This is a genomic window from Kribbella sp. NPDC049227, from assembly GCF_043197265.1.
In the GTDB taxonomy this organism is placed as follows: Bacteria; Actinomycetota; Actinomycetes; order Propionibacteriales; family Kribbellaceae; genus Kribbella.
Genome location: NZ_JBICST010000007.1, coordinates 300882 through 357519, shown reverse-complemented (window position 1 = coordinate 357519; position 56638 = coordinate 300882). Strand labels below are relative to the sequence as shown.

The 56638-nt window shown below is 68.2% G+C and carries 57 protein-coding genes and 2 tRNA genes (2 of these 59 only partly in view); 26 read left to right on the top strand and 33 right to left on the bottom strand.

Features of this window, described 5'->3' with window-relative positions:
* Positions 1–868: the 5' portion of a carbohydrate ABC transporter permease gene (locus tag ACGFH6_RS31240; protein ID WP_393391114.1), read on the bottom strand. The gene continues 14 nt to the left of window position 1, outside the view; only the first 868 of its 882 coding nucleotides appear in the window; it begins with the start codon at positions 866–868; its stop codon lies off the left edge, out of view.
* A 193-nt stretch (positions 869–1061) separates the two neighbouring features.
* Between ACGFH6_RS31240 and ACGFH6_RS31235 the strand changes: the two genes are divergently transcribed.
* Genes ACGFH6_RS31235 through ACGFH6_RS31205 form a run of 7 tightly spaced genes read left to right on the top strand, consistent with a single transcriptional unit; the run spans position 1062 to position 9923 of the window.
* On the top strand, positions 1062–2387 hold the full coding sequence (locus ACGFH6_RS31235) for an ABC transporter substrate-binding protein (protein WP_393391112.1): 1326 nt from the start codon (positions 1062–1064) through the stop codon (positions 2385–2387).
* Between the two features lie 57 nt (positions 2388–2444).
* Positions 2445–3500, top strand: coding sequence for a Gfo/Idh/MocA family protein (locus tag ACGFH6_RS31230; protein WP_393391110.1), 1056 nt, complete (start codon positions 2445–2447; stop codon positions 3498–3500).
* Entirely contained in the window at positions 3497–5680 is a 2184-nt protein-coding gene (locus ACGFH6_RS31225; RefSeq protein WP_393391108.1) for a heparinase II/III family protein, read from the top strand. Before ACGFH6_RS31230 ends, ACGFH6_RS31225 begins: the two co-directional genes overlap by 4 nt.
* Positions 5673–6434, top strand: coding sequence for an amidohydrolase family protein (locus ACGFH6_RS31220; RefSeq protein ID WP_393391106.1), 762 nt, complete (start codon positions 5673–5675; stop codon positions 6432–6434). Before ACGFH6_RS31225 ends, ACGFH6_RS31220 begins: the two co-directional genes overlap by 8 nt.
* Positions 6431–7234, top strand: coding sequence for an amidohydrolase family protein (locus tag ACGFH6_RS31215; RefSeq protein ID WP_393391104.1), 804 nt, complete (start codon positions 6431–6433; stop codon positions 7232–7234). The genes ACGFH6_RS31220 and ACGFH6_RS31215 overlap by 4 nt, the downstream gene beginning before the upstream one ends.
* Positions 7227–8594 carry a hypothetical protein gene (locus ACGFH6_RS31210; protein ID WP_393391102.1) on the top strand — a complete coding sequence of 456 codons (1368 nt, stop codon included), beginning with the start codon at positions 7227–7229 and terminating at the stop codon, positions 8592–8594. Before ACGFH6_RS31215 ends, ACGFH6_RS31210 begins: the two co-directional genes overlap by 8 nt.
* Before the next feature lie 21 nt (positions 8595–8615).
* Positions 8616–9923 (top strand): aspartate aminotransferase family protein, encoded by a 1308-nt coding sequence (locus tag ACGFH6_RS31205; RefSeq protein ID WP_393391100.1) that lies wholly within the window; start codon positions 8616–8618, stop codon positions 9921–9923.
* Positions 9924–9993: 70 nt separating this feature from the next.
* Here the strand turns inward: ACGFH6_RS31205 and clpX are convergent, their stop codons facing one another.
* The 5 genes from clpX to ACGFH6_RS31180 form a co-directional block, all read right to left on the bottom strand.
* Positions 9994–11289, bottom strand: coding sequence for an ATP-dependent Clp protease ATP-binding subunit ClpX (gene clpX, locus ACGFH6_RS31200; RefSeq protein ID WP_131349687.1), 1296 nt, complete (start codon positions 11287–11289; stop codon positions 9994–9996).
* 225 nt (positions 11290–11514) lie between these two features.
* Positions 11515–12126 carry an ATP-dependent Clp protease proteolytic subunit gene (locus tag ACGFH6_RS31195; protein ID WP_131349685.1) on the bottom strand — a complete coding sequence of 204 codons (612 nt, stop codon included), beginning with the start codon at positions 12124–12126 and terminating at the stop codon, positions 11515–11517.
* Between the two features lie 29 nt (positions 12127–12155).
* Positions 12156–12779 carry a ClpP family protease gene (locus tag ACGFH6_RS31190; RefSeq protein ID WP_131349683.1) on the bottom strand — a complete coding sequence of 208 codons (624 nt, stop codon included), beginning with the start codon at positions 12777–12779 and terminating at the stop codon, positions 12156–12158.
* A 414-nt stretch (positions 12780–13193) separates the two neighbouring features.
* Positions 13194–14597 carry a trigger factor gene (gene tig / locus ACGFH6_RS31185; RefSeq protein ID WP_393391097.1) on the bottom strand — a complete coding sequence of 468 codons (1404 nt, stop codon included), beginning with the start codon at positions 14595–14597 and terminating at the stop codon, positions 13194–13196.
* Positions 14598–14674: 77 nt separating this feature from the next.
* Positions 14675–14747 (bottom strand) — tRNA-Pro (locus ACGFH6_RS31180).
* Positions 14748–14877: 130 nt separating this feature from the next.
* On the opposite strand from ACGFH6_RS31180, the gene ACGFH6_RS31175 reads away from it, so the two are divergent.
* The 4 genes from ACGFH6_RS31175 (at position 14878) to ACGFH6_RS31160 (ending at position 18849) form a co-directional block, all read left to right on the top strand.
* Positions 14878–14951: transfer RNA gene (locus ACGFH6_RS31175), tRNA-Gly, on the top strand.
* Between the two features lie 276 nt (positions 14952–15227).
* Positions 15228–15593, top strand: coding sequence for a hypothetical protein (locus ACGFH6_RS31170; protein WP_393391095.1), 366 nt, complete (start codon positions 15228–15230; stop codon positions 15591–15593).
* A gap of 192 nt (positions 15594–15785) precedes the next feature.
* Positions 15786–17378, top strand: coding sequence for an alkaline phosphatase family protein (locus ACGFH6_RS31165; RefSeq protein WP_393391093.1), 1593 nt, complete (start codon positions 15786–15788; stop codon positions 17376–17378).
* Between the two features lie 1015 nt (positions 17379–18393).
* Positions 18394–18849 (top strand): hypothetical protein, encoded by a 456-nt coding sequence (locus tag ACGFH6_RS31160; RefSeq protein WP_393391091.1) that lies wholly within the window; start codon positions 18394–18396, stop codon positions 18847–18849.
* A gap of 67 nt (positions 18850–18916) precedes the next feature.
* Here ACGFH6_RS31160 and ACGFH6_RS31155 read toward each other — a convergent pair whose 3' ends face one another.
* Positions 18917–19264: a hypothetical protein gene (locus ACGFH6_RS31155; RefSeq protein ID WP_393391089.1), complete on the bottom strand. Its 348-nt coding sequence runs from the start codon at positions 19262–19264 to the stop codon at positions 18917–18919.
* A 64-nt stretch (positions 19265–19328) separates the two neighbouring features.
* Complete coding sequence (locus tag ACGFH6_RS31150) at positions 19329–19928, bottom strand: dihydrofolate reductase family protein (protein ID WP_393391087.1); 600 nt, start codon at positions 19926–19928, stop codon at positions 19329–19331.
* Between the two features lie 173 nt (positions 19929–20101).
* Here ACGFH6_RS31150 and ACGFH6_RS31145 point away from each other — a divergent pair, with 173 nt between their 5' ends.
* Positions 20102–20608 carry a DinB family protein gene (locus ACGFH6_RS31145; protein WP_393391085.1) on the top strand — a complete coding sequence of 169 codons (507 nt, stop codon included), beginning with the start codon at positions 20102–20104 and terminating at the stop codon, positions 20606–20608.
* Positions 20609–20662: 54 nt separating this feature from the next.
* Here ACGFH6_RS31145 and ACGFH6_RS31140 read toward each other — a convergent pair whose 3' ends face one another.
* The 3 genes from ACGFH6_RS31140 to ACGFH6_RS31130 form a co-directional block, all read right to left on the bottom strand.
* Positions 20663–21076 (bottom strand): cytidine deaminase family protein, encoded by a 414-nt coding sequence (locus ACGFH6_RS31140; protein ID WP_393391083.1) that lies wholly within the window; start codon positions 21074–21076, stop codon positions 20663–20665.
* Between the two features lie 82 nt (positions 21077–21158).
* Positions 21159–21515: a YciI family protein gene (locus ACGFH6_RS31135; RefSeq protein ID WP_393391081.1), complete on the bottom strand. Its 357-nt coding sequence runs from the start codon at positions 21513–21515 to the stop codon at positions 21159–21161.
* A 119-nt stretch (positions 21516–21634) separates the two neighbouring features.
* Positions 21635–22138 carry a GNAT family N-acetyltransferase gene (locus ACGFH6_RS31130; protein WP_393391732.1) on the bottom strand — a complete coding sequence of 168 codons (504 nt, stop codon included), beginning with the start codon at positions 22136–22138 and terminating at the stop codon, positions 21635–21637.
* Positions 22139–22238: 100 nt separating this feature from the next.
* Here ACGFH6_RS31130 and ACGFH6_RS31125 point away from each other — a divergent pair, with 100 nt between their 5' ends.
* Complete coding sequence (locus tag ACGFH6_RS31125; protein ID WP_393391079.1) at positions 22239–22787, top strand: kinase; 549 nt, start codon at positions 22239–22241, stop codon at positions 22785–22787.
* A 2-nt stretch (positions 22788–22789) separates the two neighbouring features.
* Here ACGFH6_RS31125 and ACGFH6_RS31120 read toward each other — a convergent pair whose 3' ends face one another.
* The 3 genes from ACGFH6_RS31120 to ACGFH6_RS31110 form a co-directional block, all read right to left on the bottom strand.
* The gene (locus tag ACGFH6_RS31120; protein WP_393391077.1) at positions 22790–23365 is read right to left on the bottom strand and encodes a nucleotidyltransferase domain-containing protein; all 576 of its coding nucleotides are present in this window, start codon (positions 23363–23365) and stop codon (positions 22790–22792) included.
* Positions 23366–23530: 165 nt separating this feature from the next.
* On the bottom strand, positions 23531–24067 hold the full coding sequence (locus ACGFH6_RS31115) for a DinB family protein (RefSeq protein ID WP_393391076.1): 537 nt from the start codon (positions 24065–24067) through the stop codon (positions 23531–23533).
* A gap of 105 nt (positions 24068–24172) precedes the next feature.
* Complete coding sequence (locus tag ACGFH6_RS31110; protein WP_393391075.1) at positions 24173–26050, bottom strand: hypothetical protein; 1878 nt, start codon at positions 26048–26050, stop codon at positions 24173–24175.
* A gap of 162 nt (positions 26051–26212) precedes the next feature.
* On the opposite strand from ACGFH6_RS31110, the gene ACGFH6_RS31105 reads away from it, so the two are divergent.
* From ACGFH6_RS31105 to ACGFH6_RS31075, 7 genes are all read left to right on the top strand, one after another.
* The gene (locus tag ACGFH6_RS31105; protein WP_393391073.1) at positions 26213–27274 is read left to right on the top strand and encodes an AAA family ATPase; all 1062 of its coding nucleotides are present in this window, start codon (positions 26213–26215) and stop codon (positions 27272–27274) included.
* Positions 27267–29042 carry a hypothetical protein gene (locus ACGFH6_RS31100; RefSeq protein ID WP_393391071.1) on the top strand — a complete coding sequence of 592 codons (1776 nt, stop codon included), beginning with the start codon at positions 27267–27269 and terminating at the stop codon, positions 29040–29042. The genes ACGFH6_RS31105 and ACGFH6_RS31100 overlap by 8 nt, the downstream gene beginning before the upstream one ends.
* Before the next feature lie 64 nt (positions 29043–29106).
* Positions 29107–30333 (top strand): MFS transporter, encoded by a 1227-nt coding sequence (locus ACGFH6_RS31095; protein ID WP_393391069.1) that lies wholly within the window; start codon positions 29107–29109, stop codon positions 30331–30333.
* 318 nt (positions 30334–30651) lie between these two features.
* A complete protein-coding gene (locus ACGFH6_RS31090; protein WP_393391067.1) occupies positions 30652–32316 on the top strand; it encodes an ABC transporter ATP-binding protein in 1665 nt (554 codons plus the stop codon).
* Positions 32313–34184 carry an ABC transporter ATP-binding protein gene (locus ACGFH6_RS31085; protein WP_393391065.1) on the top strand — a complete coding sequence of 624 codons (1872 nt, stop codon included), beginning with the start codon at positions 32313–32315 and terminating at the stop codon, positions 34182–34184. The genes ACGFH6_RS31090 and ACGFH6_RS31085 overlap by 4 nt, the downstream gene beginning before the upstream one ends.
* 100 nt (positions 34185–34284) lie before the next feature.
* Positions 34285–35217 (top strand): phosphotransferase family protein, encoded by a 933-nt coding sequence (locus ACGFH6_RS31080; protein WP_393391064.1) that lies wholly within the window; start codon positions 34285–34287, stop codon positions 35215–35217.
* A gap of 78 nt (positions 35218–35295) precedes the next feature.
* Entirely contained in the window at positions 35296–36444 is a 1149-nt protein-coding gene (locus tag ACGFH6_RS31075; RefSeq protein WP_393391063.1) for an AAA family ATPase, read from the top strand.
* On the opposite strand, the gene ACGFH6_RS31070 is transcribed toward ACGFH6_RS31075, so the two are convergent.
* The gene (locus ACGFH6_RS31070; RefSeq protein WP_393391061.1) at positions 36441–36875 is read right to left on the bottom strand and encodes a PaaI family thioesterase; all 435 of its coding nucleotides are present in this window, start codon (positions 36873–36875) and stop codon (positions 36441–36443) included. The two genes, ACGFH6_RS31075 and ACGFH6_RS31070, sit on opposite strands and share 4 nt — an antisense overlap.
* Positions 36876–36947: 72 nt before the next feature.
* Here ACGFH6_RS31070 and ACGFH6_RS31065 point away from each other — a divergent pair, with 72 nt between their 5' ends.
* Together ACGFH6_RS31065 and ACGFH6_RS31060 are read left to right on the top strand one after the other, a co-directional pair.
* Positions 36948–37562 carry a TetR/AcrR family transcriptional regulator gene (locus ACGFH6_RS31065; RefSeq protein ID WP_393391059.1) on the top strand — a complete coding sequence of 205 codons (615 nt, stop codon included), beginning with the start codon at positions 36948–36950 and terminating at the stop codon, positions 37560–37562.
* Positions 37563–37788: 226 nt separating this feature from the next.
* Complete coding sequence (locus tag ACGFH6_RS31060; RefSeq protein ID WP_393391057.1) at positions 37789–39000, top strand: MFS transporter; 1212 nt, start codon at positions 37789–37791, stop codon at positions 38998–39000.
* A gap of 15 nt (positions 39001–39015) precedes the next feature.
* Here the strand turns inward: ACGFH6_RS31060 and ACGFH6_RS31055 are convergent, their stop codons facing one another.
* The 9 genes from ACGFH6_RS31055 to ACGFH6_RS31015 form a co-directional block, all read right to left on the bottom strand.
* Positions 39016–40704, bottom strand: a complete 1689-nt coding sequence (locus ACGFH6_RS31055; RefSeq protein ID WP_393391055.1) for a SulP family inorganic anion transporter — start codon at positions 40702–40704, stop codon at positions 39016–39018.
* Between the two features lie 258 nt (positions 40705–40962).
* Positions 40963–41808: a hypothetical protein gene (locus ACGFH6_RS31050; protein ID WP_393391053.1), complete on the bottom strand. Its 846-nt coding sequence runs from the start codon at positions 41806–41808 to the stop codon at positions 40963–40965.
* On the bottom strand, positions 41809–42537 hold the full coding sequence (locus tag ACGFH6_RS31045) for a CDP-alcohol phosphatidyltransferase family protein (RefSeq protein WP_393391051.1): 729 nt from the start codon (positions 42535–42537) through the stop codon (positions 41809–41811).
* A gap of 207 nt (positions 42538–42744) precedes the next feature.
* Positions 42745–43188, bottom strand: a complete 444-nt coding sequence (locus tag ACGFH6_RS31040) for a nitroreductase family deazaflavin-dependent oxidoreductase (RefSeq protein WP_393391049.1) — start codon at positions 43186–43188, stop codon at positions 42745–42747.
* A 70-nt stretch (positions 43189–43258) separates the two neighbouring features.
* Entirely contained in the window at positions 43259–43699 is a 441-nt protein-coding gene (locus ACGFH6_RS31035) for a nitroreductase family deazaflavin-dependent oxidoreductase (protein ID WP_393391047.1), read from the bottom strand.
* A 70-nt stretch (positions 43700–43769) separates the two neighbouring features.
* Entirely contained in the window at positions 43770–44198 is a 429-nt protein-coding gene (locus ACGFH6_RS31030; RefSeq protein WP_393391045.1) for an SRPBCC domain-containing protein, read from the bottom strand.
* A gap of 48 nt (positions 44199–44246) precedes the next feature.
* Positions 44247–44696, bottom strand: a complete 450-nt coding sequence (locus ACGFH6_RS31025; RefSeq protein ID WP_393391043.1) for a hypothetical protein — start codon at positions 44694–44696, stop codon at positions 44247–44249.
* Positions 44697–44729: 33 nt separating this feature from the next.
* Positions 44730–45827 (bottom strand): PP2C family protein-serine/threonine phosphatase, encoded by a 1098-nt coding sequence (locus ACGFH6_RS31020; protein ID WP_393391041.1) that lies wholly within the window; start codon positions 45825–45827, stop codon positions 44730–44732.
* A gap of 66 nt (positions 45828–45893) precedes the next feature.
* Entirely contained in the window at positions 45894–46718 is an 825-nt protein-coding gene (locus ACGFH6_RS31015; RefSeq protein WP_393391040.1) for an Fpg/Nei family DNA glycosylase, read from the bottom strand.
* A 10-nt stretch (positions 46719–46728) separates the two neighbouring features.
* Here ACGFH6_RS31015 and ACGFH6_RS31010 point away from each other — a divergent pair, with 10 nt between their 5' ends.
* Complete coding sequence (locus ACGFH6_RS31010; protein WP_393391039.1) at positions 46729–46941, top strand: hypothetical protein; 213 nt, start codon at positions 46729–46731, stop codon at positions 46939–46941.
* On the opposite strand, the gene ACGFH6_RS31005 is transcribed toward ACGFH6_RS31010, so the two are convergent.
* From ACGFH6_RS31005 to ACGFH6_RS30995, 3 genes are all read right to left on the bottom strand, one after another.
* Entirely contained in the window at positions 46905–47372 is a 468-nt protein-coding gene (locus ACGFH6_RS31005; protein WP_393391037.1) for a ribose-5-phosphate isomerase, read from the bottom strand. The genes ACGFH6_RS31010 and ACGFH6_RS31005 overlap by 37 nt on opposite strands.
* A 16-nt stretch (positions 47373–47388) precedes the next feature.
* A complete protein-coding gene (locus ACGFH6_RS31000) occupies positions 47389–48198 on the bottom strand; it encodes a hypothetical protein (protein WP_393391036.1) in 810 nt (269 codons plus the stop codon).
* A gap of 75 nt (positions 48199–48273) precedes the next feature.
* Positions 48274–48888 carry a DsbA family protein gene (locus ACGFH6_RS30995; protein WP_393391034.1) on the bottom strand — a complete coding sequence of 205 codons (615 nt, stop codon included), beginning with the start codon at positions 48886–48888 and terminating at the stop codon, positions 48274–48276.
* 108 nt (positions 48889–48996) lie between these two features.
* Between ACGFH6_RS30995 and pepN the strand changes: the two genes are divergently transcribed.
* The 3 genes from pepN to ACGFH6_RS30980 all read left to right on the top strand — a co-directional run bounded on the left by pepN (position 48997) and on the right by ACGFH6_RS30980 (position 53097).
* The gene (gene pepN, locus ACGFH6_RS30990) at positions 48997–51567 is read left to right on the top strand and encodes an aminopeptidase N (protein ID WP_393391032.1); all 2571 of its coding nucleotides are present in this window, start codon (positions 48997–48999) and stop codon (positions 51565–51567) included.
* Between the two features lie 85 nt (positions 51568–51652).
* On the top strand, positions 51653–52183 hold the full coding sequence (locus ACGFH6_RS30985) for a hypothetical protein (RefSeq protein WP_393391030.1): 531 nt from the start codon (positions 51653–51655) through the stop codon (positions 52181–52183).
* 209 nt (positions 52184–52392) lie between these two features.
* Positions 52393–53097: a hypothetical protein gene (locus tag ACGFH6_RS30980; protein ID WP_393391028.1), complete on the top strand. Its 705-nt coding sequence runs from the start codon at positions 52393–52395 to the stop codon at positions 53095–53097.
* On the opposite strand, the gene ACGFH6_RS30975 is transcribed toward ACGFH6_RS30980, so the two are convergent.
* The 6 genes from ACGFH6_RS30975 to malQ all read right to left on the bottom strand — a co-directional run.
* Positions 53067–53663 carry a GNAT family N-acetyltransferase gene (locus ACGFH6_RS30975; RefSeq protein WP_393391026.1) on the bottom strand — a complete coding sequence of 199 codons (597 nt, stop codon included), beginning with the start codon at positions 53661–53663 and terminating at the stop codon, positions 53067–53069. The two genes, ACGFH6_RS30980 and ACGFH6_RS30975, sit on opposite strands and share 31 nt — an antisense overlap.
* Positions 53660–54058, bottom strand: coding sequence for a DUF5130 family protein (locus ACGFH6_RS30970; protein WP_393391024.1), 399 nt, complete (start codon positions 54056–54058; stop codon positions 53660–53662). The genes ACGFH6_RS30975 and ACGFH6_RS30970 overlap by 4 nt, the downstream gene beginning before the upstream one ends.
* Complete coding sequence (locus ACGFH6_RS30965; protein ID WP_393391022.1) at positions 54045–54326, bottom strand: hypothetical protein; 282 nt, start codon at positions 54324–54326, stop codon at positions 54045–54047. Before ACGFH6_RS30965 ends, ACGFH6_RS30970 begins: the two co-directional genes overlap by 14 nt.
* Positions 54327–54469: 143 nt before the next feature.
* Positions 54470–54973, bottom strand: coding sequence for a hypothetical protein (locus ACGFH6_RS30960; RefSeq protein WP_393391020.1), 504 nt, complete (start codon positions 54971–54973; stop codon positions 54470–54472).
* Between the two features lie 81 nt (positions 54974–55054).
* A complete protein-coding gene (locus ACGFH6_RS30955) occupies positions 55055–55651 on the bottom strand; it encodes a lytic polysaccharide monooxygenase (RefSeq protein WP_393391018.1) in 597 nt (198 codons plus the stop codon).
* 122 nt (positions 55652–55773) lie between these two features.
* Positions 55774–56638 carry the final stretch of a 4-alpha-glucanotransferase gene (malQ, locus tag ACGFH6_RS30950; protein WP_393391016.1) on the bottom strand. 1253 nt of this gene lie beyond the right edge of the window, so 865 of the gene's 2118 nt are visible here — the last part of the coding sequence; its start codon lies beyond the right edge, outside the window — the gene reads right to left on this strand; the stop codon is at positions 55774–55776.

Sequence of the window (56638 nt, the reverse complement as noted above, 5' to 3'; positions counted from 1 at the left end):
GCCGGGTCACTACCAGGTTGAAGCCGGCCAGGACGATCATGATCGCCCACAGCAGCAGGCCGACGGCGCTCGCATAGCCCATGTCGTAGTCCTCGAAGGCCTTCGACCAGATGTAGTAGCCGAGGGTGAGTGTGGAGTCGAGCGGACCGCCGCGGGTCAGCACGTAGACGGACTCGAAGGCGCGCATCGCCTCGAGCATGCTGAGGATCAGCGTGACCGCGAACGTCGGCCGCAGCGACGGGACGATGACGTGTCTGAGCCGCTGCCAGCTGTTGGCGCCGTCGATCCTGGCCGCCTCGACCTGGTCGGGCGGGACCGCCTGCAGTCCGGCCAGGTAGATCATCATGAACAGGCCCGCGTTCTTCCACGCCTCCAGCAGCACCACCGTCGGCAGTGCCCAGTGCCGATCGAGCAGGAAGTCGATCGGACCCGCCCCGACCAGGCTGAGCATCCAGTTGATGACGCCTTCGCGGTTGAAGACGTACCGCCAGGCGACCGCCACTGCGACCATCGAGGTGATCACCGGCAGGTAGTAGAGCATCCGGAACGCCTGGATCGCGCGCAGCTTCAGGTTCACCAGCATCGCCAGGAACAGCGGGGCGACCACGGTGAGCGGCAGGAACATCACCACGAACAGCAGTGAGTTGCGCAGCGCGATCCAGACCCGAGGGTCGTCCAGGAGCCGGGAGAAGTTGTCCAGCCCGGAGAACCGGACCGGGCTGACGATGTTGTAGTCGGAGAAGGCCAACTGGATCGCGATCACGGCCGGCCAGGCGAACATCGCGGCGTACATCAGCAGCCCGGGCAGCATGAACGCGTACGGCGTGTACCAGTGCTGACCGACCACGCGGCCCCTGAGACCCGGCATGCCTTCCGCCTCTCGTGTCTGAAACCTGGCTTTCAGATTCGCGGTTATGCGGAACCGTAGCTCACCATCCCCACAGCCGGAAGCGCTAATTGGCAAGATTTTTGGAAGTCATCGGTTGACGCTGATCGATCGATGGCAAACACTGTGGTGTCTGTAAGCACTGTTTAGGACACACATCACCGAGGAGCTCGCGATGGCGCGACGCACACGATCCCTGCTGAGGGGCCGCTTGGTCCCTACCGTCGCGATGGTTCTGGCCTTGCCGCTGGCCTTGGCCGGCTGCGTCTCCGGCAGCCCGGCCGGCGGGGACGAGCCGGAGCAGCAGTCCAGCGACGCCTACTCCGGTGACGTCGAGTGGTGGACCATCAACCTGCAGAAGAACTACGGGCCGGACATCCAGAAGTGGATCGACGCCTACCAGAAGGAACACCCGAAGGTGTCGATCAAGTGGGTCGACGTACCGGGCCAGGACATCACCACCAAACTGCTGGCGGCGATCGCCGGCGGCAAGGTGCCGGACGTCGTCAACTTCACGTCCGCCACCACCGGCCTGTTCGCCGGCTCGATGGCCGACCTGAACGGCCTGTTCAGCAAGGAAGACGTCGCCGAGTACCTGCCGAACCTGGCCGACCCGCTGGTTGCCGACAGCAAGCGGATCGCGATCCCCTGGTACAACGGCGGCACCTCGCTGGCGTTCTACAACAAGGATCTGCTGGCCAAGTCCGGCTTCGACCCGGCCAAGCCGCCGAAGACCTACGACGAGGCGCTCGCCCTGGCCAAGGCGTACCACGACGCGACCGGCAAGTCCGCGACCAACTTCATGGCCTACTCCAGCGTGGTCCAGGCCGACGGCGTCAAGCTGCTGTCCGAGGACGGCAAGACGGCGGCCTTCAACACGCCGCAGACGCTCGCGCTGCTGGAGAAGTTCAAGGCCCTGTTCAGCTCGGGCGCGATCGCACCCGGCAGTCTCGGCGAGAACCAGCGCGATCTGCCCCAGTCGCTGGAGAACAAGCTGATCGCCTTCAACCCGGCCGCCGTGTCCAGCTCGCTGCTGAACGTCGAGAAGAACTCCCCGGCAGTCTACAAGTCGATCGTCGTGGGACCGCCGGTGACCGGTGCCGACGGCAAGTTCTACATGCCAGGCCAGCAGGTGATGGGCATTCCGGCCAAGTCAGACAACCAGGCCGCCGCGGCCGCGTGGCTCAAGTACGTCGCCGCGCCCGAGCAGCAGCTCGCGCTGTGCAAGCTGGTGCCGATCTACCCGTCGTCGGTGAAGGCGCTGGCCGACCCGTTCTTCACCGACATCCCCGGCACCACGTCCGCCGACCAGGCGCGCAAGATCCTGCTGGACACGTTCAAGAACAGCGTGGACGCGTCGATGGGTTCGGGCAACGACGAGCAACTGCGGAAGCTGTTCGACGACCAGATCCGGGCGTACATGTCCGGGACCAAGTCCGCCAAGGACGCGCTGGACGCCGCCGAGAAGGCGTGGAACGACACCCTCGCGAAGGGCAAGTGAGTTGGCGCTCGTGTCGGACAGACCGGTGAGCCGTGGAATCGAAAGGTCGGTGGGTTGGTGAGCAACGGGGTGCGGATCGGGATCGTCGGCGCCGGGATCATGGGGCGAGGCAATGCCTTGTCCCTGTCCGGGCTGCCGGAGGTCGAGGTCACCGCGGTGACCAGTCGTTCGGCGGACTCCGCCGGACGGCTGGCCGACGAGATCGAGGGGCGCGGTGCATCGCGGCCGGCGATCCATCCGGACCTGGAGGCCGTGCTGGCCGACAAGTCGGTGGACGCGGTCGTCCTGACCACGCCGGATCATCTGCACGGCGAGATGATGGTCCGGGCCGCCGAGGCCGGGAAGCACATCCTGGTCGAGAAGCCGCTGACCACGTCCGTCGCCGAGGCGGACGCGGCGGTGAAGGCGATCCGCGAGAACGGTGTGGTCGCGATGTGCCTGTTCAACCACCGCTGGGTTCCCGCCTACGCGCAGGCCCACGACCTGCTCGCGGATCTCGGTGACGGGGCGGTCGCGTATGCCCGCAAGGACGACACCATCTTCGTGCCGACCGAGATGCTGTCCTGGGCCGACCGCACGACCTGCGCCTGGTTCCTGTCCAGCCACGACATCGACCTGGTCTCGTGGCTGCTGCGCGACCAGGTCCGCCGGGTCTACGCGACCGCCCGGTGGGGCAAGCTCCGGTCGCTCGGCATCGACACCCCGGATGCGATCCAGATCCAGGCCGAGTACTCGCGCGGGGCGGTGGCGACGTTCGAGTCCGCGTGGATCTACCCGAACACCTTCCCGACCACGGTCGACTCCTACGTCTCGGTCGTCACCGACAACGGCGTGGTCCAGCTCGACCGGCAGAAGGAGAGCGTCGTGGTGGCCCGCCCGGACGGGTACAGCTACCCGAGGAACATGCTGCAACGGGTGATGCACGGCATCCCGGCCGGTGCGTACGCCGACGCGATCGCGCACTGGGTCACCTGCTGCCGCACCGGCAAGCAGCCACTGATCACCATCGAGAGCAGCCGGAACGTGACCGCCGTACTGGAGGCCGCGCACACCTCGATCGAGACCCGGCAGCCGGTCGACGTCTCGATGCTGGCTGACCCAGGGAACCCATGAACGCCACGACAGGCCCCGAGAAGCCGCGGCACATCGACGGCCGGATCAACCGGATCGGACCCGACGACCTGATCAAGGCGTTCGGCTCCCCACCCGGCGTCCAGGACATCGGTGCGTTGCGTGCCTTCGTCGCGGGCAGGCTCCGGCGGCCGGCCTGGCCGCTCCAGGAGTGGACCGACGCGATCCGCTCCACCTCCGCGGCGGACGACGTACTCGCCGCGGCTGCGCCACTTCTGACCGGAGTGGAGGTGACCGGGCGCGAGCGCGGCCGGTCACAGCGGTACGGCTTCCACTACCTGGGCTGGCTGTCGCCTGGTGTCCATGCGTGGATGCTGACCGGCGACGACCGGTATCTGCACGCGTTCGAGCAGCACCTCGAGGAGTGGGTCGAGCAGCGTGACTCGGTGACCGGCGAGTGGCCGGGTCTCGACGTCATCTGGTACTCGCTCGGCACGTGGGCGCGCTGCCGGAATCTCCTGCCCACGCTGGAGGTTCTGACCGGCTCAGCGCTGTCGGACCGCGCATGGGGCAGTCTCGTCGCCACGCTGGTCGGTGGAGCCCGCTGGGCGTACGACGAGCATGACGTCTTCCGCCATGGGAACTGGCAACTGGTGTGTGCGACCGAACTGCTGCACATCAGCGTCGTTCTGCCCGACCTGGCCGAGGCCAGGAGCTGGGCTGAGCGGGCGCGCGAGCGCATCGACGAGCACCTGCTGCTGGATGTCTACGGAGACGGTGGGCACTACGAGCGCTCCCCCGGCTATCACAAGATGTGCCTGACCGCTCTGCAGACGGCCGCTCTGCTCGACGCGGACGTGGCGGCGCACCCGAAGGTTGCCGCCATGCACCAGTGGTTGTGCGAGCTGGTCTCCCCCGGCGGCTGGATCCCGCACCTGCAGGACAGCGGCATCGAGTGGCCGGCCACGTCACTGCTGCGTGGCAGCTACGTGCTCGACAACCCAGCGCTGGCGCGGATCGCCGCGCAGTGGCTGTCTGCTGAGGACTTCGGGGTCGAGGCGGCGGCGCTACCGGCTTGGGACGACGCGGACAGACAGCAGCGTTGGCTGGACACGGTTGCCACTGCACGGGACGAGGCGGTGCCCGCTCCGCCGCAGAGCACCGTCCTGGCCGACTCCGGCTACGTGATCCTGCGCAGCCAGGACCTGCGGGCCGTGATCAACTACGGACCGCACATCGAGCACGAGCTCGAGTCGCACTCGCATCGCGCCGTACTGGACCTGGTCCTCGAGGGCTGGCAGCGACCGCTGCTGTGGGAGGCGGGTGGTCCGCCGAGCTATGACGATCCGGACTACCTGACCTGGTACCAGTCCGGTCGGGGTCACAACACCGTGCTCGTCGACGACCAGGAGCTGAGCACGGATCGCGGCGTACACGTCGATCCGCTCGTCGACACCGGGCAGGTCGCCGTCTTCTCCGGTCGCCACCACGGCAGCGTCGTACTGCAGTCGCGCACGATCGCGATGGTGCGCGAGGAGCCGACCGTCGTGGTGGTCTCCGACGACAGCGCCGCCGGGCAGCACACGTTCCGCGCGCACTGGCACGCCCTCAACCCGTGGCAGCAGGTCGGTCCCCTCGCGTACGACGCTTCTGCCGCGGAGGGTCTGGGGTTGCTTCTGATCGAGACGGGTGATCCCTCGACCACGACGGTCGAGACAGCCGAGGGCGTCGCCCGGCGCCCGCTCGTCGACAAGCCGGTCGCGGAGTACGGTCCCCTCTACTCGCTCGGGCTCACGCGTGACAGTGGGAGGTTCACCACCGTTCTCCTCCCGCATGCAGCCGCTCAGGTGCCGGAGGTCGCGGTCACCCGTGACGACGACCGGTTGACGATCGATCATGGTGACACCGTCGACCGGGTGAGCCCCTCGACCTGGGTCCGGACCCGGTCCGGAAGGTTGTCCTGGGCAACTGGTTGGCGGACACGCGCGCTGCTCGACCTGCTGCGCACTTCCGAGGACGTGGACGTCTCGGCCACCGTCGGCGACGGGGTGCTTCGCCTCGAGGTGACCTGCTCCGGGCGTTGTGGGCTGTGGATCCGGCCGCTTGGTGACATCCGGCTCGACGGCGTGCTCGTCACCGCGGAGAGCGACGGCGACGGCTGGGCGCACCTCACCCTGCCCTACGCGGGGCGCTGGACGGTCGATGGGGCTCGCCATGACTGACGATGCCACCACCGGATGGTTCGACGCGCGCATCGTGACCGGTGCGCACCCGTCGTCCCTGGTGCCGTCCACCGACCGCGATGCGATCGCCGCTCACCTGGACGCCTACGCCATGTCGGGCGCTCTGGTCAGCGCGATGGCGTCGTGGCTGCACGACCCGCTGGGCGGCAACGCCGAGGCGACCGCGGTGGCCAACAGCCTCGCGGACCGCGGTGTGCTGGCCTGCTGGACCGCGGTTCCCACCACGCCGGGCGAACTGGACTCGCTCGACAAGCTGGTCGCGCAGGCTCTGGCCGAAGGCGTCGCGGCGTTCCGGATTCATCCTCACTCCCACGGGTACGCACCGGATGCCTTGCTGGATCTCTATGCGGCACTCGAAGGCAGTGGACTGCCGCTCTGCGTCGACACCGCGGAGATCGGCTGGCCGGACCTGGATGCGATCGCCACTCGCTTTCCGACGCTGCCGATCGTTGTGTCGAATCTCGGCTACCGCCAGTTGCGCAGGCTGTGGTCGGCGCTGCGCGACCACGACAACCTCTCTGTCGATCTCGTCGACTTCGCCGCGCATCAAGGCGTGGAGTGGCTCGCCGCGGAAGGGCTGAGCGATCGGCTGGTGTTCGCGACCGGACTCGGCGTACGTGATCCGGGCGAGAGCATCGTTCGTCTCGCCTGGTCCGGGCTCGACGACGAGACGGTCACCCGGATCGGCTCAGGCAACGCGCACCGGTTGTTCGTGGCGGGAGGACTCTCATGATCGGACGCCGGCCGGAGCACCGGGTCGTCGACGTGCACGCGCACCTCGGGCCGTACTCGCTGTTCTACATCCCCGATCCCGACGCCGCGACGATGGTGTCGGTGATGGACCGGACCGGGACCGAGGTCACCGTGGTCGCCGCGAACCGCGCGATCCAGCAGGACGCGCACCTCGGCAACACCCAGGCCCTCGCCGCCGTCGACGCGCACCCGGGTCGGATCGCGGCGTACGCGGTCGTCAATCCGTGGCAGGACCCGGAGCGCGAGCTCGAGCGGCTCGCCGCCGACGAGCGGTTCGTCGGCATCAAGGTGCATCCGTCCCTGCACAAGTACCCGGTCACCGGAGCGCGGTACGGCGCCGTGTGGGCCTTCGCCGAGGAGACCGGTTGCCCGGTGCTCAGTCATTCCGAGCATGGATCGGCGTACGACGCTCCGGCACTGTTCGAGGCGGTCGCGGCGAAGTACCCGCGGGCGCCGATCATTCTCGGCCACGCGGGCATCACGCCGGCCGGGGTGGACGAGGCGATCGAGGCCGCGGCCCGGCACGAATCGCTCTGGCTGGAGGTGTGCGGCTCGCAGATGACCGGGCCGCTGATCCAGGCGATGATCGATCGGGTCGGTAGCCGGCGGGTCCTGTTCGGCTCCGATTTCCCCTTCATCGACCAGCGGATGTCGCTCGGCCGGGTGGTATGCGCGCCACTGACAGCAGGTCAACGCCAAGATGTTCTCAGCGGGAACGCCCGCAGACTGTTCCGGTGGCGCCAGCTGCCGGGAGGGACAGGGGAGGACGTCGATGAGTGAGGAAGTCAGAGCGGTGGAGCCGGCGAACGGTGATCGCTTGCCCGCGGTGACCGTCGGGCTCTTCGGCCCGCGCAAGCTGGTGCGGATGATGTCCGAGGTGGCGATCGGCGTCGCCCTGCGGCCCCAGAACCGGGTCCGGTTCGTGCCCGGCGGGTACGACGACCCCGGTGAGGCCGAGGAGCGCTACCTGCGGCTGCGGGACCGGATCGACTCGGCCGTGTTCCCCGGGCCGTGGGTGTTCGACCTGGCGACCGACGGGCACTGGCTGACGGTTCCGTCGACGCACCTCCCACTGACCGGCGCCGCGCTGTACGCCGCCCTGCTCCGGGCGTCACTCACCATCGAGGACGTCGATCTCAGCCGCGTGAGCATCGACTCGCTGTCCGCAGCGGATGTCGAGGAGGCGTACGGCGAGATCGGCCTGGACACCACCAACGTCTACGACATTCCGTACGAGGGGCCGGAGTCGGTCGCAGGTTTCGCGGCCTTCCACCGAGAGAAGTGGGAGCAGCAACACACCACGGTTGCTCTGACCACCATCCTGGCGGTCGAACGCGAGCTGCGGACCCAGGGCATCCCGGTGCTGCGAGTCGCCCCGACCCGAGCAAGTGTGCGGGACGCCCTGGAGACCGCGGTGCTGCTTGGCCAGGGCACCCGGATGGGCGCACACCAGCTCGCGATGATCGCCGTTCAGCTCATCCCGACCGGCACGTCTCGCGCCGAGTCGGGTGACTACTGGCAGCAGGAGCTCGCACTGCTGACCCACCAGAAGCTGCTGTCGGAGGCACGACAGGTCGGCGCGTCGGTGGCGCGCCGGTCGGACACGCTGTTCCTCGTCACCACGACCCACGGGGCGCTGGTCCGGCTGACCGAGCAGTTCACCGTCGCCCCGTTCCTCGGTGCTCTGACGGCGCAGCTCGGCGTGCCCGTTGCCGTTGGTGCCGGTGCCGGACAGACAGCGCGAGCTGCCGAGGCCAACGCGCTGATGGCGGTGGAGGACTCCGTCAACGCCGGCGGCAAGGTCGCGGTGTACCTCGACGACACGAACGTGCGGACCGACCTCGCGCCGGGGCCGGCGGTCACCGAGACCGCGCCGCAGGACAGTACGCCGTCGATCGATCCACGCGCGCTCGAGATCGTCACCTCGATCGCCGCCGCGACCACACCGGTGGCCGGCCAGCAGGTGGTCGTCGACGTCGAGAGCGTCGCGGACATCATGCAGGTCACCCCGCGGACCGGCCGCCGGATGCTCAAGGAGCTGGTCGAGGCCGGCCTGGCCTGGCCGGTGCCGCCGGCCCGTTCGACCGGTGGCGGCCGTCCCCGCCAGCAGTTCCGGCTGCTGACCGAGAAACTCGACTGATCCGCCCCTTTGGAGGATGTTGTGCAGACCGTTGCCCGAGGCTACGAACGCACCGAGCGCCTGTACGAACGCGCCCGCCAGGTGATCGCCGGCGGCGTGTCCAGCGACGCCCGGCGTGCCGACCAGCCGCTGTTCGTCGACCACGCCCGCGGCGCGGAGCTCTGGGACGTGGACGGCAACCGGTACGTCGACTACGTACTCGGGCAAGGCCCCAACCTGCTCGGCCACGCGTCCCCGCTGGTCGCCGAGGCGGTCTCCGCCCAGGTCAGCCGCGGCGTCGCGTACGCCGCTCAGCACGAGCTGGAAGCGGTCGTCGCCGAGCGCCTGTGCGCGATGGTCCCGTCCGCGGAGCTGGTGCGCTTCAACAGCGTCGGCTCCGAGGCTGTGCACGGTGCGATCCGGCTGGCCCGCGGCCACACCGGCCGACCGAAGATCGTGAAGTTCGAGGGCAACTACCACGGCTGGCTCGACCCGGTCCTGTACAGCGTCCACCCCGACCTCGCCCTGGCCGGCGACGCACAACACCCCGCGGCCGTCGGCGGTACGGCGGGCCAGCCCCGCAACGGCGCGGAAGACCTGATCGTCCTGCCGTACAACGATCTGCCCGCTGTCGAAGAAGTCTTCGCGGAGTCCGGCGACCAGATCGCCGCGGTCATTCTCGAGCCTCTGCTCTGCAACACCGGCTGCATCACCCCGCAGCCCGGCTACCTCGCGGGACTCCGTGAGCTCACCCGTCAGCACGGCGCCCTGCTGATCTTCGACGAGATCATCTCCGGCTTCCGCGTCGCTCCCGGCGGTGCCCAGGAGTTGCTCGGCGTCGTTCCCGACCTGTCCGCCTTCGGCAAGGCGATGGCCGGTGGCATGCAGGTCTCGGCGCTGGTCGGAACCCGCGAGGTGATGGGCTCGATCGCCAACGGGACAGTGGCCCATGCCGGCACCTTCAACTCGCACCCGGTCGCGATGGCCGCGGCCGACGCAGTACTGCGGCATCTCGACGAGCACCGCGACACCGTCTACCCGCCGCTGGCCGCCGCGGGCCGGCGGTTGATGGCCGGCCTGCGGGAATCGGCCCAGCGGCATGGCGTGCCGATGCTCGTCGATGGGCCCGGTCCGGTGTTCCAGACCTACCTGACGGACCAGGCCGAGGTGACCGACTACCGGTCGTTCGCGGCCTGCGACCGGCCGGCGATGGCCAGGTTCCACGCCGGGCTGTACGCGGCCGGGATCAACATCGTCCCGCGCGGCCTGTGGTTCCTGTCCACCGAGCACACCGACGACCAGATCGACGAAACCATCCAAGCAACAGACGAGGTACTGCGCTCCTTGTAGCGACCACCACGAGAAGGAGGCCGGTAGTCCGCTGTACTGCGGACTCCCGGCCTCCTTTTCGACACTTGCTTTACGCGGTCTTCTCGCGCCGTTCGCGCTTGCGCTCGATCTGGTCGCGCGGGATCAGCGTGGGGTTCACGTTCTCCAGTACGACCTCGCCGGTGACGACGACCTTGGCGACGTCCTCGCGGCTGGGCACCTCGTACATCACGTTGAGGAGGACCTCTTCCATGATGGCCCGCAGGCCGCGGGCGCCGGTGCCGCGCAGCAGCGCCTGGTCGGCGATCGCCTCGACCGCGTCGTCACTGAACTCCAGCTCGACGTTGTCGATCTCGAACAGCCGCCGGTACTGCTTGACCAGCGCGTTCTTCGGCTCGGACAGGATCTTGATCAGCGCCTCGCGGTCCAGTGGGGACACCGTGGTGATCACCGGGAGCCGGCCGATGAACTCGGGGATCAGACCGAACTTGAGCAGATCCTCCGGCATCACGTCGGCGTACCCGCCGAGCTCCTTCGGCTTCTCCGGCTCGCGCGAGGTGTTGAAGCCGAGCGTCTTCTTGCCGACCCGCTGCTCCACCATGTGGTCGAGGCCGGCGAACGCGCCGCCGACGATGAACAGCACGTTGGTGGTGTCGATCTGGATGAACTCCTGGTGCGGGTGCTTGCGGCCACCCTGCGGCGGCACCGAGGCCGTCGTACCTTCCAGGATCTTCAGCAGCGCCTGCTGCACACCCTCGCCGGAGACATCCCGGGTGATCGACGGGTTCTCGCTCTTGCGGGCGATCTTGTCGACCTCGTCGATGTAGATGATGCCGGTCTCGGCCTTCTTGACGTCGTAGTCGGCCGCCTGGATCAGCTTGAGCAGGATGTTCTCGACGTCCTCACCGACGTACCCGGCCTCGGTCAGCGCGGTGGCGTCGGCGATCGCGAACGGGACGTTCAGCATCCGGGCCAGCGTCTGGGCGAGGTACGTCTTGCCGCAGCCGGTCGGGCCGATCAGCAGGATGTTGGACTTGGCCAGCTCGACCGCCTCGTCCTTGGCGTGCCGGCCGGCGCTCGAGCTGCCTTGACCGTCACGGACCCGCTTGTAGTGGTTGTAGACCGCCACCGCGAGTGCCTTCTTGGCCACGTCCTGTCCGACGACGTACGCGTTGAGGAAGTCGTAGATCTCGCGCGGCTTGGGCAGCTCGGTGAGTCCGACCTCGGAGCCCTCGTTCAGCTCCTCCTCGATGATCTCGTTGCAGAGATCGATGCATTCGTCGCAGATGTAGACGCCGGGACCGGCGATGAGCTTCTTGACCTGCTTCTGACTCTTTCCGCAGAAAGAGCATTTCAGCAGATCGCCGCCGTCACCTATGCGTGCCACCGGGACAGATCCCTTCTCTGAGCAGTCGAACCGTGGGCCAAGGGGGCGTAGGCCGCTCGGACCGGGTGCCGTGTGGCGCCCCGGATCCCGATTCGACGGTACCGCGCCGATGGCCGAAAAGCCGCGCCCGGCGCCGCGTTGTGACTACGCCGCTGGCGAACGCGCTCCGCTCTTGACAGCCCTCGCGTCAGCACCGTCGAACCGGGTCAGACCTGACTGAGACGCTCAGACGCCGGCCGGAACCGGGGTCTTGAGGGTCTGCAGCACGTCGTCGATCAGGCCGTACTCGATCGCCTGCTGAGCGGTCAGGAACTTGTCCCGCTCGATGTCACGCGAGACCTCCTCCAGCGGCTTGCCGCTGGCGTCGGCGATCATCTTCTCCAGCAGCGCGCGCAGCCGGAGGATCTCGTTCGCCTGGATCTCGATGTCGCTGGACTGCCCGTAGGTGCCCTCGGTGGCCGGCTGGTGGATGATGATCCGGCTGTTCGGCAGCGCCAGCCGCTTGCCCGGCGTACCGGCCGCGAGCAGCACGGCGGCGGCCGAGGCGGCCTGGCCCAGGCACACCGTCTGGACGTCAGGCTTGATGTAGCGGACGGTGTCGTAGATCGCCGTCAGCGCGGTGAACGAGCCGCCCGGGGAGTTGATGTAGATGCTGATGTCGCGGTCGGAGTCCATCGACTGCAGGCACAGCAGCTGCGCCATCACGGCGTTCGCGATCTCGTCGGTGATCGGCGTACCGAGGAAGATGATGCGGTCCTCGAACAGCTTCGTGTAGGGGTCGATCCGGCGCATGCCGTACGACGTGCGCTCCTCCCACTGCGGGATGAAGTAGTTCATGGTGCGTCCTTAACTGACGGAGTGGGAGATCAGGAGTTCGGGCTGCCGGAGGTGAGCTGCGCGGCGCTGGCGACCACGTGGTCGATGAAGCCGTAGTCCTTGGCCGCGTCGGCGGTGAACCAGCGGTCGCGGTCGGCGTCGTTCTCGACCTGCTCGAGCGGCTGGCCGGTGTGCTCGGCGATCAGCTTGAACAGCTGCGCCTTGATGTGCAGCGACTGCTCGGCCTGGATCTTGATGTCCGACGCCGTACCACCCATACCGCCCGACGGCTGGTGCATCATGATCCGCGCGTGCGGCAGGGCGAAGCGCTTGTCCTTCGCACCGGCGCAGAGCAGGAACTGGCCCATCGAGGCGGCCAGGCCCATCCCGACCGTCGCCACGTCGTTCGAGATCCACTGCATGGTGTCGTAGATCGCCATGCCGGAGTCGACCGAACCGCCCGGCGAGTTGATGTACAGCCAGATGTCCTTGTTGGGGTCCTCGGCGTTGAGGAGCAGCATCTGCGCGCAGATCGCGTTCGCGTTGTCGTCGCGAACCTCGGACCCCAGGAAGATGATCCGGTTCTGCAGCAGGCGCTGGTAGATGTGGTCGTCGAGTCCGCCGGATCCGTTGCCGCCCGCGGCGGTGGGGCTGGCTGCAAATGTCTCGTTCACGAAGCCGACATTACTGGGCGGCGGCGACAGACCTAAGGCTGGGCCACAGGTGTTCGCTCACGGCGCACCGTGTCTGCCGTGAGCGAATTCCGGAAGCAGCCGCCTGCGGGGTTCGCGGCGCCGTACACAGGCGGCTGCGGTCTCCGGTGAACACCGTTCACCCCGGTGGGCCGGGGTCACCAGCCGCAGACTGCAACCGCGCCGGAAGCGTCGGCGGGAACTCGCTCCCGAGGCGTTCCGGCGTTCTCGGCAGGTACTTCGACCTGGCTGGCCGGCTGGTCCTGCACCGGCACGCGTGGTTCGTCGAGGGAACAGGTCATGGCGCCAACGCTAGGGCGGCCGCCTTTCAGTTCCCTTTCAACGGCGAACGGCCCGGAACCACAGTGGGTTTCGGGCCGTTCGGCGTACTGCTGGTCAGGCCTTCGCGGGCTCCTCGGCCGGAGTCTCCTCCGCCGGGGCCGCCTCGGCCGCCTGCTCCGCGTCCGGGTCGGCGTAGCTGCCGTCCGGCTGCAGGGTCTTCAGCTCGACCACGTTGCCGGAGGCGTCGGTCACCTTCGCGTTCTCCACCAGGTGGGCGAGCGCCTTGCCGCGGACGACCTCGGAGACCAGGCTCGGCACCAAGTTGTTCTCGACCGCGTGCTGGGCGAACTGGTCCGGGCTGACGCCGGAGCGCTGCGCGTGCCGCACGATGTGCTCGGTCAGCTCCTGGTCGTTGACGCTCAGTTCCTGCTGCTCGGCCACCAGGTCGAGCACGAACTGCGCCTTGATCGCGTCCTCGGAGCGCTTCTTCAGGTCCTCGTCGAACTCGTCCTGGGTCTGCTCCTCGCCCTCCAGGAACTGCTCGAACGTCATCCCGGAGTACCCGAGCTGCTGCTCCAGGTTCTCCTTCCGGGCGGCCAGCTCGTCGGTCAGCAGGCCCTCGGGCACCGGCACCTCGACCAGGGTCAGGACCTTCTCCAGCACGGCGTCGCGCGCCTCGCCGGCCTGCTCGAGCCGCTTGCCGCGCTCCAGCCGGCCCTGCACGTCGGCCTTCAGCTCGTCGGCGGTGTCGAACTCCGACGCGGTCTGCGCGAACTCGTCGTCGAACTCCGGCAGCTCCTGCTCCTTGACCGCGGTCACGGTCACCTCGACGTCGACGTCCTCGCCCTTCAGCGAGCCGCCGACCAGCTGGGTGACGAAAGTCTTGCTCTCACCGGCGTTCAGCCCGACGACCGCCTCGTCCAGGCCGTCCAGCAACTGGCCGCTGCCGACCTGGTACGACAGGCCGGTCGCCTGCGCCTCCTCGACCTTCTCGCCGTCCTTGCTGGCGGACAGGTCGAGGGTGATGAAGTCGTTATCCTGGACCGCGCGCTCGACCGGGTTCAGCGAGCCGAACCGCTGCCGCAGCGCCTCGATCTGCTCGGTCACCTCGTCGTCGGAGACGGCGATGTCCTCGACCTCGGCCTCCAGGCCTTCCAGGTCGGGCAGCGTGATCTCCGGGCGGACCTCGACCTCGGCGGAGAACTGCAGGCTCTCCTTGTCGTTGAACTCGGTCACGTCGACCTCGGGCCGGCCGATGGCCTTCACCTGGTTGTCACTCACCGCCTGCGAGTACAGCTTCGGCAGCGCGTCGTTGATCGCCTCCTCGAGCACCGGCCCGCGGCCGACTCGCTGGTCGATCACCTGCGGCGGGACCTTGCCCTTGCGGAACCCCGGGACGGTGATCTGCGAGGCGATGCTCTGGTACGCCGCGTCGAGGCTCGGCTTGAGTTCCTCGAACGGCACCTCGACGATGAGCTTGACCTTGGTCGGGCTCAAGGACTCGACGGTGCTCTTCACGGTGGCGGTTCTCCTTGATCGATGACGTTCACAGCGTGGGCGACAGCCCGCGCTGCAGCGGTGCTGCAGGGGGTTTGTCGGGGCGACAGGACTCGAACCTGCGGTCTCCTGCTCCCAAAGCAGGCGCGCTAGCCACTACGCTACGCCCCGCAGTGACCGGACGAGTCTAGTCGACCCGAACCAGTGCTCGCGCCACCACCCCGACCGACCATGCCGATCAGGGCCCCACCCGTGGCGTTTTGAGTCCACCCCAGGGTATGTGGAATCATGTCCGAGCACCGCGGGTGTAGCTCAATGGTAGAGCCCCAGTCTTCCAAACTGGCTACGCGAGTTCGATTCTCGTCACCCGCTCCACCCGAAAGGCCCAGGCCAGAGGCACAACCCTCCGCCTGGGCCTTCGGCTTCACCCCGCTGGCAGGACGACCGTGCCCGCCGCATCGCTCGCCGCGATCCTGCGCCGCAGCCCCGTCATCCTGCTCGACTTCGACGGTCCGGCCTGCTCGGTGTTCGCCGGCAACCCGGCGCCCGGCAAGGCCGACGACCTGACCGCCAGGAGCCGATGCCGTGATCACCCACATCGACGAACTCAGCGAGGCAATCCGCGCGTGCTAGACGGTGTAGAACCGGTGCATGGGAGACGCGCCAAAGGCTTACACGCGACCGCTGACCTGGCCGTTCGTTATCGAGGTCCTGCAGACCAGACTCGGAATGTGGGTTGGGCGACCGACGTACGAGCGCGCGATCGCGCTGGTGATCGGATTCGACATGGCCCAACCAGAGAGCATCAATCAGCGCATGCAGTCGCGAGTATCGCAGCGCCGCAACACGGGATCGATCTCCTGGCCGTCGGCACTACTTGAGGAGGCGATCGGCGACGAGCCCCGCACGTCACGCGACCTCGGCCCCCTCACGCCGGAGCAAGATGCGCGCGCGATCGACTTGCTCGCGAGGGAATTGCGAGCGGTACTGCGCGAGGCGGACGTGGAGCCAACCTAACTCGATCCAGACACCTCTACGGGGCTCTGCCGAGTTTGGGTCTTGCGCGGGGGCCATGACCACGCTCGACGCCATCGACTGCCGGTCTCTGGTGGGGCGATCTTCGGCGGGAGTCGTCTCGAGGGGATGATTCCAAAGTGCAGGCGTGGGTGGACGCTGTCGGATTAGGTACTGCCCAGGAGGGATCCACCGATGCCGGCACCCGACAAGACCCATGCCCTCGATCACATCGTGGTGGTGTTGTTCGAGAACCGTTCCCTGGACAACCTGCTCGGCCACCTGTACGGCCCTGACGACGGCAAGACCTTCGACGGGGTGATTGGAAAGGATCTGAGCAACCCGATCCCGGAATGGGCCGAGCACGGCGCCGAGCGCAGGGTGGTCCCCTATACGGTCGCCACCGACATGGACTCGCCCAACCCGGACTCGGGCGAGGAGTGGTACCACACCAACACGCAGCTGTTCAACGTCCTCGACAACCACAACAGGTTCAAGATCGGGGAGGCGGTCACAGAGCCCTGGAACGCGCCGCCACCCGGGGCGACACCGACGATGGACGGGTTCGTCACCGACTACATCTCCACCTTCACCGGCGAGATCGGCCGGCAGCCGACCTATGACGAGTACGCCCACATCATGACCGGCTGTACGCCCGAACAACTCCCCGTGCTCAACGGCATCGCGCGCGACTTCGGGGTCTTCGACCACTGGTTCTGCGAGGTGCCGTCGCAGACCTTCATGAACCGGTCGTTCTGGACCGCGGCCACCTCGTCGGGGTTCGCGGTGAACAGCCCGATGACGAAGTGGTTCACCGGGAACGACGCGGAGACGTTGTTCGAGCGGCTGGAGGCCCACGGGAAGACCTGGAAGGTCTACATCATGGAACCGATGCCGGTCTCCTTCACCGGGATGATCCACTTCTCCCGGCTCAAGGACCGGCTGGCCACCCACTTCGTACCGTTCGCCGAGTTCGAGAAGGATGCCGCCGCCGGCACCCTGCCGGACTTCTCCCTCATCGAGCCCAACATGGCCGGCGGCCACGGCGACTACCACCCCGCCTTCGGCAGATCGTTCTCCGACAGCGTGGACCTCGCGATGGACAACCCGTCCTCGATGCTGGCCGGTGAGGCATTCCTGGAGCGAGTGTTCACCGCCTACCGTTCCGCCACCTCCGAGACCGGAACCAACGTGTGGAACACCCCGTTGCTGATCGGATGGGACGAGCCGGGAGGCACCTACGACCACGTCCCGCCCGGGCCGGTCCCCCCGCCGGACCCGGCCGCGCCTCCTGGCGAGTTCGGATTCACCTTCGATCGCTCGGGCTACCGGGTACCGGCGATCCTCGTTTCCCCGTGGGTCGAACCGGGGTCGGTGTACAACGAGGAGTACCGGCACACCTCCCTGATCGCCACCTTGCGCAGGACCTGGGACCTCGGCGAAGCATTGACCCGGCGCGACGCCGCGGCCCGCACCTTCGACCACCTCCTAGCGCGCGAGACGCCACGCGACCCGCACGACTGGGTGACCGTGACGGCCCGTCCTGTTCCCGAATGGATGATGGACCTCGAAGTCGTGGGCCGGGCCCTCAGCACCCTGGGCAAGGGCATGGCACCCGCCCTCATCGCGAGAGCCAGACAGGTCGGGGTCCCGCTTCCGCCCGAGCTCGACGCTCCAGGAGCCGACCTCCCGCCCGAGCGCATCGTCGGCCTCCTCAGACAGATCTCCGCCCACTTCTTCCCACTCCTGGCAAACCCCAGCGATCCTGAGCCGCACTCAGCCTCCTGAGAACCGCTTCCTCCACGAGCCGCTCCGCACTCATCAGGGGGACGGGGCAGGTGCGGGCGTCGTGTCACGGGCTTCGCGAGCCAGCGGCGCCAGCTCGCGAGGGTTACCGGCATCTCCGTGTCATTCAGGACGGCGAGCACATACCCGGCTCTGACACGCACAACGCCATCAGCTGACGTCCTGCACTCGTCGAGCGCTGTTCGTAGCTCGGGACCGTCGAGCCGTCGGGCCAGAGCGGCGTACCAGCGGTCCTCGCATCGCTGCTCTCTCGAGACGGCCTGCGTCACGAGCTCGACAAGTTGGGCCCGATGCGCCGGCGGCACGCCGGCCCGGACGAAGCTGCGAAGGATCCGCTCCTTGGTGCCCCAGGGAGACCAGGGAGCAGCCTCCCGCCACTCCACGGGATAGGCGGCCTCCCACTGGAGGAACAGCACCGCGTACGGAGCGAGCAGCTCGAATGTCGCCATACGGTCTGCGCGCCACGATGCGCCTGTAAACGTCCCCACGACGCGAGAGAAGGTGTTGTCGAGCGCGGCCTGTTGCGCAGCTTCGTGCCGCTTGTACGCCGCGCCGAGAGCAGGCGCCGCCGAGAAGTCGGAGCTCTGCCCGTTGGACCACCACAGAGCGTTGCTACGTCGGAGCGCGTCGCGCCACTCGGCGATGTACCGGTCGTACCGCAATCCCGCGGCCCGACGCCGAGCCGGATCGGATCGATGAAGTCGAAGAGCCACCGCAGCCGCCGCTCATGGATCCAGTGCACACCAGACCCTAAGCGAGCACGACTGTCGCCGCGCAACCGTGCCTCGGCGCCGCTGCCCGGGCCTTCCGGTTCACCTCGTTGGCGGACGATTGTGATCGCGCGTATCGACGAACTCACCGAGGCGGTCCGAGCCGGCCAGCCGGCCGCACTGCCGCGTGGTTCGGCGTTCGCGGGACGGGCACGGCGACGCACGGATCTGCTGGAGTGAGGATGCCGCCGTGTCTGTGCTCGGCTACTGCGTGGAAGCATGCCCAGATGGTGACTCGGAAGTATGACCTCGTCGCGCGCATGCGCGAGCTGGGTGCGGACGATCCGGAAGGTTGGGCAGAGTCCGAACTGAAGGAGGACATGCCACAGGAGGCACGCTGGCTGATCCTGCGCGGAATCTGGCGTTCCATCGACGGTTGGACAGTTGACACCATCACCGCAGTACCGGCCGCTCAACGTGCTGTCGCGGCTGGCGCAGACCCTGCGGATGTTGCCCAAGCCATGCGATCGGCCGCGTACGACGCCGCCTTCAGCGTGCTCTCACGCGTCGACGAAGGCCACGACCCCGAGGCTCCTACGGACGGTCCCGGATGGTTGCTGGCCGAAATCCGGTTCGAAGACAGCGACGAGGGTATGCCAAGCGGACGAGTTGTCGGTGGGCTGCACGAAAGCATCCTGACCGCTGATCCATCCGGCCGAGAAGGCGCTGATCTCTGGCAGTGACCGCTGCAATGGACGACTGTCGTGCATCACTCGCCCCGGTCTCTTTGTCGGGATTGACTCTCGTGGATCAAAGGCTCTGACTGCCGGCGGGGGTCGGCTCGATGTAGTCAGGGGTGGGGTCGGTGGTGAAGCGGGTTGCGGCGATGGTTGTTGCGCCGGTTAGCCAAGCCTTGGCGATTCTGTGGCCGCCGTCCATCAGGCCTCCGTCTGCCGACAGGATCACCGGATACCGGAGATCTGCCTTCTGGATACGGTCCGCGTGCTCAGCGACCATTCGGCAGGTGACCGGTCCGCCACCGAACCAGCAGTCCTCGTCGAACTCGCGGATAGTGTCGATCGGCACGTGCTCGACCGGAAGATCCTCCGCCAACTTCCAGAGACGTTCGGTCAGGTAGAAGGCCCGGCCGCCGGGCACGGTGCGTGAGTGTCGTTCAGGCATCGCACCATCATCACTCGTTGAGCCACTCGCCGCGTGCCCTTTACGTCGTGGCCTGGTGGAGCAGGCGGTAGTTGACGAGGAGGTGGCCGCTGGGTGAGGTGGTACTGCGGATTGTCTCGAGGCGGATGGGTGGCAAACCGTCGAGCAGTCGTTGGCCGGTCCCGACGATCGTTGGGGCGACCACGAGTCTGAGCTCGTCGATGATGCCGGCGGCAAGCATCGTCCGGGTGATCGAGATGCTGCCGTGTACGCCGATGTCGAAGCCCGGCTGAGCTTTCAGTTGCCGCACGAAATCGACCAACCCGCCGTCGATCACGCGCGAGTTGGTCCAGTCGGGTTCGAGCGGCGTGGACGTTGCGACGTACTTGGGAACGGCGTTGATGAACGAGGCGAAGGGCTCGATCTCGCTGACTGGCCAGAATCCGGCCCATTCGTCGTACGTGCGGCGGCCGAGAATGACTGCGTCCTGGGTTTCGATGAGCTTGGCGCCGCTGGCATCCGTTTCGTCGTCCCAAGCGGTGATGAACTGGTCGGGAGCCTCAGCCACACCGTCGAGAGACAAGAAGTACCCGGCGACCACCTTGCGCGGGGTCCGGCCGGCGTTCGTCTCCACGTTGTCGGGGTGAGCTTGCAACGACATGGTGAGGCTCCTTCGGAGGATGTCGGGAGTGCTTGATGATCACCCTCAGGTCGAACGGGATACCCCTGTTATCGACATCGAGGCTCGACGAACTTTCTCGCGGACGTTCGGGCCTGGATTGGGCTGTCTTAACTGGCTGGCCAAGGGGTCGACGGGTAGGTAGGGTCGCCCGGGTGTCGACCTGGACCACGCCTGAGCGACCTGAGCCGCCGTACAACCCGATCGACGAGCGGACGGCGCTCGAAGACCGACTCGAGTTCCACCGCACGACCTTGCTGCTGAAATGCGGCGGTCTCACGCCGGAACAACTGGCGCTGCGGTCGGTGCCGCCGTCGACACTCTCGCTGCTCGGCCTTGTTCGGCACATGTCTGGAGTCGAGGCCTGGTTCCATGCGTACGACGGCCAGCCGGACCACATGTTCTTCTGGGACTACGTGCCCGGCTCGAAGAACGGCTTCGAGGAGGTCGACATCGCGCATGCCGCCGACGACCTCGCCAGCTATCAAGCGAGCGTCGCCCGGTCGCGTCAGGCCGTGGCCGGCCGCAGTCTCGACGAAGCCAGTCCCGGCGAGGACTACACGCTGCGGTGGATCTACCTGCACATGATCGAGGAGTACGCCCGCCACAACGGCCACGCGGACCTCCTCCGCGAACGCATCGACGGCGCCACCGGCGAATAACCTGCCCGCCGCCCGACAAGCGCCGTCACCACGACATCCAGCCCGGTGGTCGGCTCAGTCCAGCGGTGCGGACCAGTCGGCGGCGGGCAGGAGGTCGCGGAGGGTCGACGTTCGATGCCGGCCCAGAACGACCTCGGTATCAAGGTTTGCCGGGTCGATCTGGCGGATGAACTCTCGGCAGCGGCCGCACGGCGGTACGACGTGCACCGGATCCCCGTCCGCTCCCTGCCAGACGGCCACGATCCTCGCGATCTTGTACTCACGGGCGGTCACCATGGCGGCGATGGCAGCATGCTCGGCACAGAACCCCGTACCGGAGGCGGTGTCGATACACACCCCGACGTACACGTTGCCGGCGTCAGTGATGAGGGCCGAGGCCACGTCACCGAAGAGTCGATCACCGACATGGCGAGGATGCAGTACGGCGGCGGCCGCGTCGATGAGGCTGTCGTTGCTTTGAACGATCACGCACGGAACCTAGCAACCAGCTCGTGCCTCTGGCCCAGGCCAAAGGCACGATGCTCTGTCCTGGGCCGTTCGCTTCGGACGTTCACTCGGCGCCGGTTGCGTACCGGAAACGTCGTACCTCCTGCGGCCAGCCGCAGGCCACCGCGATCTTTCCCGCCCATAGCCGCGCAGCCTCCTCGTCGGCCACGTCGACGACGGCGAAGCCGCCGAGGTACTCCTTGGTCTCGACGTACGGACCGTCTGTGAACATCGGGGTGCCGCTCGACGCGTCGACGTTGAACACGGGCGCAGCGTCGTCCAGGCCGCCGGTGAAGATGAGTACGCCGGCAGCCTTCATCTCCGCCCTCAGCGCGGTGGTCCGCTTGGACGCCGCGCGTAGGTCGTCGTCCGTGAGATCAGGCACCCATTCGTCGTTGAATGCGATGAGGTACTCCGTCATGTCTCCTCCTTCGCGGAGCGGCCCCTGCAGCCACTCTCCACCTTCGCCACGAACGACGGCAGCCCGATCCGACACCGCACCAGAATCTTCACGCATCCGCGGCCCCGGCCGCGGGAGGCTCAGGTCTGGGTGGTTCGGGTGTGTGGGCGGTGGAGGACGTAGCGGAGCATGGTGCCTGACTCGCCGTACTCGCTGGGGTCGGCGATCCCGTCGTACCTGAGGCCGGCGCGTTCGGCTGTGGCGCGGGAGGCGAGGTTGAGCTCGTCGATGGTGGCGATGACACGGTCCACCGGCCAGTTCTCGAACGCCCATGCGGCCACGAGTGGGATCGACTCGGAGGCCGCACCTTTGCGCCTGCTCGCGGGGAAGACCACGTAGGACAGGAAGGCACTCCCCTGTCCTCGATCCGCGACGTCGATGCCGCCTGCGAGTACGTCGCCGATCCAGATCCCCCAGGCCCGCTTGCTCCCGGAATTCGCCCAGCTTTCGCGCGTCTCGCGGATGTACCGCACGACGTTCTCCCGCGGAGCAGGCCCCGGCGCCTCGAACCACCGCTGCTGCTCCACATCATCACCAGCGTGCCAAGTATCGACATCGCCCATCGTGAGCACCCGCAAGACCACCCGAGCCCCCACCAATACAGGCCAATCCGAGTCCGTAGTCCTAGCCACCACCGGACCGTAGCAAGATCTGTCTGACCTGGCGCGGGGTTAATGTCGCCGCGTGGGTTCGGTTGGGGATGGGACTTCGCGGTTGGTGGTTTTGCGGGGGAATTCGGGGTCGGGGAAGAGCACTACGGCGCGGGCGGTGCGGGAGCGGGTGGGGCGTGGGGTTGCGTGGATCGAGCAGGATTATCTGCGGCGGATCCTGCTGCGGGAGCACGACAGACCCGGTGCGCCGAACGTCGGTCTGATCGACCAGACCGCGCGGTACGCGCTGGAGAACGGCTATCACGTGATGCTGGAGGGCATCCTGTACAGCCCGACGTACGGCGACATGCTGCGGCAACTGATCGCGGATCACGTGGGCCGGACCGGCGTGTACTACTTCCAGCTCTCGTTCGAAGAAACCGTCCGGCGCCACGCGACCCGCCCGCTGTCCGAGGTCGTCACCACCGAGCAGATGCGCGACTGGTACCAGCCGTGCGACCTGCTCAACGTCCCAGGCGAGCAGGTGATCGACCCGTCCAGCAGCCTCGACGAGACCACCGACCGCATCATCACCGACCTCACCTGGACCACGGGCGGGCGCGCGGCCAACCCACTCGACTGACCTCAGCTCAGCGCAGGGAACCAGGGGTGGTCGGGAGCGATGCGGTTGCGGAGCCAGTGACGGCGGTCGGCGTCCAGGAGGTGTACGACGTCCGCGAAGTCGTCGTTGTCCTTCGGCCGGCCACCGCGTGACTTGAACAGGAGCACGACTTCCGGCGCCAGGTACGGCGTACCGTCCGGCGACGTCAGCGTGATCTCGGTGAGCGGCTTCCGGATGGTGCCTCGGCCGCGGTGGAAGACCCACTCGTCGGCGTCGGACGCGGCGAGCAGGATCTGGATCGGGCACGGGTTGGCGTCGTCCGGGAAAACGAGCGCGTCGGGGCCGGGGGTGAGTTGTTCGCCCGGTTCCCACGGACGGCGCGTGCCGGACTCGGGGTGCTGGACCATCGGGCGCGGCGTGGTGAACGTCTTGGCGACCTGATCGAGATCGCGGGCCAGCACCAGTACATCCACGTCGCTGTGCGGCCGACGTACCCGGCCTGCGAACAGATCCAGCGCCCACCCGCCGGCCACCCAGTACGAACCCGGATAGCCGTCGAAGAGAGCACGAACCGCTCGCAACTGTTCAAACGAATCCACAACAGGACTCCTCGCATGAGTTGGATGCGGTGAGCCCCGAGAGGGTCAGAGCCGCCGGGGAGATCGGCGAGGCGGCACCGCGCAGATAGACCGCATGTGCACCACCTCCTTCACGCTCTGACTCGGCCGCAGGCTAGCAGCGCACCGCGCCGACCATCCAGGCAATTACCGAGCGCGGAAGTGATCCGCGGCCTCCTGGACTGTGGTCCATCGGGCCGGGAAGGCGGGGTGCTGCTCGCCGTCGATCAGCTCGCGGATGATGTCGGCGTGGCCGGCGTGCTGGCTGGTTTCGGCAACCATGCGGATCAGGAGTACGCCGAGGGTGGTGTGCTGCTGGCCCTCGCTCCAGTGCGCGACGTGGCCGGGACTGTCGAGATCGAGCTCGGCGATCGTCGTATCGGAGTGAGCCCAGGCCTGCCGGTACACGCCGGTGATGTACTCACTCGACTCGTCCGGCGTCGCCCAGATGTCGATCTCGTCGTACGGGTTGTCTCTGAACCATGACGGCCGCTCAACCGGAGGACGCCCGAACGCCTCCCCCAGATACCCGTACTCGAGCCCGGCCAGGTGCTTCACCAACCCCAGCAGGTTGGTCCCGCTCGGAGTCAACGGCCGCCGCCGGTCGTACTCCGGTAATCCGTCCAGCTTCCCGACCATCACATCCCGGCTCGCCTGCAGCACGCACGCCAACTCCCTCTTCATGCCGCTAGGCCCAGCACTGTGAGGAGATTGTTCACATACACCAAAGACACCCCGCGCATTCTGCACCACCGCAGAAGTACGCAGCCGCGTGCTGCTGCAGTCGGGCTACGGGTTTTGGCGGAGGAAGGCTATGCCGTCGATGGTGGCGGGGGCGGTGGAGGTGGAGATGATCTTGATGGCGCCGGAGCGGTAGGGGGTGATCGGGAGGTAGGTGACCTTGCGGGCTGTGGTGGTGGCGGCCAGGGAGACTGTGCCGATCTTGATGTTGGCGTGGTAGATGTCGACGCGACCCTGGCCGGGACCGTGGATGGCGACGAGGGCGATGCGGGCACCGGCCTCGGCGGTCTTGGTGAGGTAGGCGCCGTTCGCCTTCAGGATCGACGTGGTGCCCTTGAACGCGAGCGTGCTGGTGGAGCGGGTGACCGTGCCGGCCGAGGTGAGCGCGCGGTCGTCCTGCGGTGCCACCGAGCAGAGCTGCGCCGACCACGCGGTCGTGTTGCCCAGGTAGTCACGCGCCCGGACCATGAAGCACTCGTCCCAGCCGAGGCGTGGGGTCCAGGCGATCGACCGGATCTTGGTCTTCTGCCAGGCAGGCGGGTAGATCCACGCGCCCAGCGGGTTCCCGGGCGACGCGACCTTGTAGACGATGTCGTACGAATCGACGTCCGTGTCGTCCTTGTACCCCCAGCTGAACACCGCCGACCCGAGCTGCACCCGGTCCCCGATCCGCAGTGTGATCAGACCGGGCGCCGTACCGTCGACTTCACTGCAGTACGACGTACTCCACCCACTCAGGTTGCCCGCGTAGTCACGCGCACGGACCTGCCAGCAGGTGTCGGTCCCGAGGGGCGCGGTGGTGCTCGCGGCGGTCCCCTTCAGCCCCTGCCAGCCTGCCGGCTGGTTCCAGGCGCCGTACGGCGCGGTGCGGTTGGGGCGTGTCTGGGTCCGCAGGTCGTAGGTGGCGACGCCGGACGCGGGAGAGTTCGGGTCGGTCGGGTCGGTGAAGGCCCACTCGAACGAGAGGCTGGTGTTGTCGCGGATCCGGTCGCCCGCGGACGCACTGGTCAGCACCGGCGCAGCGGTGTCGGGCCGCTGCTGCGGATCGGCAGCGAGCCAAGTCAGGCTGATCACCCGCGCCCGGTTCTGCGGGTCGGCGTACACGATCTTGGTTGCACCGGAGCCGTCGGTGCTGAGGGCGGCCGGTGCAGTGCGGATCGGTCCGTAGAGCCGCTGCCCGAGGGACTGGTCGTTCAGATCGGTGACCAGCAAGTTCCCGGACGCGGTCTGGACCGTGAACCCGTTGCCGACCTGGGCGTCGGCGGCCACGATCAGGTTGCGCGGAGCCTCCGGGCCCTTCACGTCGACCAACTGGTTGCAGCCGCTCAGCAGCGCCCAGCGTCCGTTGACACGGCCCGGACCGACCGTGCACGCGCTGGCGACGAGGATGGTCTTCTCTGTGTTGGTACTCAGGTCCTTGCCGACCAGCTGACCGGGCTCAGTCACCTTCCACACCGTGCTGTCGGCCATGGCGAACGGCGGCGCATAGTCCGCCAGCTTCGCCTTGGTGGCGACGTCGTACACCTCCGCAGTGGCGGCGTTCGGCGTACGGTGCGACACGAGCTTGCCGCCCTTGCCCAGCACGACCTCATCGGTCGCCGGGAACGTGAGCCCGCCGACCTTCGCCGTGCCGGAGTCGAAGGTGAGCAGCGACGACCCCTCCAGCTGGAGCGGCTTGGTGTCGTTGGACCCGCCGGTTGCGGTCCAGGTCGTGCCGTTGTTGCTGGTCTCGTAAACCGCGTGGTCCGTGGGGTCCGACGCGACCACACGCGCCCCGGACATGCCGACGTCTGCCACCGTGCGGCCGGCGACCAGCGTCCCCTCCCCCAGATGCGCCGGTGGATCGGCGGCCATGACCTGACTGGCGGCCAGCGGAACGAGTACGACGACACAGGCGGCGACAGCCACCTTGGACCGCAGATTCAACACAGGACTCCCCCTCGCGGCGCTCCCCAGCACCTCTACACAAGGGGGCACCCTAGCCACCAACCCCCAACCAAGGGAAGTCGCCCCCCGACAGCTAAAACCGTGTGACAGCAGCGTGCGAGCCAGAGGATGCTGGAACGCTGGCCTAACAGGAAGGGACGGATGCAGGCGGGGATCACGGTTTCGGCGGCGGAGCTGCCGGAGGTATTGCTGCATGTGGCTGTGGTGCGGCCGGTGTTCCTGTGGGGTGCTCCGGGGATCGGGAAGAGCAGTCTGGTACGAGCGTTCGCGGAATCGCTCGGACTGGAGTGTGTGACGCTGCTGGGGACCCAGCTCGCGCCTGAGGACCTGATCGGCGTACCGCAGATCGTGGACGGGCGCAGCCGGTTCGCACCGCCGGTGGCGATCGCGCGGACCGAGCCGTACTGCCTGTTCCTGGACGAGCTGAACGCGTCGTCCGCCGAGGTGCAGAAGGCGTTCTTCTCGCTGATCCTGGACCGCCGCATCGGTGAGTACGAGCTGCCGGAGGGCTCGGTGGTCATCGGAGCCGGCAACCGGGCCACCGACAACGCTCTGGCCCGGCCGATGGCCAGCGCGCTGATCAACCGCCTGGTGCACGTCCATCTGCGCGCGTCCGCGTCCGACTGGCTGCTCTGGGCCGGTGCGGCGGGCATCCACCCGTGGGTGCTGGACTACCTCCGCAACCGGCCGGACCACCTCTGGACCGCCCCGCCGAAGACGGAGGAGCCGTTCTCGACGCCGCGGAGCTGGCACATGCTGTCGGACGCGCTGCACTCGTACGGCGACGACGTGTCCGACGAGACTCTGCGGGTACTTGCCTTCGGCACCCTCTCCGCGGCGCACGCGTCCGCGTTCCGCGCGTTCGTGAAGACGGTCCGGAACGCCTTCGGCCTGGACGCCGTACTGAAGGGCGAGACCGGTTGGCCGGCCGATCCGGAGGACCGTGACCTGCTGTACTTCCTGGCCGAGACCTTCCGCGCCCGGCTGGTCAAGGAGCTGGCCGCCGACAAGGCGTCGGCGAGCCCGGCGGCCCGGCAGCTCGCGCACCGCGGCAAGGCGCTGCTGGTCGAGCTCGCCGAGATCTCCCTCGAGGTGGCGCAGCTGGTGATCGCGGCCGACGACGACGGCCGTCCGGTACTGCCGACGTGGTTCCTGGTCGAGGTCAGTCGCGACCTGCCGCGGCTGGTAGCCGCGCGTGCCTAAGCGGAAGAAGGACCCGGCGCTGGAGGCCATGCACTCCGGCTGGCGATGGGTCGCCAACCACCCGCTGTTCGCACCGATCGAACAGCGGATCCCCACGCCGGTCCGCAGCGTGGCGTGCCCGCCCGACGGCTGGGCGACTGTCGACTCGAACGGCGAGATCCTCACCCACCCGACCCGCCACGGCACTCCGGCCGAGTGGGCCTGGGTCTTCGCACACCTGCTGATCCACCTCGGCCTCGGGCACGCGGAGCGGAACCGCCAGCCCGCCGACCCCACCACCGCCGCCGCTTGCGACGTCGCAGTGAACCGCTTCCTCCACTCGCTCAAGCTCGGCACGCCGGTGGTCGAGCTCCCGCAGGCGTTCCCCGGCACAGATGAGGAGGCCCTGGCCCGCCAATGGCGCCGCACCGGTGTCCCTCCCGAGTACGACGGACTCGGTGTCGCCGGCGCGCACCCCGACGTACTGCTGAAGGCCTGGAACAGGCTGGGCGATCCACCGAAGTGGAGTGAGCTGTTCGCCGCCGGACTGTCCGCGGCGGCCGCGGCAGCCATCGATGTGGCCGGCGGAGCCCGTTCGTCCCTGTCCGACCACCGGAGTGGTCGGGACGAGTGGGACCTGGCGCTTGGCTGGTTCGTCTCGTCGTACCCGCTGCTCGGAGCGATCGCCTCCAGCATGACGATCGTGGCGGAGGCCGAGCTGGCGCGCGGTTGGGACATCCAGGTGGCTGCGGTGAACGCGGCGGCCGGAGAGATCTACGTGAACCCGCTGATCGTGATGACCCAGAACGAGTGGCGGTTCGTGATGGCACACGAGATGCTGCATGCCGCACTCCGCCACGGCGACCGCGTCGGCGGCCGCGACGCATACCTGTGGAACGTGGCAGCGGACCTGGTCATCAACGGCTGGCTGCTGGAGATGGGTGTCGGCACCATGCCGGACGGCGCACTGCACGACCCGGTGCTGAAGGGCCTGTCCGTCGAGACTGTCTACGACCGCATCACCACGGACCTGCGCCGCTACCGCAAGCTGGCGACTCTGCGCGGTGTCGGCCTCGGCGACGTACTCGGACAGCCGCTGCCGCATCCAGGAGAGGCCGCGCGTGCTGCCGGTCTCGACGACATCTACCGGCGCGCTCTGACCACCGGCCTCGCGTACCACGACACAGCGCGCGGCACTCTGCCCGTCGGACTGGTCGAGGAGATCCGCGCGCTGGACCACCCGCCGCTCGACTGGGACGCGCAACTCGCGCGCTGGTTCGAGGAGCACGTCCCAGCCGTGGCCCGCGTCCGCACCTACGCCCGCGCCTCCCGACGCCAGTCCGGTACGCCGGACATCCCACGGCCAGGGTGGATCCGACCGGTCGAGGTCGACCGGCTCCCGACGTACGGCGTGGTCCTGGACACCTCCGGATCGATGGACCGGCAGCTCCTCGGCAAGGCACTCGGCGCGATCGCGTCGTACTCGCGGGCAAGGGATGTCCCCGCGGCACGGGTTGTGTACTGCGACGCGGCGGCCTACGACGCGGGCTACCTACCCGTGGACGACATCGCCGGCCGGGTGCAGGTGCGAGGCCGCGGTGGAACGGTGCTACAGCCCGGAGTGGACCTGCTGGAACGAGCAGACGACTTCCCGGTCGACGGGCCGATCCTGCTCATCACCGACGGCCAGTGTGATGTGGTTCGGGTGCGGCGGGAGCATGCGTGGCTGATTCCGAGTGGTGCGTCGCTGCCGTTCACGGCCAGGGGTCCTGTGTTTCGCGTGCAGTGAACACGCTCTGCTGGGGGCGAACACCCGTAGTCGCATGACTCTGCTGAGTGACAGGTTGCTTGGCATGGCATGGGTCGTGAGGGGAGAGTTCCGCAAGCTGTGGATCGGGCAGCTGGTGTCGGCGTCGGGCAGTGCGATCACCACTGTGGCGCTGCCGCTGGTGGCTGTCGTCACGCTGCAGGCGTCCGCGCTGCAGATGGGTCTGCTGTCCGCTCTGAGCATCGCGCCGCACCTCGTCTTCGGCCTGCCGGCGGGTGTCTGGGTCGACCGGTGGCCGCTGCGCCGCATCCTGATCGTCACGGACCTCGGCCGCGCCGTACTGCTCGGAACCATCCCGTTGGCCGCGGCAACGGATTCGTTGCGCATCGAACAGCTCTACGTGGTCGCCGTAGTGACCGGAGTGCTGACTCTGCTGTCCGACACGGCGTCCCTGACCATGCTGCCGTCGCTGGTGCCGCGTGAGGACCTGATGCGGGCCAACAGCGCCGCTCTGCTCGGCCTGAACCTGGCTTCGACCACCGGTCCATCGGTGGCGGGCTTCCTGGTGCAGCTGGTGACTGCGCCGTTCGCGATCCTCGTCGACGCCGTGTCGTACCTCGTCGCCGCGACGGCGTCGTACCTGATCCGCGAGCCGGTACGGGCGTCTGCGGCGCACACCCGGACGCGCCTGACCACCGGGCTGCGGGCGATCTTCGGCGACCGGATCCTGACGTCTCTGACTCTGTCCGCGACCACGGCCGCACTGGCCGGCGCGATGCAGGGGCCGCTGGTCGTCCTGTACCTGGTGCGTGAGCTGCACTGGTCGCCCGGGCTCGTCGGCATCGCTCTGACCGCGTTCGGCGTCGCTGCCGTGGCAGGGACCTTCGTCGCGACCGCGTGGTGCAGCCGGGTCGGCATCGGCCGCGCGTACATCTCCGGCGTACTCCTGGCTTCCCTGAGCGGTGTTGCCCTGGCCACGGGCGTCACTGCGATGATCTACGTCGCTCAGGCGCTGTCCGGGCTCGGCATGTCGCTCTTCGGTGTTCCCCAGCGCACTCTCCGTCAGTCCCTGGCCCCGGATCACCTGCTCGGTCAGGTCACAGCCACCTGGCGGACGCTCGTGATCGGAGGCCAAGCCGCCGGCGCAGCCACCTCAGGCGTCCTGGCCACCGCGATCGGCATCCGGCCGACGCTCCTCCTGGCCACCGCGGGCATGCTCCTCGGCGTCCTGATCGCGCTCGTCTCCCCGCTCCGGACCTTCCGTTCGCTCCCGGCCACCGACCCGCAGCCGCGATCGATGGCTGAAGACTGATTGCGAAACGTGATGAGTGTGACGGCTGCTACCGCGTGGGGCGGGAGGCGCTTATTGCAACAAGTGGTAATTCATCCATGGGGAATGGAATTGGGAGGACAAGCGCTTACCTGGTGAGCGATACTGGAAAGTGCGCCGTTTTCCGGTCGCGAAAACCCCTTACCGAGCATGATGGGAAGTGCGCCCGTCCAGATGCCGTCCGAGCACCCTGCCCAAGCGCCGTCGATCGCTGCCCCTACCACCCGAGTCCCTGCACGCAGCCGCAACCTCTGGCGGCTCCGGCCCTACCTCCGGCCACACCGCTGGCGCCTGTCGGTGATGTTCACCACCGCCATGCTGGGTGTGGGCGTCAGCCTTACCGTTCCACTGGTCACCCGGGCCATCATCGACGGCCCGGTCACCCGCCGCGAGCTGGACCTCCTGGTCCCGCTCGCTTTCCTTGCCCTCGGGCTGAGCATCGCCGAGGTCCTGCTGGTCTGGGCCCGCCGGTGGGCGCAGTCCCGCACCGTCAGCGACCTCGAGGCCACCCTCCGGCACGACCTGTACGTCCGGCTCCAGTCGCTGCCGATGGAGTTCCACACCCGCTGGCAGAGCGGTCAGCTGCTGTCCCGGGTCACCACCGACCTGTCCATCATCCGCCGGTTCATGGGCTTCGGCCTGCTGTTCCTGGTGATGAACATCCTGCAGCTGGGGGTCGTCACCATCCTGCTGCTGCGGCTGTACTGGCCGCTCGGCGTCGTGGTCCTGCTGGCCGCGGTACCGATCATCACGCTGTCGCTGAAGTTCGAGAAGAAGTACCTGCTGATCTCCCGCAAGGTCCAGGACCAGCAGGGTGACCTGGCCACCCGGGTGGAGGAGTCGGCGCTCGGCTTCCGGGTGATCAAGGCCTTCGGCCGGCGCGGGCACGTCCAGCAGCAGTTCGACGACGAGGCGCTCACGCTCTACACCACCGAGGTGGAGAAGGTCCGGCTGGCGTCGCGGTTCTGGAGCTTCCTCGGCGTGATCCCGAACCTGACCCTGGTGATCGTGCTGCTGCTCGGCGCCCTCGCGGTGGGCCGCGAGGCGATCACGCTCGGCACCCTGGTCGCGTTCATCACGCTGATGCTGTCCCTGATCTGGCCGGTCACCTCGCTCGGCGCGATCCTGGCGATGGCCCAGGAGGCGATGACCGCGGCGGACCGGATCAGCGAGATCCTCGACACCTACTCGGTGATCGAGTCGGGTCCGGACGAGCTGGTGAACTCGAAGGGGCACCTGCGCTTCGAGCATGTCGGCTTCCGGTTCTCCGACGACTCCACCGAGATCCTGCACGACATCAACCTCGACCTCACCCCCGGTACGACGCTCGCCCTGGTGGGCGCGACCGGGTCGGGCAAGACCACGCTCACCGCGCTGGTCCCCCGGCTGTACGACGTGACCGCGGGGCGGATCACCATCGACGGGCACGACATCCGTGACCTGTCGCTGGTCTCACTGCGGACCGCGGTCGCCTCCGCGTTCGACGACCCGACGCTGTTCTCGATGAGCGTCCGGGAGAATCTGACGCTGGGCCGGCCGGACGCCTCCGAGGCCGACGTCCAGCAGGCCCTGCAGGTCGCGCAGGCCGAGTTCGCCAACGAGCTGCCGTGGGGTCTGGAGACCCGCGTCGGCGAGCAGGGCATGTCACTGTCCGGCGGTCAGCGCCAGCGGCTCGCGCTGGCCCGGGCCGTGCTCGCCAAGCCCGCAGTCCTGGTCCTCGACGACACGTTGTCCGCACTCGACGTGCACACCGAGGCTCTCGTCGAGGAGGCACTGCGCAACGTGCTCTCCGAGACCACCGGCATCGTGGTCGCGCACCGCGCGTCGACCGTGATGCTGGCCGACAAGGTGGCCCTGCTCCAGAACGGGACCATCACCCACGTCGGAACCCATCACGATTTGCTCGAGCAGGTCCCGGCGTACCGGAACCTGCTCGCGGCGGAGGAAGAGGAGGTGCACGCATGACCACGACCCAGCAGACACCTCCTCCTGAGGAAACCAAGGACGACAAGTCGCAGCAGGACACCTGGCGGGGTCAGTTCGACGAGGACCCCGACCGGGAGTTGTCGAGGGCAACGACCGTCCGGCTGAAGGAGGACTCCCGCAAGCTGCTCGGTGAACTGCTCCGGCCGCACGCCAAGCTGATCTGGCTGCTGGTCGTGATCGTGGTGGTCGAGAACGGCGCCCGCCTCGCGGTCCCGTACCTGGTCCACCTCGGCATCGACAACGGCATCCCGCCGATCATCGCCGGCGAAGGCTCACAGGAACTGATCACCGTCGTGTCCCTGGTCCTGGCGATGGCCCTGCTCCAGGCCTGGACCCGGCAGCTGTTCCTGATGCGGTCCGGCCGGCTCGGGCAGACCATCCTGCTCGGACTGCGCAAGCGGGTGTTCGACCACTTCCAGCGACTCAGCCCGTCGTTCCACGACAAGTTCACCTCCGGCCGGGTGATCTCGCGGTTGACGTCGGACGTGGGCGTGATCGACGAGATGCTGGCCAACGGGTTCGACGGCCTGGTCACGGCGGCTCTGACCCTGATCGGTACGTCGATCCTGCTGCTCACGCTCGACCTCAAGCTCGGTCTGCTCGCGCTGCTGTCGTTCCCGGCCCTGATCCTGCTGACGGCGTGGTTCCGGAAGCGGTCGGCGGTCGTGTACCGGCAGACGCGTGAGGCCGTCGTACTCGTCATCGTGCACTTCGTCGAGTCGATGACCGGGATCCGCGCGGTCCAGGCGTTCCGCCGGGAGCCGCGCAACGAGGAGATCTTCCACGGCGTCAACGACCGGTACCGCCAGGCCAACCTGAAGTCGTTCCAGCTGAACGCGATCTTCATGCCGTCGATCAAGGGCGTCGGCAACATCACCATCGTGGCGATCCTGGCGTACGGCGGTTACCAGGCCTACCACGGTCACGTGACAGTCGGCGTACTGACGGCGTTCCTGCTCTACCTGCGGCAGTTCTTCGAGCCGCTGCAGGACATCTCGCAGTTCTACAACACCTTCCTGTCCGCGAGTGCGGCGCTGGAGAAGCTGTCCGGCGTCCTGAACGAGACGCCCGACGTCCCCGAGCCGATCGAGCCGGCCAAGCCCGGTCGCGCGCGGGGTCACCTCGAGTTCCGCAACGTCCGGTTCAACTACGTCGACGACGTACCGGTCCTGCCCGGTCTCGATCTGGACGTGCCGGCCGGTCAGACCCTGGCCCTGGTCGGTACGACGGGCGCCGGCAAAACCACGATCGCCAAGCTGGTGGCGCGGTTCTACGACCCGTCCGACGGTCAGGTGCTGCTGGACGGGATCGACCTGCGGGACCTCACCGAGGACGACCTGCGCAAGCGGGTCGTGATGGTGACGCAGGAGAACTTCCTGTTCACCGGCTCGGTGGCCGACAACATCCGGTTCGGCAAGCCGGAGGCCACGATGGAAGAGGTGGTCGAGGCGGCCAAGGTGATCGGCGCGCACGACTTCATCACGGCCCTGCCGAACGGGTACGAGACGTCGGTGGAGAAGCGCGGTTCCCGGCTGTCCGCCGGCCAGCGCCAGCTGGTCGCGTTCGCCCGGGCGTTCCTCGCCGACCCCGCCGTACTGATCCTGGACGAGGCGACCTCCAGCCTCGACATCCCCAGCGAGCGGCTGATCCAGCGCGCGCTGCGGACCATCCTGGCCGACCGTACGGCGATCGTGATCGCGCACCGGCTGTCCACGGTGGAAACCGCGGACCGCGTGATCGTGCTCGAGCACGGCCGCATCATCGAGGACGGCGCCCCGCGCAACCTCATCACCACCGGAGGCAGCTACGCCGGCCTCCACCAAGCCTGGGAAGACTCCCTGGCTTAGCCCCTCCCCGAACTGCCCTCGGTCCCCCAACGGACCGAGGGCAGTTCGCTTTTCACGGCCCGCCCCACGCGCACGCGGGTTCGAGGTAGCCTCGGCCGGGATGAGGTGGTTGGAGGAGGGCTCGCCTTCCGCGGTTGCCGGGGCGTTGCGGGAGGTTGCGCCTGCGTTGGGCGATTGCTCGATCGTGCTTCGCGAGACGTTGGGCGAGGACGATCCGCGGTGGTGGGCGGCGAGTGCGGTGGTCGGCGGGCGGTTCGTCGCGAAGTTCGCGTGGTCGCGCCCTGCCGGGCTCCGGCTGGCGCATGAGATCGCCGTGGTGGCGGCGTTGGCGCGCGAGCCGGGCATTCCGTTCCTGCCGAACGTAGTTGCCAGCAGCACCGATCCACTGCTCCTGGTGACCGAACTGGTGCCTGGCAAGTCGCTGTTCGAGGTCGTGGACTCGCTCGACCGGGACGACGTGGGTCGGCAGCTCGCCCACTTCATGGCTGCGTTGAACCGTTCGGCGACCCGGGAACGCGTCGAAGCCGTCATCGGCGAACTTCCCCCCGCGGCCGTCCAACCAGCCACGACCAAGGACTTGCGCGACCGGTTCGTGAAGTGGGCGCGTCCAGATCAGCGAACCGCCGTCATGCAGTGGTGCGACTGGGCGGACGACGTACTGGCGACCCCGGGCCGGAACGTACTGGTCCACGGCGATCTGCACGGCGGCAACCAGGTATGGGAAGGCGAGCGCCTCCGCGTAGTCGTCGATTTCGAGACCGCCGGCCTGGCCGAGGCCGAGTACGACCTGCGCACTTTCCCCGGAGCGGGTCCAGGCGTCGAGTTGCTGACCGCCACCCTCCACCACTACAGCCAGCTCACCGGCCATGAACTGTCAGCCGAGCGCGTGATGGCCTGGCATCTGCGCACTGCCCTCGGCGACGCGCTCTGGCGCAGCGAACAAGGCGTCCCACTCCCGGATCACCGAACACCGCACGCCTGGGTCGACGACCTCGCCCAGCGCTTCACCGCGCTGGGCATCGACCCGGCCTGATGGAACGCCGGGGTCGGAGTCACGCCGCTCAGTCTCCAACGATTCGTTCTGTCGGAGCAGGTCGGTAGCGTGACGGACATGCTCACGACCCTGGCGGTGGAGAACTACCGGTCACTGCGCCGCGTGGTGATGCCACTGCGCGGGCTCAACGTCGTGACCGGAGCCAACGGGACAGGCAAATCCAGCCTCTACCGAGCCCTTCGCCTGCTCGCCGACGCCTCACGCAATGGGGCCGTCGCCGCGTTGGCCCGGGAGGGCGGTCTTCAGTCAACTCTATGGGCTGGGCCGGAGCACGTACGCAAGAATCGGCCGGTGCAAGGCACGGTGCGGACCGGGCCGGTGAACCTGCGCCTGGGATTCGCGGGTGACGACTACGGCTATCTGATGGATCTCGGGCTGCCGGTGCCGCATGGTTCTGTGTTCGATCTCGATCCGGAGATCAAACGGGAAGCCCTGTGGGCGGGGCCGTTCCTGCGGCCGGCATCGCTGCTGGTGGAGCGCGTCAACCGCGAGGTGCGGATCCGGGCCGGCTCAGGCGAGTGGTTGCGCGGTGGTCACCAGCTCCAGACCTTCGACAGCATGCTGAGCGAGTTCGCCGATCCCGAGCGCGCGCCGGAGCTGCTGACCGTCCGCGAGCGGCTGCGGTCCTGGCGCTTCTACGATCACTTCCGCACCGACGCTGATGCGCCTGCCCGTCGTGTGCAGATCGGCACGCGGACGCCGGTGCTCGGTCCGGACGGCGTCGACGTCGCGGCCGCGTTGCAGACGATCCGTGAGATCGGCATCAAGGGTGCGCTGGACGAGGCCATCGAACTGGCGTTCCCGGGCAGCACTCTGGCCATCGTCAACGCCGGCGGTAGGTTCGAGATCTCGTTCCGGCAGCACGGGTTGCTGCGGCCGTTGTCCGGGGCGGAGTTGTCCGACGGGACGCTGCGGTACTTGCTGTGGGTCGCCGCGTTGCTGACCCCGCGACCGCCAGAGCTCCTCGTGCTGAACGAGCCCGAGACCAGCCTGCATCCGGACCTCCTGCCGGCCTTGGCGAATCTCGTCGTCACCGCCGCCAAGGAAGCCCAGGTCATCGTCGTGACGCACTCCCGGCCGTTCCTCGCCGCCCTGGACGCGCTGGATGACCTGCACACGATCGAACTCGTCAAAGACCACGGCGCCACCACGATCGCCGGCCAGGGCCCACTCGACGAGCCCGCCTGGAAGTGGCCGTCGCGCTAGGCGGCCGATGGGAGGTCTATGACTCGAGCGGTGGCTGTTGCGGTGGCGACGATCTCGCTGTCGGTGCCGTAGAGCGTTCCTGCGAGGGTCGCGTGGTCGTCGAAGCGGGTGACGACGCGACCGTGCCCGATGAGCCGGCCCATGCGCGCCGGACGGACGAAGGTGGTGTTGAGGTCGAGCGTCTCGATGAACCGGCCGGGCGGGAGCGTGGCCAGCAGCGCCGGGCCGACGGTGTCGTAGAGCATCGCGGCGAGGAAGGCGCCGAGGACCTCCCCGAACGGATTGGTGAACGCCTCGACGCCGGCGAACGCGACGGAGATCGTGCCATGCTCCGGATCGGCCTCCAGCAGCTCGAACCCGAGCGTGCGCGCCGCGTGCGGTAGCGGCGCCCGCCCTTCCACGCCGTCCCAGAACACTCCGGTGCGAGTCATCCTTGCCTCCTCTGATCGACTCTCCCACCAATAGCGAATCACAGATTCACTATTCATGCTAGGCTCTTTCGGGTGCCGCAGGTGCTGAAGGACGACGTCCGGTCCCGGATCCGCGCAGCCGCACTCCGGGCGTTCGCCGTCCACGGGTACGCCGGCGCCACCATGGCCGGAGTCGCGGCCGAGGCCGGGATGGCACCGGCGAACCTGTACCGCTACTACCGCAACAAACAGGAGTTGTACGACGCCGTCGTACCGGATGAGGTCGTCGACACGCTGGAGCAGGTGGTCGGCCGCCGGGTCGAGGACTTCGCCTCGCTGGTGAAACGCGACGGCACGACCACGGACGTCGCCGACGAGATGATGCGGTTCTGGCTGCAGTACCGGCTCGAGTCCGTCGTGATCCTCTCCGGTGCGGCCGGGACGCGGCATGCGGACGTCGTCGCGCGAATCAACAGCCTGTCCGTGGAGGCTCTCGTCAACGCGCTGCCGGCCGGCACGGTCGCGGCCGGCGACGTCGACCTGTTCGAATCCATCTGGACGAACACCTCGAGAACCATCGCCCGGATCCTGCTCCACAACGAGACCGAGGCGGACCTCCGCGCCACGATCACCAGCTTCTGGCGCTACCAGATCGCCGGCCTGACCGCCCTCCTCCGCCACCTCGCCGATCGCCGGCCACGCAGCTGACGAACGGGTGCGGCACGCGGCCGCACCCGTCGCAAGTCACCAGTCTCTGTTGGCGGCTTTGAGATCGCGGTCGTCTCTGTTGGCGGCTTTGAGTTCGCGGTCGCGCATGCTTGCCCTCCTCGCTGGACGTGACAGGTCGATGCGAGCTTGCCAGCGCACGCTTTCACTCTGCTTTCACGGGCGACGGTGACAGCGATCTGAAAGTCGCGCCGCCTAGCGTCGGCGCATGGCCAGCCGCCCGACCATCCGCGAAGTCGTGGGCGTGGCCGAGTTCCGTGCCTTGTGGATCGCGCACGCGCAGTCCCGGCTCGGCGATCAGCTCGCCCGGGTCGCCATCGCCGTACTGGTCTTCGACCGGACCGAGTCCGCCGCCGTCACCGCGTTGACGTACGCCCTGTCGTTCCTGCCGCCGCTGGTCAGCGCCCCACTGCTGACCGGGCTGGCGGACCGGTTCCCGCGCCGTACGGTGATGGTGTCGACAGACCTGAGCCGGGCGGGTCTGGTGACCGCGATGGCGATCCCTGGCCTGCCGGTCGCCGTACTGGCCGCCTTGCTGATCGTCGTAGTCGGACTGCAGCCGCTCTACAGCGCTGCTCGCAACGCGATCCTGCCGACCGTCCTGGACGGAGACCGGTACGTCGTCGGAGTCGGCCTGGCCAGTGCGACCGACAGCATCGTCCAAGTAGCCGGATTCGCAGCGGGCGGAGTGCTGGTCGGCCTGACCGGATCGCACGTCGCACTGGGGCTGAACGCGTTGACCTTCCTGGTCTCGTCGGCTGTCGTCCGGTTCGGCGCACGTCTCCACCGGCCGCCGGACGCGGCGGACCCGAGGACCGTCGGGCGGTCGCTGTCCGGCGGGTTCCGGGTGATCTGGGGTGATCGTCGGCTCCGCAGTCTGCTGGGCTTGCTGTATCTGTACGGCTTCTACATCGCACCCGAAGGGATCGCGGCGGCGTACGCGGCCGACGCCGGCAGAGGTGAGGCCGCGGTCGGTCTGCTGATGGCCGCTGACCCTGTCGGCGCTCTCGTCGGTTCATTGCTGCTGACCCGCTGGATGCCGGCGCGCTGGCGGACCCGATCGCTGGCACCGCTCGCGGTGGCGTCCGGGATCCCGCTGATGGTGAGTGCTGCCGTGCCATCGGTGTCCACGGCGATCGGGCTCTGGACACTGGTCGGTGTGCTGTCGTCGTACACCATGCTTGTCACCCCGATGTTCGTACGTCTGGTGCCGGATGGCCGACGAGGGCAGGTCATCGGGCTTGCCTCGGCGGGATTGCAAGCGGTCCAAGGTCTCGGTGTCGCGGCAGCCGGAGCGGTGGCAGGCCTGACCTCGCCGTCAACGGCGGTCGGTGTCATGGGTGCCGCCGGCGCGTTGCTCGCTGTCTTCGCCGGTCGATCCTGGATCGCTGCCGCGAACCGGGTGGCAGCAGCGCCGTGACGTTGCTTGTGGCAACTATTCCGGCGCCGCGTTCTCCTGCCGGAAGGCCTCGACCGCGGTGGGGAGAGTGTAGAAGAGGCGGTCAGGGCCCAGGCGATCGAGGAAGCCGGCGGCGTCGAGGTCGTCGCGGAGATCCTGTTTGACGCGGGCCATGGCGAGGACGATGCCGCGGGAGGTGAGGTCCTCGCGGAGGGAGTCGAGCGCATCGATGGCGGTGATGTCGATCTCGACGTTCGCCTCGGCGTTGAGGAGCAGCCAGCGGACCGGTGCGTCGGCGTCGTCGACCGCGGCCATCGCGCGGCGGCGGAAGTCCTCGGCGTTGGCGAAGAACAGTGGCGAGTCGTAGCGGTAGACGACCAGACCCGGGACCGGCCTCGCGTCCGGGTAGTCGTCGATGTCGTGCATGCCGGCGATCCCCGGGACATAGCCCAGGATGCCGTCGTGCGGGCGGGCGACGCGACGCAGTACGTCGATGACCGACAGGGCGACCGCGACCAGAACGCCGTACAGGACATCCAGCGCGATCACGCCGACCGTGGTCGCCAACGCCAGCAGGAACTCGCTGTTGCGAAAGTTGGCGATGCGGCGGAACTCGGACAGTTCGATCAGCCGTAGGGCGGCGAACACCACGAGCGCGCCGAGTGCGGCGATCGGGAACGTCGACAGCAACGGTCCGGCGAAGAGCAGGGTTGCGACGATGACGGCTGCGGCGACCAGCGAGTACACCTGGCTCTTCGCGCCGGTGGCCTCCGCGAGGGCCGTCCGGCTTCCGCTGCTGCTGATCGGGAAACCACGAACCAGGCTGACGGAGACGTTGGCCAGGCCGAGGACGAGAAGCTCACCATCGGGGTCGACACGCTCTTGACCACGGGAGGCGAACGCGCGCCCGGTCAACACTGTGTCGGTGTAGCCGACGAGGGCAACGCCGAGGGCCGGTAACGCGAGCAGGCCGACGTCCGCGACCGAGATGTCCGGCAGCCGCGGAACGGGAAGGCCGCTGGGTACGCTGCCGACCAGGGTCACTCCCTTGTCACCCAGCCCCGCCGCCCACGTCACCAAGGCGGCGAGCGCGACCACGATCAGCGGACCCGGGAGTCGCGGCGTCCACCGGGCGAACGCGAGCAACAACCCCAGCGACACCAGTGACAACACCAGCGGCGCCGCCTGCCACTCGTCGTACAGACGAATCACGGACAGTACCTCGGCGGGCGGTGAGTCCCCGGTCACCGGAGCACCGGTCAGGCGGCCGAGCTGGCCCGTGATCATGATCACCGCGATGCCGGCCAGGTAGCCGACCAGCACCGGCTTGGAGAGCAGGTCCGCGAGGAACCCGAGACGCGCCAGCCATCCCAGCACGCAGATGGCACCGACGATCAGAGCCAGTACGGCGGCCAGTTGCGCGTAGCGGACCGGATCACCCGCTGCGAGCGGCCCGATCGCCGTGGCTGTCATCAAAGCCGTCGTCGACTCCGGACCGAGCGACAGCAACCGCGACGAGCCGAGCAGGAAGTACAACAGCAGAGGCCCGAGAGCCGCCCACAACCCGGTCACCGCCGGCAACCCGGCCAGCTGCGCGTACGCCATCACCTGAGGCACGAAGTACGCCGCCACCGTGACCCCAGCAATCAGATCCGGCCGCAACCAGCCCAGCCGATACTCCCGAAGCGTCGCCACCCCGGTCACCGACACAGACCATCTACCCATGCCCACCCCCTACCCACGCCCCGACCGACGAGAGCACAAGTACAACACCGCCACACCGCCCGGCAGCCGAGCCCCAGGCACACCGTTGTGGTGTGTCCCCAGAACCCACACCGAGGCCGAGACAGGAGACTCGGCACCCGACAACACACCCCGCCCCACCGCCCACCAGCGCCAACCACACCCCCACCCCGGTATCCACAGCCCGCCGAGGCCTTCAACCGCGGGCGGCAGCCCGCAACACACCGGACGCGTGGGGAACTATCTCGGGTCGGGTTTGACGGATTCGAAGCGGACGAGGATTAGGGAGCCTGCGGCGGAGAGGAGGAAGCCGGCTACTGCGGCGGGCCACCAGCCGGGGCGGACTGCGTCGTCGAGGACGAAGACGCCGACGGCGGCCGGGGTGATGGTTTGCAGGGCGATCATCGGGGTGGTTGCGAGCGTCACCGACCCACGCTGCAACGCGAGCGAGTAGAGAATGAACGCCATCGCTCCACTCAGAGGCAGCGTGTACGTCGTGGGGCTGCGCAACAACTCACCCACAGAACCGTCCTGCAGCAACCGCGCCGAGATCGCGACCCCGGCGTACCCGAGACCGGCCAACAGACCAAGCAACGCCGTGGACACACCACGCTGCGACCGACTCGCCAGCGCACCAAGGACCGCGATCGCGACCAAACCGATGATGACCCCGATCGTCAGCCCGTGATGCTCCGCGCTCTCCCCCGCATCTCCCGCCGACACAGCCAGCAGCCCGAGCCCCACACAGACCGCCAGCACCGCAGACCACTCGAGCGCACTCAGTTGATCCGACATCAGTCGCGTCGCAAGTAACGCCGTCACGACCAGACTCACCGCGATCCCCGCCTGCGCGAGGTACAGCGGAAGGAGGCGAAGGGCAACGAAGTGCAACCCGAAGCCGGCCAGGTTCAGCACCAGCGCACCAAGGAACGCCGGCTGTTGGAGCAGCGCGACCACGAACCCGCCGAGCCGCCGCGGATCGAGCTCGGACTCGGTCGGGACCTTGCGGGAACCGACTGCCTGCAGGATCGAGGCGATACCGAAGAGCACCGCGGCGCCGAGCGCCGCCCCCAGACCTAAGACCACTCAGGCAACCTTGCGCCGTGGGACCCAGAAGGTCATATAGAGGCTCAGCACGGCGTAGTACAGAAGGTAGGCCAGCGAGACGGCGACCACGATCGCGTTCGGGTCGGGCATCTGGGCGAGGAGTACGGCGTACGCCGCCAGCCAGATCGCGGTGGTCAGCAGGTTGAGCGACCGGAACGCCTTGGTCCGGGACGGGTAGACGTACTTGACCGGGATGAACACCAGGATCGAGCAGACCACCAGGATGATGCCGGTGACGACCGGGCTGAGGCTGAGGACGACGACGTAGAAGGCGACCACGTTCCAGTAGCTGGGGAACCCGAGGAAGAAGTGGTCGTCGGTCTTCGCGTCGACGCGGCAGAACTGGTAGCTGGAGGCAAGCAACGGCAGCGCGGCGAGCACCGCGCCGAGCGCGCCGGCGGGCAGGTAGTCGCCGGTCCAGAGCAGCACGATCGGGGCGAACGCGTAGGTCAGGTAGTCGACGATGTTGTCGAGCATCGCGCCGTCGAACCACGGGATTGTCTCCTTGACCCGCAGCCGGCGGGCCAGCATCCCGTCGGTTCCGTCGATCACCAGCGCGGCCAGGCCGAGCCAGAGCGCGCGGACCGCGTCCCCGTCGACGGCGGCGATGACGATCAGCAGCGCGAGCACCGTTCCGCTCGCGGTATAGGCATGCAGTGCCAGTCCGGCCAGACGCAACCGCGTCGACCCGACGAACGGTTCCTGCACCGCGTCGTGTGTGGTCAGGACGACTCCCAGAACTCGGTCGACGCAGCGCGCCGAACTACCGAGCCCAGCGTCTCACAGTCGCCGGACCGCTCTGAGCAGCCTGTACCGTTCCGCCACGGAACTGTTCACAGACTTTACTGGGATGGCCTCAGCCCTGGGTGACCGACGGCGTCGACGAGGTCACCGCCGGTTCCAGCCAGGCGAGGCTCAGTTGCCGACCGGGTCCAGCACGAACAGCGGGATCTTCCGGCTGGTCTTGGTCTGGTACTCCGCGTACGGCGGGTACGCGTCGACGGAGCGTTTCCACCACTCGTCGTACTCCGCGCCCTCGACCTCGCGGGCGACGTACTCCTTGGTGACGTCACCGTCCTGGAGGGTGAGCTTCGGGTCGGCCTTGAGGTTGTAGTACCAAACCGGGTTCTTCGGGGCGCCGCCGAGCGACGCGACCGCGGCGTACACGCCGTCGTGCTCGACGCGCATCAGCGGGACCTTGCGGATCTTGCCCGACTTGGCGCCGCGCATGGTCAGCAGCACCACCTTGAGCCCGATGATGTCGACCGCGTCGGTGGTACCGGCGGCTTCGACCTTCTCGACCTGGTTGCGAACCCAGTCGGTCGGGCTCGGCGCATAATCCTCATTGCTCGCTGTCATGTCACCAATGGTAATGGTGACGCATCACCATCACCAATCGCAGCGCGTCGGGTCCAGTATGGTGCGCGGTCTAGCGGACCGGGTCGAGCAAGAACAGCGGGATCTTGCGGGTGGTCTGGGCCTGGTACTCCGCGTAGAACGGGAACGCGGCGACCGCCCGCTGCCACCACTCGTCGTACTCCGCACCGTCGATCTCGCGGGCGGCGTACTCCTTGGTGACGGTGCCGTCCTGCAGGGTGACCTTCGGGTCGGCCTTGAGGTTGTGGTACCAGACCGGGTTCTTCGGGGCGCCGCTGGTCGACGCGACCGCCGCGTACACACCGTCGTGCTCGACCCGCATCAGTGGGACCTTGCGGAGCTTGCCGGACTTGGCGCCGCGCATCGTCACCAGCACCACCTTCTGCCCGCGGATTTCGACGACGTGGGTGGTGCCGGCCGCCTCGACCTGCTGGACCAGGTCGCGGACCCAGTCCCTCGGGCTCGGGGCGTACTCGTCGTTGGTTGTTGTCATGTCACCGATGCTAATCGGTGACATGACAACATCGCTGGGGGTTTTTGCCTGCCGGACCGGTCGCGGGAACTCACAGCGTCGGTGCGAGGTCGGCGAGCGCCGCCAGGCCGGCTTCCCAGGACTGGGCGGACTCGTCCGGGTGGGCCAACGTGGGCGGATCCAGCCGGTCGAAGCCGGACTCGACCACACCGAGCCGGGCGCCGTCGCCCTCCGGCGTGAGGGTGAACTCGACCAGGTTCGCGTTCCCCGGCGCCGGATCGGTGTCCGCCTCGACGGCGTACCGGTAGGCGAAGCGACGGCCAGGCTCGACCTTCTCGACGAAGCCGAGGTAGCGCCCGTGCTCATCCCACCGCAGCACGATCCGGCCGCCCGGCTTCAGGTCGATCTCGGCCCCGCCGAACGCGTACCACCGGGCGAAGTTCTCCCCCTGGGTCAGCGCCGCCCAGACCTGGTCCGGCCGCGCCTCGACGTACACCTCACGTTCCACCCTGCTGTCCATGGCCACCACCCTGCCAGCGCCGGTAGCCACGGACCAGCCGGTCGGGGTTCACGGCGCGCAGGACTGCAACTGCCTGGCGGTGGCGATGGTGGCCTCGATCCAGCGCCGGCGGAGGAAGTGCGCCTTCAGCAGCCGATGTACGCCGTCCAGCACGACCAGGCGGCCGCGGTACGCGACCAGGTTGATCGGATGGTCGAGGTCGGAGTCCATCACCCGCTGGTAGCTGGCGCGGAAGTTCATCGGGGTCTCGGCGACCTGGTTCGGGGTGATCTTGAAGCGTTCGCCGTCGAGCTGCCACAGCGGCAGGTCGAACATCCAGACCAGGTCGGCGATCTCCACCGGCTCGACCTTGAGATCCAGCGCCCACAGCTTCTCCAACTGCCAGCGATCCGGCGGGAACGCGTCCCGGACCGCGTCCGGCATCAGCGCGACCAGTTCCTCGAACGACACGTCCGGCGCCGCCCGGTCAGCATTCTTGTCGAAGCCCTCGCTCGTCACGATCGAGCAGGCTACGCCATCACGAGCGCGGGCCTACCCGTGGGCCAGGCGGTGGATGATCACGATCGCGGAGTCGTCGCCGGGACCGCCCGCGTTCGCGACCAGCGCTTCAGCGCCGCCCAGAAAGCCCTGTGCGACAAGGCGTTCCGCGTGCCCGGCCAGCCGGTCGGTGCCGCGGCCGATGTCGCGGCGAGGTGTCTCGACCATCCCGTCGCTGTACAGGAAGAGCGCGTCGCCGAGCTTCAGCTGTCCCTGGTTCACAGCGAACTCCGGCGCCTCCATCAAGCCGAGCAGCGGCCCGTCGGACTCGCGCGTCTGCCAGCGCCCGGCCCACGCATCGAACAGGATCGCGGGTGGGTGACCAGCGGTCCGTACGTCGAAGTCCCCGGTCTGCAGGTCGACCGCGACGTGCACCACGGTGGCGAAGTCGTCGTCCCAGTCCTGCCGGCGGATGTAGCGGTTCGCCGACGGCAGGAACTCCTGCGCCGGGACGACGCCGAGCAGCCCACCGAACGCACCGGACAGCAACAGCGCCCGGGTGCCGGCATCGATTCCCTTGCCCGAGACATCGACCAGCGCGACCTCGAGCATCTGCTCGTGCGTCGTCGACACCACGAAGTCACCGGAGAACGTCGACCCACCGGCCGAACGGATCGCCACCTCGAGCCGCCAGCCGATCGGAATCTCGGGCAGGTCGCTCTGGGCCGTCAGCGTGTCGCGCAGCTCCATCAGCATCGACTCGCCGCGGGTCCCCGGAACGCCGAGCTGGTTGCGCACCTTCGCGTTGGTGATCACGATCCAGCCGATCACCCCGAGGACCAGCACGAACCCGGTCTTCGGCAGCGCCGCCGGACGGGACATGACGACGAACGAACTGACCGTCAGCGTGAACAGCGTCAGGACGAGCAGCTGCCTGAAGCGCAGCAGCAGACCGCCGAGCAGCAGCGGAATGATCAGTGCCGACGCCGGGAAGTGCCTCTCCCAGCTCAGGCTGGCGACGGCGAACACCACCGTCATCAGCAGGATCGCGGCGAACGCCATCGGGTGCGACCTGCGCGCACGGCGGACCAGCGCGTCGACCCGGCGGCCGACCCGTCGCACTACTCCACCGAGACCGCCGCGCCAGTTCATGGTGTGAAGAAGATAACGGCACTCCCTGGTCCGCGCATCACATCGTCATACAACTGTTGGCTGCCGTCACTTGCGAGTGAGACCGGTCCGCTGGCACTTGGGGCACCAGAAGAGGTTGCGCCCGGCCAGGATCTCGGTCCGGATCACCGAGTGACAGACGAAACACCGCTGACCCTGCCGGCGGTAGACGTACACCTCGCCGCCATGATCGTCCTGCCGTGGGTCACGGCCCATCGCCTCGGGTGTGTGGTCGTCGGCAACGGTATCGATGCGGCCGGTCTCGACGCCGTACTTCATCAGCTCGAGCAGGTCGTTCCACATACCTTGCCACTCGCGCTTCTTGACCAGGTGGCCGCGCGTCATCGGGTGCAGCTTCGCGCGGAACAGCACCTCGGCGCGATACACGTTGCCGACGCCGCTCAGCACCTCCTGGTCCATCAGCAACCGGCCGATCGGCAGCTTGCTGCGATGGATCCGCTTCCACGCCAGTTCCGGGTCCGCGTCGTCGCGCAGCGGGTCCGGACCGAGCCGCGCGATCAGCACCTCGCGTTCGCCGTCGGTCAGCACCTCGCACACGGTCGCCCCGCGCAGATCGGCGTACGACGTGGCGTTCTGCAGGCGGAGGCGGACCTGGCCGACCGGTTCGGGCACCGGCGCCGTACCGAGGTCGACCTTGCCGATCAGACCGAGGTGGATGTGCAGCCAGCCGGCGCCCTCGAAGTCGGCGAGGAAGTGCTTGCCGTGGGCCTCGGTCTGCCGCAGCACGTGCCCGTTCAGCAGCGCGGCGCCGTCGACGAACCGGCCCTGCGGACTGGACGCCTGGACCGGGCGGCCGCCGAACGCGTCCCAGACGTCGCTCGCCAGTCGGTGCAGGGTGTGACCTTCAGGCATGATTCCTCTTATGGGGACGACCAATGGAACGCAGGGCTCGTCGGGAGCCAAGGGCCGCAGCGGTCCGCCCACGCCGGCCGTGGTCGGCACGGGCCGCTCGATGCGGGCCCGCGACGTCTCCCGACCCCGCCGGCCCGTCGATCGCCGCCCGGCGAAGACCGGGACACCCGCCGACGCGCCTCAGGATCACGACAGCGGCGGCAGTACGCCGGTCGACTCGTAGCCCGACAGCATGTCGATCCGGCGGGTGTGCCGCTCCTCGCCGGAGTAGTCGGTGGCCAGGAACGTCTCCACGAACCCGGTCGCCTCCTCCTCCGAATGCATCCGCGCCCCGACGCTGATCACGTTGGCGTTGTTGTGCTCCCGGCCGAGCCGCGCGGTGTCGGTGCTCCAGGCCAGCACGGCCCGGACCCCCTTCACCTTGTTCGCGGCGATCTGCTCACCGTTGCCGGAGCCACCGATCACGATGCCGAGGCTGCCCGGCTCCTCGACCACCGCCACCCCGGTCCGCAGACAGTACGGCGGGTAGTCGTCGACGGCGTCGTACACGGCGGGGCCGTGGTCCACGACGTCGTGCCCGGCAGCCGTGAGGTGCTGGACCAGGTGGTTCTTCAGTTCGAAGCCGGCATGGTCAGAGCCGATGTGCACTCGCATGGCCAGAAGTCTCGCATCAGCTCACAGGCCGCCGTACGCCGCCCGGCACGGTCAGCGCCGCGGTCAGCGTCGTCACGTCCGCATAGGCCTTGTCGTACTGCGTTCCGCGCGGGTGCAGGGTGAACACCGCGACGATGGTGCGATCATCCGCCCCGACCGTCCCGGTGGTGTGCAGTGCCTCGCTCGCCAGATCCAGCGGGAAGTCGACCGGCTTGGCCTTGTCGGAGCCGTAGCCGCTCGAGCCGAGGAACCCCGACCAGCCCTGCTTGATGCTGAAGTCCGGGTCGAAGACGGACGCGATCCCGAAGTACTGGTCGAAGCCGTCGGTGCCGAGGCGGGTCGGCTCATGCAGCAGGCCCATCACGTACTCGCGCACCGGTGCCGGAGCCTCGTCGAGGATGTGGCGATAGATCCGGACCGTGTCCGCGGCGGTGATCGAGACGTAGCCCCAGAAGCCCGGGTGCGTGGCCGGCGGCGCGGCCGTGTGGGTCAGGCCGAGCCGCCGAACCATCCGCTCGACGATGTCCGCACCACCGAGTTGGTCCCAGTAATAGCTCGCCGCGTCGTCGTCACTGCTGCGCAGCATGACCTCGAGCCGGTCCCGGTCCTCGGCCGGCACGTCGTACGCCGGTCCGCCGTCCCAGAGCAGGTCGAGCACGATCAGCAGCTTCACCACCGACGCCGACCGGAACCGATGGTCGGCGTTCTGTTGCTGGACGAACTGCCCGGTCCCGCGGTCGAAGACGGCGATCCCCGCCGTCAGTCCCGCAGGCACGGCCACGGTCTCGGGAAGCTCGTCACGCAACGTCATCTGGTACCTACTCACCGCTCGGAGAATTGCTGGGTGAGTAACCTTCACCGTCCGGGCGGGGCGAAGACAAGCCCTGAATCACAGACCGAATCAGTCGAAGATCGGGCCGCGGTCGCGGGTGCGCTTGATCTCGAAGAAGCCCTCGGTACCGGCCACCAGGCGGACGCCGTCCCAGAGCTTGCCGGCCGCCTCGCCCTTGGGCGCGGGCGTGACGACGGGGCCGAAGAACGCGGTGCCCTCGACCGAGATCACCGGCGTACCGACCTCCATGCCGACCTGGTCCATGCCGGCGTGGTGCGACTTCTTCAGCGCGTCGTCGTACTTGTCGGTGTCGGCGGCCTCGATCAGTGACGCGGGCAGGCCGACCTCGGCGAGTGCCTCCTGGACCACGTCACCCTTGCCGTCGCCGATGCCACGGCCCTCGATGTGGATCCGCTTGCCGAGCGCGGTGTACAACGGCAGCAGCACCTCGTTGCCGTGCGCCTGCTCGGCCGCGATCAGCACGCGGACCGGGCCCCAGGCATTGGTCAGGAAACTCTTGTACTTCTCGTCCAGATATTCGCGGCCATCGTTCAGGACGGCCAGGCTCATCACGTGCCAGGTCGTCTTCACGTCCCGGACTTGCTCGACCTCGAGCATCCAGCGAGACGTCATCCAGGCCCAGGGGCAGGCCGGGTCGAACCAGAAATCGGCGGGGGCAGTCATGTTCTCGATCATACAAAATCAAACAATCAGGCACCGGTTTGGTATCCATGCGCAATGTCGCGGGGAAACCGTCGGCGAAGCTGTGAGCCAGGTGCATAGGATGCCGACATGCCTGGAACCAACCTGACGCGCGACGAGGCGCGTACCCGTGCGGGCGTGGTCAGCGACGTGAGCTACGCGATCGAGCTGGACCTGTCCAACGCCCCGAGTGGCGCCCCGACGTACCCGTCGGTGACCACCATCACGTTCGCCGCCGAGGCGGGCGCGAGCAGCTTCGCCGACCTGATCGCCGAGAAGGTCCGCGAGGTGACGCTGAACGGCCGCGCGCTCGACCCCGACACGGTGTACGACGGCGCGCGGATCCAGCTGGACGGGCTGGCGGACCGCAACGAGCTCCGCGTGGTCGCCGACTGCCTGTACTCGCGCACCGGTGAAGGGCTGCACCGCTCGGTCGACCCGGCCGACAAGGAGACCTACCTCTACACCCAGTTCGAGGTGCCGGACGCCCGCCGGGTGTTCGCCACCTTCGAGCAGCCGGACCTCAAGGCCCCTTTCACTTTCACCGTGTCCGCACCGGCCCGCTGGGTCGTCATCTCGAACGCTCCGGCCCCCGAGCCGACGCCGTACGCCGGTGAGAACGGCGAGGAGCTGGCCCGCTGGGAGTTCCCGCCGACCGAGCGGATCTCGACGTACATCACTGCTGTCGTCGCCGGTCCGTACCACGTCGTCACCGACGTCTACGAGGGCCCGAACGGGTCGTACCCGTTGTCTTTGCTGTGCCGTCCGTCGCTGAAGGAAGCGCTGGACATCGAGGACCTGTTCGAGGTGACCAAGCAGGGCTTCGAGCTGTACGAGAAGGCGTTCGGTACGCCGTACCCGTTCCACAAGTACGACCAGGCGTTCGTGCCGGAGTACAACATGGGCGCGATGGAGAACGCCGGGTGCGTGACGCTGCGGGACGAGTACCTGTTCCGCAGCCGCACCACCCACGCGGAGATGGAGAGCCGCGCCAACACCGTGCTGCACGAGCTGGCGCACATGTGGTTCGGCGACCTGGTCACGATGACCTGGTGGGACGACCTGTGGCTGAACGAGTCGTTCGCCGAGTGGGCCAGTCACTGGGCGCAGGCGGTGGCGACGACCAAGTACGCCGGTGCCTGGACGACGTTCTGCAACGCGCGGAAGAACTGGGCGTACCGCCAGGACCAGCTGCCCTCGACGCACCCGATCGCGGCCGACATGGTCGACTTCCACGCGGTCGAGGTGAACTTCGACGGCATCACCTACGCCAAGGGCGCGTCCACGCTGCGGCAGCTCGTCGCGTTCGTCGGTGAGGACACCTTCATCACCGCGCTGAAGGAGTACTTCGCCGACCACGCCTTCGGCAACACCGAGCTGACCGATCTGCTCAAGCCGCTGGAGAAGGCGTCCGGCCGCGACCTGGACGACTGGACCGAGCGCTGGCTGCGGACCGCCGGGGTGAACACGCTGCGGGCCGACTTCGCCGTCGACGCCGAGGGCGCGTTCACGTCGTTCGCGATCGAGCAGACCGCGACGGAGAAGTTCCCGGTACTGCGGCCGCACCGGCTGGCAGTGGGTCTGTACCGCCGGACCGACGACGGACTGGTCCGCACCGAGCGCTTCGAGGTGGACATCGATGGTCCGCGCACCGAGCTGCCCGAGCTGACCGGCGCCACCCAGCCGGATCTGGTGCTGCTGAACGACGACGACCTGACCTACGCCAAGATCCGGCTGGACGAGCGGTCCCGGGCCACGCTGGTCGAGTCGATCGACCAGCTGTCCGAGTCGCTGCCGCGGGCGCTGGCGTGGGGCGCTGCCTGGGACATGACCCGCGACGCGGAGATGCCGGCCAGCCAGTACGTCGGCATCGTGCTGCGCGGGATCCGGGCCGAGACCGACCTGACCGGCGTACGGTCGCTGCTGTCGCAGGCGACCAGTGCCATCAACCTGTACGCCGCCCCGGCGAACCGGCCGGCGCTGCGGACGCAGTTCGAGGAGACCTTGGCGAGTCTGCTCGCGGACGCCGAGGCGGGCAGCGACCACCAGCTGGCGTTCGCCCGGGCGTACAGCTCGGCGGTGTTCTCCGACGCCGGCGCGGACCGGCTGACGGCATGGCTCGACGACCGCGACCTGCCGGCCGGTCTGGTCGTCGACACCGACCTGCGCTGGACGCTGATCGTCGCACTGGCCCGGCTGGGCCGGATCGACGCCGCGGAGATCGACGACGAGCTGACCCGCGACACCACCATCACCGGTGGCGAGCGTGCGGCTCAGGCCCGGGCCGCACGGCCGACCGCCGAGGCCAAGGAAGAGGCGTGGCGGATCGCGGTCGAGTCCGGCGACACCCCGAACGAGACGCAGTTCAGGACCATCCTCGGCTTCCAGCAGCCGGGCCAGGAGGACCTGCTCCGGCCGTACGTCGAGAAGTACCTGAGCGCGGCCAAGGATGTCTACACCCGGCTCGGCTCGTCGATGGGCGAGAACGTGCTGGTCTACCTGTCGCCGCGGCACCTCCCGGAGCAGTCCACCCTGGACGCGCTCACCGGGTGGCTGTCGGCGGAGTCGTCGTCGGTCGACGCCCCGACGCTCCGCTACGTCACCGAGGCCCAGGCAGACCTGACCCGCGCGATCGCGGCCCAGGCGCGCGACGCCGGCTGACCCGTCCACCCGCACAGCGCCGGCCTCACTCCGATGTGGGGCCGGCGCTGTCGTGGTCGGCCTGGTGACCTGTAGAACTGATGGGGTGCCCGCTTCTGACCCCGCCCTGGCCGGTGCGGCAGCCGTTGCGCTGACCGGACTCGCAGAGGCGTACCGCCCGCGACCCGTCACGCCGCTGATGCCCTGGCGGTACCCGCACCGGCTCGTGAAGCCGTACGTCATCACCGCACGCGGACGGCAGTGGGACGACCACATGGTGGAGGTCGCCCGTGCCACCGCCTCCCGGCAGCTGGAGTTCGACGACGCGATGGGCTCACTAGGTCTGGCCGTCGTCGTGCTGCACCTCGGCGACGACGCGATGTACCTCGTCGTACAGAGCTGGTCGAAGGACTTCCAGTCCCGGCTCAGCATCTTCAGCGGCATGGAGGCCGGCGATCTGCGTCCGGCTCCGATCGGCGCCGGTCCCTGCGTCTGGGAACAAGAGGTCCTCAGCCACGAGCGTGCGTCGTACGTGACTCACATCCTCGGCGCAGGTGTCGACATCGACGCCTGGCTCGACGACGCCCTCGACACCCGGCCGCAACCCAAACTCGACGGCATCCCCTCCGGGATCTAGTCGAGTCACCACTCCGATGCACCGCGTGAGGATCAAACGATTGCTCGTCGGCGCATCGTGAGGACACGTGCGCGGACGGCGATTCCCTTGTACAGAAGGAGATTCTCCCCACCTGAAGAAGACTCACTTACTCGCTGGTTCGGTTTAAGCTGCGGGTGAATCAGCCGACTGCAGGGAAACTGTGGGGAGGGGCCCTTGCCGTGACACCCGTGGATCACCGCAGGCCGCCCGCCCGGGCAGCACGGAGACATCACAGCCCTTCACGGCACCGCGAGTCCCCCGCGGAGCAACCGAGGAAGGCGCAGCGGTCGCACAGCGCCATCGGCGCGTCGATCGTGGCCGCGGCCGCGATGCTCGCTGTGTTCGCGTTCATCCTGACGCGGGGATCGGCCGGGCCGACGACCGACGACGGTCTGCGGACAGGCGCCGTACCGAACGGCGCCGCGGCTCCAGCCGAGGGTGTTGCGACACCGAGTCCGGATCCGGAGCCGTCGGCCGGCACGGCCAAGGCGGACCGCAAGCCGCCACCCAGCACGCCGGCACCGAAGTCCCACGCCAGTACGCCGGCGGTCAACACCGGCCCGACCTCGCCGGCCTTCAAACGCGGCCAGTGGATCGCGGTCCTCGACAAGTACCCGACCGACGTAGGCCTGGAGGCCGACACGCTCGCGAAGGGTACGGCGGCCAAGCTCATCGCGGCTGGTGTGCCGGCGAAGGCCATGCTGGTCAACGGCCAGTATCCGGGGCTCGCGGACAGCTCCATGGAGCCGCTCACGGACAGCTGGGTCGTCTACCTCGGCCCAGGCTCATCGTCGGAGCAGGTCCTCGAGCTGTGCTCCGCGCCGAAGACCCAGAAGGCGTACAGGAACCCGGCCTGCCCCACCTACGAGCCTGCGGCCGCGCCGGGCAGCTGAGGCGGCGGATCGGTCGCGAGCCGCGCATGCAGGTGCGAGTCGTGACGCTCTCCGTTCGCCTCGACGAAGTAGTCCCGCATGGTCCCTTCCAGCTGGAAACCCGCCCGCGTCGCAACCCGGCATGAGCCCTCGTTGATCAGCGAGTGGTCCAGCGAGAGACGGTGCAGCCTGAGACCGTCCGGCGCGAACGCCCACCGGGCCGCCGCGTCGAGTGCACGGGCACCGAGCCTGCGGCCGCGTGCCGAGGGGCTGACCCAGTAGGCAACGACCGCCTGGTCAGGCACCCGGTTGACGTCGCGGACCGACACGGTGCCCACCACCTGGTCCGTCTCGGCATCCGCGATGGCGAACACCGCACTGCCACGCGCCCAGCCGTCGATCCGCGGCTCCAGCCACCGCCTGGCACGCAGGTCCGCCGGAGTGCGGATCACCGCAGTACCCCCGGTCCAGCGGAGGATGTCCGGGTCGCGCAGCGCATCGGCCACCGCGGCCTCGTCCGACAGGACGAACGGACGCAGTACGACGTCGCCCAGCTCGATCCGGCGTGGCTGGAGCGCTGGGCTCACTGCTTGTGCGGCTCGTTCGCGTGCAGCAGCGGCGCCTGGCGCGCGTGGGAGCCCAGCTGCTGGACGCCGGTGACCAGACCGCCGGTCAGGTCACCAGTGGCGAACGAGGTCTGCATCGCCAGCGCGGCCAGACCGGCCGCCGTGTCCGACAGCTGCCGCTTGGCGAGCGTTCCGGTGACGATCTCCAGGCGGCGCCCGGCGGGGTCGACGTACACCAGGACCGTGTGGTCGGGGTCCTCCAGCTCGTTCAGCAGCTCCAGCGCGAACGGGCGGGTCTCGGAGTCCGCTCCGCCGACGTACACGGAGAAGTTCAGGCCGGAGACCTCCTCGGCGTGCCGGACCGCTCGCTCGATGTCGTAGAGCTGGTCAGGAGTGAATGCGTCACCAGCTGGCACTTGCGCCTCCGGTCGTGCGGGCGACGCCGCTGCCGGCGGTCGCGGGGGTCCCCGGCGCACCGGGCAGCTCGGGCAGATGGGCCGGGTCCGGCTTCGTCGGGACTGGACCGTTGATCCAGACCGGCGGAGCCCACCAGGACAGGCCTGGGCGGTAGCGCGGCCCCTTCGCGATCGACGGCGCGAAGACCAGCAGCGCCACCACCGCGATGACCAGCACGGGGATACCGACGAACACCAGCACGGTGTGGCCGGAGAGCAGAGTGATCACGGGTCAGAGCCTAGTACCCCCGATGCGCCGCTCACCCCAGACCCTCACCCATTTGACTGGCTGACCAGGCGGAGTGTGGGTTTGCCACCCTGGCACAGGATGGCAAACCCACAACGTGCTACGTCAGCCAGCCAAATGGTGGCTCAGCAGCCGCCGCAGTTGTAGTACGTGATGTCCCAGTGGTTGCCCTCGTTGGCGTAGATGTTGCCGGCGCCCGAGCGCCACTGCTGGGCGCCGTCACCGCGGTCGGCGATCCGGGTGAAGGTGCCGCGGATGTAGTTACTGACACACGTGTACACGGAGATGTCGACCTTGTAGCCGTTGCGGTGGCTGTAGGTGCCACTCGCGTGACCGACCTCGGTGCCACCCGTGATGTTCACCGCGCAGCCGCTCGCCTGCTTCAGGGTGCGTACGCCGTACACGGTGGAGTCGTTGATGTTCGTGAACGACGTACAGGTCGGGTTGTTCCAGTCCGAGCAGCCACCGCTGGACGACCAGGTGATGCCGGCGGCACGGAAGATCGCGGTCGCCTGCGAGTGCGTCATCTTGGTGAGCGCGGACGCCTGGTCGACGGCGACCACCGCGGGCAGCAGCCCGGCGATGACGGCGACGACGGGGATGAGGACACGACGGAGCACTGACTTCATGGGGACACTCCTCGAAATACGGGGCGGTTATTTCAAGGAGTGCACTTCCCACGAAAGTAATTCACGAAACTTCCGGTTGAATCAGAAATTAACGTCCGAACACTGGTAGAAGGCGTTCGCGGTGTCGTTGATGGTCCAGACCGCAAGGATCATGTGCCGGCCGGACCGGTTCGGCAGGGTGCCAGGGTGGCTGACGTCGTTGGCCGGCCGGCCGCCGTTCATCGGCACCGTCAGGAACGGGTTCAGGTCGAGCGCGGCGCGGGTGAGCGGGGCGTTCTGATCCCACCCCTGCTTGGTGATGTAGTACTTGAAGTCGGTGGTGGAGTGCGGTGCGGTCAGGTGCCAGTTGAACGTGTAGCTCGCACCCGAGGTGAGCTGAGTGGCCGGCCACGCTCCCCCGCGCTGGTCGTCCAGCTCGTGGAACTGGGCCAGGCCGGCGGAGCAGAGCAGACCGTCCGCTGGGCCGGACGCCGGGAACCCCTTGGGCCCTTCCGTGCTCTGCGGCTCCCATTGGATCGCGCCGCAGTTCTGAACGGTGCCGTTCGCGCAGTTCTTCGCGCGACTGATCGGCGTGGTCGTGTACCCGTGCCCGTAGGCCAGCGGGACGGACGTGCTGACCGTCAGCGCCAGTGCGCCGACGGCGATTCCGGCCAGGCTGAGCTTGCGTGCTCGCAGCATGCCAGGACTCCTTCAACTGTTGGGGCGGTGAGACAGCGAAGGAAGGCGCCTTCTTGTTGACACATAGAAAACAACCGTTCAAATCTATTGTCAACGGTTCGTAAGCGACCGTGTACAGAAAGCTAGATATTCAGCGCGCCGATCAATCGACGGAGGCGCTGGTTGTTGGGCAGGTCCTCGATCAGCACCGGCTGGCCGTCCGGACCGCCGAGCGGCACGCGCCAGTTCGGGTACTCGTCCGTGGTGCCCGGTTGGTTCTGAGTACGACGTTCGCCGACAGCGTCGGTCAATGCCACGCCGACCAGCTTCGCCGGTGTATGAGCGACGTACTGGTGCAGTGCCTCGACGATGCGCTCCACGTCGCCGTCGCTGTTGCTGAGCAGGTGCCGCTCGCGGAGAGCGTTCAGCCAGGAGTCGCGCTCCGCCTCGTCCACCGCGAGCTCCTCCTCGACAGGTCTGGCGAGCAGACCGAGCTGGTTGCGCAGTTCGACGTGGTCGCCGGCGAGGTAGCCGGCCGTCGGGGGCAGGTCGTGAGTGGTGACCGTGGCCAGGCAGAGCTCCCGCCAGCGCTCCGGTGCCAGTGGGTTGCCGGCCCGGTCCCGCTCGAACCACAGCACCGACGTACCGAGGATGCCGCGCTCGGTCAGGTAGTCACGCACCCACGGCTCGACCGTGCCGAGGTCCTCGCCCACCACGGTCACGCCGGCGCGCGTGGCCTCGAGTACGAGGATGCCGACCAGCGCCTCGTGGTCGTAGCGGACGTACGTGCCCTCGGTCGGCCGCTCCGGCGACGTCACCCACCAGAGCCGGAACATGCCGAGGATGTGGTCGATCCGGAGCCCGCCACCGTGCCGCATCACCGCCCGGACCAGATCCCGCCAGGCGGCGTACCCGGTCTCGGCCAGTGCGTTCGGTCGCCACGGCGGCTGCGACCAGTCCTGACCCTGTTGGTTGAACGCGTCCGGCGGTGCACCGACGTGGATGCCA

Excerpts from the sequence above, each read along its gene's own strand:
- ACGFH6_RS31235 (WP_393391112.1), top strand. The coding sequence starts at position 1,062 with ATGGCGCGACGCACACGATCCCTGCTGAGGGGCCGCTTGGTCCCTACC.
- ACGFH6_RS31225 (WP_393391108.1), top strand. The coding sequence starts at position 3,497 with ATGAACGCCACGACAGGCCCCGAGAAGCCGCGGCACATCGACGGCCGG.
- ACGFH6_RS31220 (WP_393391106.1), top strand. The coding sequence starts at position 5,673 with ATGACTGACGATGCCACCACCGGATGGTTCGACGCGCGCATCGTGACC.
- ACGFH6_RS31215 (WP_393391104.1), top strand. The coding sequence starts at position 6,431 with ATGATCGGACGCCGGCCGGAGCACCGGGTCGTCGACGTGCACGCGCAC.
- ACGFH6_RS31210 (WP_393391102.1), top strand. The coding sequence starts at position 7,227 with ATGAGTGAGGAAGTCAGAGCGGTGGAGCCGGCGAACGGTGATCGCTTG.
- ACGFH6_RS31195 (WP_131349685.1), bottom strand. The coding sequence starts at position 12,126 with ATGAACTACTTCATCCCGCAGTGGGAGGAGCGCACGTCGTACGGCATG.
- ACGFH6_RS31170 (WP_393391095.1), top strand. The coding sequence starts at position 15,228 with ATGGGAGACGCGCCAAAGGCTTACACGCGACCGCTGACCTGGCCGTTC.
- ACGFH6_RS31165 (WP_393391093.1), top strand. The coding sequence starts at position 15,786 with ATGCCGGCACCCGACAAGACCCATGCCCTCGATCACATCGTGGTGGTG.
- ACGFH6_RS31160 (WP_393391091.1), top strand. The coding sequence starts at position 18,394 with ATGGTGACTCGGAAGTATGACCTCGTCGCGCGCATGCGCGAGCTGGGT.
- ACGFH6_RS31150 (WP_393391087.1), bottom strand. The coding sequence starts at position 19,928 with ATGTCGTTGCAAGCTCACCCCGACAACGTGGAGACGAACGCCGGCCGG.
- ACGFH6_RS31135 (WP_393391081.1), bottom strand. The coding sequence starts at position 21,515 with ATGACGGAGTACCTCATCGCATTCAACGACGAATGGGTGCCTGATCTC.
- ACGFH6_RS31115 (WP_393391076.1), bottom strand. The coding sequence starts at position 24,067 with ATGAAGAGGGAGTTGGCGTGCGTGCTGCAGGCGAGCCGGGATGTGATG.
- ACGFH6_RS31105 (WP_393391073.1), top strand. The coding sequence starts at position 26,213 with ATGCAGGCGGGGATCACGGTTTCGGCGGCGGAGCTGCCGGAGGTATTG.
- ACGFH6_RS31095 (WP_393391069.1), top strand. The coding sequence starts at position 29,107 with ATGGCATGGGTCGTGAGGGGAGAGTTCCGCAAGCTGTGGATCGGGCAG.
- ACGFH6_RS31090 (WP_393391067.1), top strand. The coding sequence starts at position 30,652 with ATGTTCACCACCGCCATGCTGGGTGTGGGCGTCAGCCTTACCGTTCCA.
- ACGFH6_RS31085 (WP_393391065.1), top strand. The coding sequence starts at position 32,313 with ATGACCACGACCCAGCAGACACCTCCTCCTGAGGAAACCAAGGACGAC.
- ACGFH6_RS31080 (WP_393391064.1), top strand. The coding sequence starts at position 34,285 with ATGAGGTGGTTGGAGGAGGGCTCGCCTTCCGCGGTTGCCGGGGCGTTG.
- ACGFH6_RS31075 (WP_393391063.1), top strand. The coding sequence starts at position 35,296 with ATGCTCACGACCCTGGCGGTGGAGAACTACCGGTCACTGCGCCGCGTG.
- ACGFH6_RS31070 (WP_393391061.1), bottom strand. The coding sequence starts at position 36,875 with ATGACTCGCACCGGAGTGTTCTGGGACGGCGTGGAAGGGCGGGCGCCG.
- ACGFH6_RS31060 (WP_393391057.1), top strand. The coding sequence starts at position 37,789 with ATGGCCAGCCGCCCGACCATCCGCGAAGTCGTGGGCGTGGCCGAGTTC.
- ACGFH6_RS31055 (WP_393391055.1), bottom strand. The coding sequence starts at position 40,704 with ATGGGTAGATGGTCTGTGTCGGTGACCGGGGTGGCGACGCTTCGGGAG.
- ACGFH6_RS31040 (WP_393391049.1), bottom strand. The coding sequence starts at position 43,188 with ATGACAGCGAGCAATGAGGATTATGCGCCGAGCCCGACCGACTGGGTT.
- ACGFH6_RS31035 (WP_393391047.1), bottom strand. The coding sequence starts at position 43,699 with ATGACAACAACCAACGACGAGTACGCCCCGAGCCCGAGGGACTGGGTC.
- ACGFH6_RS31030 (WP_393391045.1), bottom strand. The coding sequence starts at position 44,198 with ATGGACAGCAGGGTGGAACGTGAGGTGTACGTCGAGGCGCGGCCGGAC.
- ACGFH6_RS31020 (WP_393391041.1), bottom strand. The coding sequence starts at position 45,827 with ATGAACTGGCGCGGCGGTCTCGGTGGAGTAGTGCGACGGGTCGGCCGC.
- ACGFH6_RS31015 (WP_393391040.1), bottom strand. The coding sequence starts at position 46,718 with ATGCCTGAAGGTCACACCCTGCACCGACTGGCGAGCGACGTCTGGGAC.
- ACGFH6_RS31010 (WP_393391039.1), top strand. The coding sequence starts at position 46,729 with ATGGGGACGACCAATGGAACGCAGGGCTCGTCGGGAGCCAAGGGCCGC.
- ACGFH6_RS31005 (WP_393391037.1), bottom strand. The coding sequence starts at position 47,372 with ATGCGAGTGCACATCGGCTCTGACCATGCCGGCTTCGAACTGAAGAAC.
- ACGFH6_RS30995 (WP_393391034.1), bottom strand. The coding sequence starts at position 48,888 with ATGACTGCCCCCGCCGATTTCTGGTTCGACCCGGCCTGCCCCTGGGCC.
- pepN (WP_393391032.1), top strand. The coding sequence starts at position 48,997 with ATGCCTGGAACCAACCTGACGCGCGACGAGGCGCGTACCCGTGCGGGC.
- ACGFH6_RS30960 (WP_393391020.1), bottom strand. The coding sequence starts at position 54,973 with ATGAAGTCAGTGCTCCGTCGTGTCCTCATCCCCGTCGTCGCCGTCATC.
- ACGFH6_RS30955 (WP_393391018.1), bottom strand. The coding sequence starts at position 55,651 with ATGCTGCGAGCACGCAAGCTCAGCCTGGCCGGAATCGCCGTCGGCGCA.